The 57,671-nt window shown below is 44.7% G+C and carries 46 protein-coding genes and 1 tRNA gene; 11 read left to right on the forward strand and 36 right to left on the reverse strand.

Features of this window, described 5'->3' with window-relative positions; genetic code table 11:
* The 5 genes from ACE1CD_RS18680 to ACE1CD_RS18700 form a co-directional block, all read right to left on the reverse strand.
* A partial coding sequence (locus ACE1CD_RS18680) for a transposase (RefSeq protein ID WP_374826000.1) occupies nt 1-546 on the reverse strand: 546 nt, incomplete at its 3' end.
* 245 nt (nt 547-791) lie between these two features.
* Nucleotides 792-1,547 carry a hypothetical protein gene (locus ACE1CD_RS18685; RefSeq protein ID WP_374826001.1) on the reverse strand — a complete coding sequence of 252 codons (756 nt, stop codon included), beginning with the start codon at nt 1,545-1,547 and terminating at the stop codon, nt 792-794.
* A gap of 687 nt (nt 1,548-2,234) precedes the next feature.
* Nucleotides 2,235-3,314 carry a class II fructose-bisphosphate aldolase gene (gene fba / locus ACE1CD_RS18690; protein ID WP_374796294.1) on the reverse strand — a complete coding sequence of 360 codons (1,080 nt, stop codon included), beginning with the start codon at nt 3,312-3,314 and terminating at the stop codon, nt 2,235-2,237.
* 161 nt (nt 3,315-3,475) lie between these two features.
* Nucleotides 3,476-3,547 (reverse strand) — tRNA-Lys (locus tag ACE1CD_RS18695).
* A gap of 101 nt (nt 3,548-3,648) precedes the next feature.
* The gene (locus tag ACE1CD_RS18700; RefSeq protein WP_374796300.1) at nt 3,649-4,518 is read right to left on the reverse strand and encodes an aldose epimerase; all 870 of its coding nucleotides are present in this window, start codon (nt 4,516-4,518) and stop codon (nt 3,649-3,651) included.
* Nucleotides 4,519-6,114: 1,596 nt separating this feature from the next.
* Here ACE1CD_RS18700 and ACE1CD_RS18705 point away from each other — a divergent pair.
* Nucleotides 6,115-6,426 carry a DUF6679 family protein gene (locus tag ACE1CD_RS18705; protein ID WP_190474290.1) on the forward strand — a complete coding sequence of 104 codons (312 nt, stop codon included), beginning with the start codon at nt 6,115-6,117 and terminating at the stop codon, nt 6,424-6,426.
* A 120-nt stretch (nt 6,427-6,546) separates the two neighbouring features.
* On the opposite strand, the gene ACE1CD_RS18710 is transcribed toward ACE1CD_RS18705, so the two are convergent.
* Entirely contained in the window at nt 6,547-8,247 is a 1,701-nt protein-coding gene (locus tag ACE1CD_RS18710; RefSeq protein ID WP_374796302.1) for an MBL fold metallo-hydrolase, read from the reverse strand.
* 618 nt (nt 8,248-8,865) lie between these two features.
* On the opposite strand from ACE1CD_RS18710, the gene mgtE reads away from it, so the two are divergent.
* Nucleotides 8,866-10,215, forward strand: a complete 1,350-nt coding sequence (gene mgtE, locus ACE1CD_RS18715; protein WP_374793483.1) for a magnesium transporter — start codon at nt 8,866-8,868, stop codon at nt 10,213-10,215.
* 143 nt (nt 10,216-10,358) lie between these two features.
* Here mgtE and ACE1CD_RS18720 read toward each other — a convergent pair whose 3' ends face one another.
* Nucleotides 10,359-13,502 (reverse strand): PAS domain S-box protein, encoded by a 3,144-nt coding sequence (locus tag ACE1CD_RS18720; RefSeq protein WP_374826002.1) that lies wholly within the window; start codon nt 13,500-13,502, stop codon nt 10,359-10,361.
* 425 nt (nt 13,503-13,927) lie between these two features.
* Between ACE1CD_RS18720 and ACE1CD_RS18725 the strand changes: the two genes are divergently transcribed.
* From ACE1CD_RS18725 to ACE1CD_RS18745, 5 genes are all read left to right on the forward strand, one after another.
* Nucleotides 13,928-14,980 (forward strand): aspartate carbamoyltransferase catalytic subunit, encoded by a 1,053-nt coding sequence (locus tag ACE1CD_RS18725; protein ID WP_374793480.1) that lies wholly within the window; start codon nt 13,928-13,930, stop codon nt 14,978-14,980.
* A gap of 236 nt (nt 14,981-15,216) precedes the next feature.
* Nucleotides 15,217-15,549, forward strand: coding sequence for a cytochrome c6 PetJ (gene petJ / locus ACE1CD_RS18730; RefSeq protein WP_374793637.1), 333 nt, complete (start codon nt 15,217-15,219; stop codon nt 15,547-15,549).
* 83 nt (nt 15,550-15,632) lie between these two features.
* Entirely contained in the window at nt 15,633-16,532 is a 900-nt protein-coding gene (locus tag ACE1CD_RS18735) for a tetratricopeptide repeat protein (protein ID WP_374826003.1), read from the forward strand.
* Between the two features lie 88 nt (nt 16,533-16,620).
* Nucleotides 16,621-17,115: a molybdenum cofactor biosynthesis protein MoaE gene (locus ACE1CD_RS18740; protein WP_374793476.1), complete on the forward strand. Its 495-nt coding sequence runs from the start codon at nt 16,621-16,623 to the stop codon at nt 17,113-17,115.
* A 96-nt stretch (nt 17,116-17,211) separates the two neighbouring features.
* Nucleotides 17,212-17,526, forward strand: a complete 315-nt coding sequence (locus ACE1CD_RS18745; RefSeq protein ID WP_374826004.1) for a hypothetical protein — start codon at nt 17,212-17,214, stop codon at nt 17,524-17,526.
* Between the two features lie 318 nt (nt 17,527-17,844).
* Here the strand turns inward: ACE1CD_RS18745 and ACE1CD_RS18750 are convergent, their stop codons facing one another.
* The 23 genes from ACE1CD_RS18750 to ACE1CD_RS18860 form a co-directional block, all read right to left on the reverse strand.
* Complete coding sequence (locus ACE1CD_RS18750; RefSeq protein ID WP_374826005.1) at nt 17,845-18,666, reverse strand: Rpn family recombination-promoting nuclease/putative transposase; 822 nt, start codon at nt 18,664-18,666, stop codon at nt 17,845-17,847.
* A gap of 66 nt (nt 18,667-18,732) precedes the next feature.
* Nucleotides 18,733-18,870: a DUF3368 domain-containing protein gene (locus tag ACE1CD_RS18755; RefSeq protein ID WP_374826029.1), complete on the reverse strand. Its 138-nt coding sequence runs from the start codon at nt 18,868-18,870 to the stop codon at nt 18,733-18,735.
* A gap of 345 nt (nt 18,871-19,215) precedes the next feature.
* Nucleotides 19,216-19,467, reverse strand: a complete 252-nt coding sequence (locus ACE1CD_RS18760) for a UPF0175 family protein (RefSeq protein ID WP_374826006.1) — start codon at nt 19,465-19,467, stop codon at nt 19,216-19,218.
* Nucleotides 19,468-19,786: 319 nt separating this feature from the next.
* Complete coding sequence (locus tag ACE1CD_RS18765; RefSeq protein ID WP_374826007.1) at nt 19,787-21,589, reverse strand: SUMF1/EgtB/PvdO family nonheme iron enzyme; 1,803 nt, start codon at nt 21,587-21,589, stop codon at nt 19,787-19,789.
* Between the two features lie 8 nt (nt 21,590-21,597).
* On the reverse strand, nt 21,598-21,888 hold the full coding sequence (locus tag ACE1CD_RS18770; protein ID WP_374826008.1) for a DUF2103 domain-containing protein: 291 nt from the start codon (nt 21,886-21,888) through the stop codon (nt 21,598-21,600).
* Nucleotides 21,889-21,890: 2 nt separating this feature from the next.
* Nucleotides 21,891-22,184 (reverse strand): ATP-dependent Clp protease adapter ClpS, encoded by a 294-nt coding sequence (clpS, locus tag ACE1CD_RS18775; RefSeq protein ID WP_190473271.1) that lies wholly within the window; start codon nt 22,182-22,184, stop codon nt 21,891-21,893.
* Between the two features lie 311 nt (nt 22,185-22,495).
* The gene (locus tag ACE1CD_RS18780; protein ID WP_374826009.1) at nt 22,496-24,514 is read right to left on the reverse strand and encodes an FAD-dependent oxidoreductase; all 2,019 of its coding nucleotides are present in this window, start codon (nt 24,512-24,514) and stop codon (nt 22,496-22,498) included.
* 257 nt (nt 24,515-24,771) lie between these two features.
* A complete protein-coding gene (locus ACE1CD_RS18785; RefSeq protein WP_374826010.1) occupies nt 24,772-26,841 on the reverse strand; it encodes an FAD-dependent oxidoreductase in 2,070 nt (689 codons plus the stop codon).
* Between the two features lie 12 nt (nt 26,842-26,853).
* A complete protein-coding gene (locus ACE1CD_RS18790) occupies nt 26,854-27,468 on the reverse strand; it encodes a type II toxin-antitoxin system VapC family toxin (RefSeq protein ID WP_374826011.1) in 615 nt (204 codons plus the stop codon).
* The gene (locus tag ACE1CD_RS18795) at nt 27,468-27,731 is read right to left on the reverse strand and encodes a hypothetical protein (protein WP_374800796.1); all 264 of its coding nucleotides are present in this window, start codon (nt 27,729-27,731) and stop codon (nt 27,468-27,470) included. Before ACE1CD_RS18795 ends, ACE1CD_RS18790 begins: the two co-directional genes overlap by 1 nt.
* Before the next feature lie 213 nt (nt 27,732-27,944).
* Entirely contained in the window at nt 27,945-31,346 is a 3,402-nt protein-coding gene (locus ACE1CD_RS18800) for a tetratricopeptide repeat protein (RefSeq protein ID WP_374826012.1), read from the reverse strand.
* A gap of 93 nt (nt 31,347-31,439) precedes the next feature.
* Nucleotides 31,440-31,838 carry a nuclear transport factor 2 family protein gene (locus tag ACE1CD_RS18805; protein ID WP_374826013.1) on the reverse strand — a complete coding sequence of 133 codons (399 nt, stop codon included), beginning with the start codon at nt 31,836-31,838 and terminating at the stop codon, nt 31,440-31,442.
* A 107-nt stretch (nt 31,839-31,945) separates the two neighbouring features.
* Entirely contained in the window at nt 31,946-32,374 is a 429-nt protein-coding gene (locus ACE1CD_RS18810) for a YybH family protein (protein WP_374800790.1), read from the reverse strand.
* Between the two features lie 8 nt (nt 32,375-32,382).
* Nucleotides 32,383-32,745: a hypothetical protein gene (locus ACE1CD_RS18815; RefSeq protein WP_374800788.1), complete on the reverse strand. Its 363-nt coding sequence runs from the start codon at nt 32,743-32,745 to the stop codon at nt 32,383-32,385.
* Between the two features lie 20 nt (nt 32,746-32,765).
* Nucleotides 32,766-33,956, reverse strand: coding sequence for a class I SAM-dependent methyltransferase (locus tag ACE1CD_RS18820; protein WP_374800786.1), 1,191 nt, complete (start codon nt 33,954-33,956; stop codon nt 32,766-32,768).
* 36 nt (nt 33,957-33,992) lie between these two features.
* Nucleotides 33,993-34,442: a DUF3598 family protein gene (locus ACE1CD_RS18825; protein WP_374800784.1), complete on the reverse strand. Its 450-nt coding sequence runs from the start codon at nt 34,440-34,442 to the stop codon at nt 33,993-33,995.
* A 45-nt stretch (nt 34,443-34,487) separates the two neighbouring features.
* Nucleotides 34,488-35,852 (reverse strand): Rieske 2Fe-2S domain-containing protein, encoded by a 1,365-nt coding sequence (locus tag ACE1CD_RS18830; RefSeq protein WP_374826014.1) that lies wholly within the window; start codon nt 35,850-35,852, stop codon nt 34,488-34,490.
* 65 nt (nt 35,853-35,917) lie between these two features.
* Nucleotides 35,918-37,333: an aldehyde dehydrogenase family protein gene (locus ACE1CD_RS18835; RefSeq protein WP_374800780.1), complete on the reverse strand. Its 1,416-nt coding sequence runs from the start codon at nt 37,331-37,333 to the stop codon at nt 35,918-35,920.
* A gap of 69 nt (nt 37,334-37,402) precedes the next feature.
* Nucleotides 37,403-38,194, reverse strand: a complete 792-nt coding sequence (locus ACE1CD_RS18840) for an SDR family NAD(P)-dependent oxidoreductase (protein ID WP_374800778.1) — start codon at nt 38,192-38,194, stop codon at nt 37,403-37,405.
* Between the two features lie 115 nt (nt 38,195-38,309).
* The gene (locus ACE1CD_RS18845; protein ID WP_374826015.1) at nt 38,310-39,353 is read right to left on the reverse strand and encodes a nitrilase-related carbon-nitrogen hydrolase; all 1,044 of its coding nucleotides are present in this window, start codon (nt 39,351-39,353) and stop codon (nt 38,310-38,312) included.
* A gap of 201 nt (nt 39,354-39,554) precedes the next feature.
* Entirely contained in the window at nt 39,555-40,010 is a 456-nt protein-coding gene (locus ACE1CD_RS18850; protein ID WP_374826016.1) for a hypothetical protein, read from the reverse strand.
* A 44-nt stretch (nt 40,011-40,054) separates the two neighbouring features.
* Complete coding sequence (locus ACE1CD_RS18855) at nt 40,055-40,609, reverse strand: hypothetical protein (protein ID WP_374826017.1); 555 nt, start codon at nt 40,607-40,609, stop codon at nt 40,055-40,057.
* Entirely contained in the window at nt 40,606-41,223 is a 618-nt protein-coding gene (locus tag ACE1CD_RS18860; protein WP_374826018.1) for a hypothetical protein, read from the reverse strand. Before ACE1CD_RS18860 ends, ACE1CD_RS18855 begins: the two co-directional genes overlap by 4 nt.
* A 162-nt stretch (nt 41,224-41,385) precedes the next feature.
* On the opposite strand from ACE1CD_RS18860, the gene ACE1CD_RS18865 reads away from it, so the two are divergent.
* Together ACE1CD_RS18865 and ACE1CD_RS18870 are read left to right on the forward strand one after the other, a co-directional pair.
* Entirely contained in the window at nt 41,386-42,561 is a 1,176-nt protein-coding gene (locus ACE1CD_RS18865; RefSeq protein WP_374826019.1) for an AbrB family transcriptional regulator, read from the forward strand.
* A 28-nt stretch (nt 42,562-42,589) separates the two neighbouring features.
* On the forward strand, nt 42,590-43,399 hold the full coding sequence (locus tag ACE1CD_RS18870; protein WP_374826020.1) for a DUF1838 domain-containing protein: 810 nt from the start codon (nt 42,590-42,592) through the stop codon (nt 43,397-43,399).
* A gap of 7 nt (nt 43,400-43,406) precedes the next feature.
* On the opposite strand, the gene ACE1CD_RS18875 is transcribed toward ACE1CD_RS18870, so the two are convergent.
* Complete coding sequence (locus ACE1CD_RS18875) at nt 43,407-45,221, reverse strand: hypothetical protein (protein WP_374826021.1); 1,815 nt, start codon at nt 45,219-45,221, stop codon at nt 43,407-43,409.
* A gap of 195 nt (nt 45,222-45,416) precedes the next feature.
* Nucleotides 45,417-46,427 carry a VOC family protein gene (locus tag ACE1CD_RS18880; RefSeq protein ID WP_374800766.1) on the reverse strand — a complete coding sequence of 337 codons (1,011 nt, stop codon included), beginning with the start codon at nt 46,425-46,427 and terminating at the stop codon, nt 45,417-45,419.
* A gap of 106 nt (nt 46,428-46,533) precedes the next feature.
* Here ACE1CD_RS18880 and ACE1CD_RS18885 point away from each other — a divergent pair, with 106 nt between their 5' ends.
* A complete protein-coding gene (locus ACE1CD_RS18885; RefSeq protein WP_374826022.1) occupies nt 46,534-47,157 on the forward strand; it encodes a DUF4142 domain-containing protein in 624 nt (207 codons plus the stop codon).
* A gap of 133 nt (nt 47,158-47,290) precedes the next feature.
* On the opposite strand, the gene ACE1CD_RS18890 is transcribed toward ACE1CD_RS18885, so the two are convergent.
* The 4 genes from ACE1CD_RS18890 to ACE1CD_RS18905 form a co-directional block, all read right to left on the reverse strand.
* Nucleotides 47,291-50,011, reverse strand: a complete 2,721-nt coding sequence (locus ACE1CD_RS18890) for a CHAT domain-containing protein (RefSeq protein WP_374826023.1) — start codon at nt 50,009-50,011, stop codon at nt 47,291-47,293.
* A 223-nt stretch (nt 50,012-50,234) separates the two neighbouring features.
* Nucleotides 50,235-53,132 carry a filamentous hemagglutinin N-terminal domain-containing protein gene (locus ACE1CD_RS18895; RefSeq protein ID WP_374826024.1) on the reverse strand — a complete coding sequence of 966 codons (2,898 nt, stop codon included), beginning with the start codon at nt 53,130-53,132 and terminating at the stop codon, nt 50,235-50,237.
* Between the two features lie 17 nt (nt 53,133-53,149).
* On the reverse strand, nt 53,150-53,992 hold the full coding sequence (locus tag ACE1CD_RS18900; protein ID WP_374826025.1) for a DUF2887 domain-containing protein: 843 nt from the start codon (nt 53,990-53,992) through the stop codon (nt 53,150-53,152).
* A 125-nt stretch (nt 53,993-54,117) separates the two neighbouring features.
* Complete coding sequence (locus ACE1CD_RS18905) at nt 54,118-55,929, reverse strand: ShlB/FhaC/HecB family hemolysin secretion/activation protein (protein WP_374826026.1); 1,812 nt, start codon at nt 55,927-55,929, stop codon at nt 54,118-54,120.
* Nucleotides 55,930-56,401: 472 nt separating this feature from the next.
* Between ACE1CD_RS18905 and ACE1CD_RS18910 the strand changes: the two genes are divergently transcribed.
* Complete coding sequence (locus ACE1CD_RS18910) at nt 56,402-57,139, forward strand: DUF928 domain-containing protein (protein WP_374826027.1); 738 nt, start codon at nt 56,402-56,404, stop codon at nt 57,137-57,139.
* Nucleotides 57,140-57,671 lie beyond the last annotated feature (532 nt).

Below are 57,671 nucleotides of genomic sequence, written 5' to 3' on the forward strand. Positions count from 1 at the left end.
TTTATATCTTTGACAGAAACCGCGATATTTTTTCGCGCATTCGTCTAAGGATTTACCCAAAGCGAGAAAAGCGGGATGCCATTGGGTGAGTCCGTCGGTGGTAAGTTGGTCGTATGTTCCATAATTAGAGAAGTCATAGAAGAAACCTTCTTTGATTCCTGCTGCTTTGGGATTACCGTGAATGTAGCGGAGGGTGCAGAGGGCGCGTTTTTGGTCGTCTTTGGGGAAACTTGTGCTGTAATAACGCTTTTCCCAAAAATGTCCGGTGCGGTTAAGCATTCGGTTGAGACACATAGCAGTATACCAGTTTAACCAGTGCATGATTTTGGGTAAGTCGGTGGGGGTGGCGGGTTCGATCAGGTAGTGGACGTGGTTAGATAGGATGCAGAGGGCGTAGAGACGAAAGTTATATTTTTCGATGGCTTTTTTGAGGGCGAAGAGGATGATTTGACGACATTCTCTGCGGTGGAGTTTAAATTCGCGGTTGTTGCAGCGGACGGTGATGTGGTAGGTGTGGTGGGGTGTGAGTTGGCGGGGTGGGCGCATGGTGTCAGGTATCGGGTGGGGAGGGAAAAACCCAAGTGGTTGACTTTTGGCTTGGGGTGTGGTTTGATGGGTTTGGGGTTTAGGCTAGTTGGATGATGGCGTGGGCGGCGGCGACAAATGGAGAATAGTCGTCCAGAGAATAGTCGTCCACTCGAGAATAGTCGTCCACTCCCAAAACCCGGAGTGAGTACGCGGAGTGCGAGAGCTCAAAGGGTACAGGGACCCTCGACAGCATAGCATGAACATCATTCCCACCCTCCACCACATTCCCCCCGGCAATCTCCAATATCAGGGAATCCGTTATCATCTTTTCCAGGGGAATCAGGGGAGGAGCAGACGTAAGGGGACCGTTTTGGTTGCCCCCGTATATGAGTGTGCCCCCCCCTGCCGCTCACCAACCAACCTACCAAATCCATCTCAGACTGCCATCCGATCCCATTGATGATTTTTACTGCCTCTTTTGCCCCTTCTGTTCTTTCTCCCCCGGTCTCCCAATCCAAGGTTTCCACCAGAAAAATTTCTTTCACGCTTGGCGTTTCTTCCACCATCATTCCGCTTTTTTCACTCCTCTTTCTCCACTCTTCTTCCTTTTCTTCTTCTTCCTTTTCCTTTTCTTCCTTGGTGGAGGGCTTCCCTTGTTGCGTAGGATTGGTGGAGTGGTTATTCTGAGGGGGCGGGTTCACCAACAACAACGCCTCATTGCCGTATATTTCCTTGTATGCCTTACGCCAAATCTTAGTATTGGCTAGGTAATCTTGACGCCACCATGACGTCACCACCTTTCCATCAGCGTCCATACCCTTCGTCTTTGCTTCTTGCAGTATAGCATGAACATGATCGGGAGTCCACCATTCGTCAACAGTCTCATTTGTTTTGGCGTCTGCCATTATATCATTCGGCTGGAGCCAATTTGTGTAATCATTTTCTAATTGGGTAATATTTTTCGTTTCCGTTGCTGTATCACTACTACCACCACCCCATATACCTAATAAGTCTTTCACTTCACCCTGGGCATCGGTGATTATAACCGAATCAGCGCTAATCAGCGCTGTTTGCTTGGGGATTTCAGAGCGGCAATTCTACCTTTTCCATCCACCTGACGCATCTCACGCAGGTTCATTCCTTCACAGAACTTGATTTGGCGTTACAGAAACTTCATTTAGCGGCGAGATGGGCTAAGTGTTTCTACGGAGATACCCCCCTTCGATTTCTTGGAGTCAACCGCAAAGCCCTACCCACAAGGGGATTGGGGATAGGGGATTGGGAATTAAATTTGTATTTCTGCCAGCGCGGAGATATAATTTGGTTTTTTGATTGACTTGCTGACTTATTTGGTGTATTATTCTTATAATGGAAATATGTCAAAAAATAATATTGTTAAATATTTCTTCCTCATCAAGACAAGCATAACAAAAAAAATTTATCCTGTCAAGAGCCTCTTTCCCCTATTTTGCGTATTCATCTTCCCCAGAGCAGAAAGGTAGATTTGATGCCGCCAATCGAGAATTTCTACTGCCGCCACCCCTGGTTTAAAGCTTGCTGCGTGTAAGATTCACCCGAAGTTGGGTTTCCTACCGTCAACCCAACCTACTATTTTTCCATTTCAAAAGAAAAACAAAATAAAAAAAGGAGAGGGAAATTTAATTAATCTTTCTCCCTCTTCCTAATCAAACCAGAGGCAAATTTAATTAGACAGACACAGCTGCCTTTGTCACCACATTCAATTCACCCTTAGCATACTTAGCAGCATAATCATCCAAAGACACTTGCTTGATCTTGCTAGCATTACCAGAAGTACCGAAAGCTTCATAGCGTTCAGCACAAACTTTCTGCATATACTTAATCGAAGGCTTCAGGAAGTGACGGGGGTCGAATTCCTTGGCATCTTTCGCCAAAGCTTCGCGCACAGCAGCGGTGATTGCCAGACGGTTATCGGTATCGATATTTACCTTACGTACACCACTCTTGATACCTTTTTGGATTTCTTCCAGAGGTACGCCGTAGGTTTCGGGGATAGCACCACCGTACTTGTTGATCAGAGCGATCAAATCTTCTGGCACGGAGGAGGAACCGTGCATTACCAAGTGAGTGTTAGGCAGGCGGCGGTGAATTTCTTCAATCCGGCTGATAGCCAGGATTTCGCCAGTCGGCTTGCGGGTGAACTTGTAAGCGCCGTGGCTAGTGCCAATTGCTACTGCCAAAGCATCAACTTGGGTTTGTTCCACAAAGTCAACCGCTTGGTCAGGGTCAGTCAACAATTGAGAATGGTCTAACTTTCCTTCAAAGCCATGACCATCTTCCGCTTCACCCATGCCAGTTTCCAAAGAACCCAAGCAACCCAGTTCACCTTCTACGCTAGCACCGATCGCATGAGCAACTTTCACCACTTCGCGAGTGACATTGACGTTGTACTCATAGCTAGCTGGACTCTTAGCATCGGCTTCCAGAGATCCATCCATCATCACGCTGGTGAAACCGTTCTTAATCGCAGAATAGCAGGTAGCTGGTTCATTGCCATGATCTTGGTGCATCACAATGGGGATATGGGGGTAAGTTTCCACAGCCGCCAAAATCAGATGGCGCAAGAAATTTTCACCTGCATACTTGCGGGCACCGCGAGAAGCTTGCAAAATCACGGGGCTATTGGTTTCCTGAGCAGCCTGCATGATTGCTTGGATCTGCTCCATGTTATTTACGTTGTAAGCTGGAATACCGTATCCATTCTCAGCCGCGTGATCCAACAGCAGCCGCATAGGTACAAGCGCCATATCTCATCCTCCTAATGGTTATTCGTCAGCTAGTTAGTTTTAGACCAGCGGAATTATTACAATAATCTTAAGATACTTTACAACTTCTCGGAACATATATCTACAGATTGAGTTATTAAAGTTCGTGAAAACTTTCTATAAGATTCTTTAATCTAAAAAAATGGGTCGCCCGGGATTCGAACCCGGAACTAATCGGTTAAAAGCCGAGTACTCTACCGTTGAGTTAGCGACCCTAATTTATTTTTTTATCTTTTTGACAACGTTGACTAATTTAACACAAACAAAAAGAAGTAGTCAAGGGGTTTGTTGAAAAAAAGATGGCAAGGGAAATCTTTTAGAAAAAACTTGCCGTCAAGCTGACAAGCGTTTCAAAAGTTGCTTCCGGTTCTACATGAATCAGATTTTCACCAGTATTGAGCGCGTTACGAGGAGCAGTCCAGGGTTCCAGACAATAGTACTCTTTTCCTTTAACCGTCCAAAAAACAAGCGTAGAGTAGGCTTCATCGTAACTCAGGGATAGCCGGAGGTTGCGACTGCTGTCGGTAACGCTGGCGAATGGACTCCTGACATCCCGAAATGCCACATCAATTTCATCGCTGTCGAAGTCAAAGCTACCCGTAAAAGGATGAGTGGTCTTGTTTCGTTGATCTTGGTACTCGGTGGCGGGAATCCTCAACTGCAACTGCGTCTTGTCAAACGTATAAAAATAAGGATGCAGACCCGTGCAAAACGACATCTGTTCATCAGATAGATTAGTGTAGCATTGGCGAATTTGCAGCGTGTTACCCCTAATCTGGTAAGTAAAAGCGAGTTTAAAGTCAAACGGGTACACTTTCCGAGTTACATCGTCACTTTCCAAAACTAGGGTAATGCTCACTTGGTCTTGCGTGACTTGATTGGCAACTTCCCAAGGGAGGTCGCGAGCAAAGCCGTGTTGTTTGAGGGTGTATTGCTTCTCTTTATGGGTATAAGTGTTGTCAGGTAAATTACCGCAGATAGGAAACAGGATCGGAATTCCACCTCTAACACTCAAGTTTGGATCGGCAAATCGCTCTGCATCCAGGTAGAGGATTTCTTGACCTTGGATACACCATCTAGTAATGATACCCCCTCGTTCTGGAACGACTTCTAGCTCAGATTGAGCTGAAAGGTCGGAGAGAATGTAGGTTTTGTATTGCTGTTCTTTGACTGCGATCGCCAACACTGGTGCTGTTCCTGCTGGAAATAGATGTAGTAATCCCACTACTTTACAGGCGATCGGTCGCCGCTTAAAGTAGTGAGTGCCACTCTTGTCCTCAAAGTGCGATCGGCTGCAACACTGGAAATATGCAGCATTTGCCTATTGCCTGCATCGTCCTTTGGGGTTTTGTGTGTTCGTTAGCCAGCAAGGGATGCCAAAATTTTCGGAATCTTTACAGAATTTTTGCACATACACCCCCCTTTTCTTTACACATTTTTTACAGTTCCCCCTATAAGCTATTACATAAGTCCATGTCTCTGTTGCCATCTGACGGCTGCAATACTCAGCCGTACTTAATTTTATGCGGCAAAAATCACATATTTGGGGACTCAGTGACCAAAATCACACTACTATAGGGCAAAATATCACAAGCAGCTGCGGGTCTCCATCATTTACTTAATCAGAGAGATGTTTGACACTTATAGTAACGATTAACGCATCAAGGATTCTCTGAGACGTTATGATTCGCTCACTGGTAAAGTCTGCTTTTCAAACAGGGTGTTTAAGTGTTGCTTCTGAAGGTCTGATTGGCCAAGTACTGGCCAATAAGGGCTACCAGTCAGCTGATTTAGACGCCGTAGTGACCTTATACAAGGCGCTCAACTCCGGTCAGATTGAAAGAGAGGCAAGGGGGGACGTCACGCGAAGCCTAGCCGAGTACGCCCAAATCTATCCAATCCCCATCCACTCGACTCCAATAGCTTGCTAAGACAATTTTTTCTACTGCTAAATATACAACTGCGACCTTCAGCTTGGCCTAGTTTGTGCCGGCAACTAACGGCGAGCCTCTTAAAGAGGGACTTTGCCGTTATCTTGTTTTGGAAGTGCCCGCTCTCGAGCTCTGTCAGTTGAGTATGGTGTAAATTGAGACAAAAAAATAGAGTATGTCAGTTCGCAGACTTGCCCTTAAGATTATAGAATCGATATAAGAATATCCATAGCTTTCACAAGGTAGGCAAAATAAAAAAAGGAAAATTTTTAGGTTTTACCTGACTCAAAGCTGGGAATTGAGATGAAAGCGTCCCGCTTGTGTTAGGATACCCGCAGACAAGTTCTCAACTGGATTTCAGCAATCGGCTGCTAGACGCTGCTCCAAAAGCAATTCTACTCTTTCCGAGTAAGCGTGAATCCAGGGTAAGGAATTTGCGAGTGCGATAACCGTAGTGCGATAACCTAACCTGTGTTTACGACAGGCTGCGCCAACGGAAAATCTCCTTTCTGTAGGAGGTAAAAAGTTAAAAGTTAAAAGTGAAGAATCTAGGAGCCAGAATCGATCTACCATAATTGCAGCGAAATCCGTATAATATTACGAACAAAAACTCGTTTCTGACTCCAGATGACTGCTTTTTTAGTTTTTAGACTAGCATTGGTACGGCATTAAATTGGCACGACCTAAGAATTATATTTGCTGGAGCTATCGCGGTCACTTTTGGCTGCGAAGCACTGAGGAAACCAGTTTTTCCGGTGACGCTAAGTTCTTTTAGCGTAAATTTTGCCCAACTATAATTTTTAATTTAGTTGGGGTACGTTCAAGAGTTCCCTGTTCAGGAGAAACAATACATGCTACACCGCAAGATCTATCAACTCTGTTGCGATGGTCGAGAAGTCTGTGTTTTCTTGCGGGACCAGCAACGTTGGATAGAACGCGCTCGCATCATCGATATTGAAGGAGATTTAGTTACATTACGTTATGAAACAGAAGAAGATGATGAAATTTCTTCTTGGGAAGAGATGGTGCGCCTAGAAAGCATTGGTGCTGTTAGTCAGAAATTAGCATCGGTACCGAGAGGTAATGTAGAACCGTTGGTTTCAGATGACTGTCCCGAAGCCGAACAAATTCGCAATCATTACCCAGACTCCAATTTAGATTAATCTAATTAGGGGCTGTTTGGACTTTAATCAATTCAGTTTTAGCCCAGCATTTAATGTCCAGCGCTGGGCTAAATTTTTGTCATTTTTAAATAAATCTCAACTAAGGGGATTTGAGATCGTTTATTTTTTATTTTCCTCATCTTCCCTATAGGATCGAGGGGGTACAGCACCGGATTCAAAAACAGGACAGTAACCATCTGGCGTTACCTTGAAGCCAAACAGGGGCGATGCTTGGTTCCAACAGCGCTGTCCTCGCTGGTGTCGGCAGTTACCGCAGCAGGCTAAATCAGCCGGGATGCGATCGCTTCCTTGCGTAAGTAACTCCCGTTGCGATAATCCCCGCAATACCAGTTCCTCACCCTGCCAACGAGCTTCAACCAAACCTGTATCGGCAAAGTTTTGCCAGCGAGGGTCACCAGTAATGGTATCGGGAAGTGCTATTGTCACTACAGTCCCCAGCTCGGTCAATTCCCCTTCATAGTTAGTTTCCGGTGCAGCGGGTTGCAGAAATGTATCGCCAATAGGCAGTTCTACCAGCGTTCCCGCTGATGGACAATGCAAATGGTAGCGATTGTGCAGTTCCTCCAAATTAGTCAGGTCTGCCAAATATGTAGGCGAACCGTGAACAAATACTATGTGCTGCGGACGTAAGTTATGAATCAGTTGGGTAGTGCCGGGGCCATCGCAATGCTGAGCCAATAAATAGGTTTCGACATTAACAAGTGCTGGGGATGAGCTACCTTGCTGTTTACCCACACTGCTGGATACTTCAGAAAAAGAACCAGAGTCAGGAATTACAACTTGGAACTCGGAACTTATGGAACGCCCCGGTCGCTGAGGCAGTAATATTAGCCAAGAACCGCTATCTGCATGGCAATAATCGCTCAAATCGCCGATTTCGTCCGTGAAAACAATGCAAGGAGACTTGCCGATCGAGCGACGCTGTTCCGGTTGTAGCCGACGCACGCGGGGACGGACTCGTTCGTCCCAAAACAAAGGTTGATGTCGGGAAAAATTCTGTACTGATGCGGGTAGATAAGGTAGCAGATTGAGATAGGCATCGCAACCTGTAGCAACGTTGCCATCTACCCAGATATCCAAATCCCGACCTGTAAAGAGATGATGACTGCGAAGCAGCATGAGGATTTCCTGACCGAGACCCAAAGTAGGCACAGGTAGCAGGACAGATTGACCCATTGCGATCGCTCGACTGATGCGCTCGGAGAGCTGGTTTTCTTGCTGCCGCCGATGGGGATGACGAGCGGTGCCGTAGGTGCCTTCCAGAATCAGTACATCCGGCTCTATTCCTCGTAAGGAATCTAGAGGCAATCCCTCTACCAGTCGCGAGTTGGACAGAAAAAAGTCACCCGTATATATCAGCGTGTAGGTACGGCGAGGAGTGGTGTAGGTCAGCCGGATGGTTGCCGCTCCTGGCAGATGGCCTGCGGGAAACAATTCGGCACACAGACCGTCTTGGAACTCCACTGGCGATCGCCACGGTAAAGCTTGACAAAATTGAGGGATGTTTTGGGGTTTTACCTCTGGCCAATTCAGCGGCAACAACTGAGCTGTCACCTCGCTGGCATAGATTGGCAGTTGAGGAAAAGCCTTATGCAGCGCCAGAAAACCTCTGGCGTGATCTGGGTGAGCGTGGCTGCACAGCACTAAGTCTGCTGGCAGTGCTTGCTTGGAACCTGTTTGTAGCGGGGTAATGTTATCCATACCGCAGTCGAGCATGATGCGATATGGCCCCATCCGCACAAGCAGACAGACGCCTTCGTCCTCATGATTAACGCTGTAGGGTAAGCATTCTAGGTCGATCACGATGCTCCCTTGAAAACAGTTTTGAGTGTTGAGTTTTAAGTTTTGAGTTAAAGAAGTTGGTGACTCAAAACTCAAAACTCAAAATTCATAACTTTCGCTTAGTGGGCTGAACCGTTGCCGTGATAGTTGTCTGAATCGTAAAATCCATTTTTGGTGCCGAAAAACAGGCTCGCCACGATAAAGACAATAGTCAACCCCATTAAAATTACTTTGATGTCCATCGGTATGAAACCTCAAATTGGATGACGGCGGTGGGTGAAATTTTAGCAAATACTGTATAGAACAACAACTCACTGGGCTGGGGGGGAGTGGGGGAGTGGGGGAGCGGGGGAGTAGGGGAGCGGGGGAGCGGGAAGAAATTCTTAATGAGTGACTTTTGACTTTTGACTTTTGACTTTTGACTTTTGACTTTTGACTTCCCCTAGCTCCTGCACTGGGATTGTGCAATTAATCTTCTGGGAGTAGCATATACTTACTGGCGTCGTGAGCTAAGAGTCGATACCAGTGTTGAATTCAGTGAATCAGTTTCATGGACCCAAGTCCATCCAGTCACAGTATTACGCTTCTCTAGCCTGGTGAGCCAGTCTCCCAGGATAGGGGAGATTGGGAGGTTTTATGCTCACTCAGGAAGGACGTGTTGCACTATCGGATATTGCCGATCTAAATCAACTCAAGTTTGAACTAAATCGCATACCGGCTGTTGATGTAGGAGATTACATTGCGGATGTGCCACCAGAACGGCGAGCGATCGCATTTCGTCTGCTAAAAAAAGACCACGCGATCGATGTGTTTGAATATCTACCGCCAGAAGTGCAGGAAGAACTGATTAATTCCCTGCACAACGCTCATGTTTGTCAAATTGTGGGTTCAATGCGACCGGATGACCGGGCCGAATTATTTGACGAACTGCCTGCTGGGATAGTAAAGCGACTGGTACAGCAACTAAACGGGGAAGAAAGACGGGCGACGGCGACCATTTTGGGGTATCCGGAAGGAACTGCGGGTCGCGTGATGACGACGGAATATGTCCGCTTACGGGAGGGATTGACGGTTGGGGAAGCCCTCCACAAAATTCGTTTGAGCGATGAAGATAAGGAGACAATATACTACGCCTACGTCACGGATGACAACCGTAAATTGCTGAAGGTGGTTTCCCTGCGGCAGTTGCTGTTTACGTTTCCGGATGTCTTGGTAGGGGATATTGCTAGCGATCGCGTTGTCAGAGTCCGCACGGATACGTCTCAGGAAGAAGTAGCGCAATTGATGAAGCGCTATGACTTGATCGCCGCACCGGTGGTCGATCGGGAAGATAGATTGGTAGGAATTGTCACTATTGACGATGTTGTAGACATTTTAGAAGAAGAAGCAACTGAGGATATTCAGAAACTAGCAGGGGTCAGCGGGGGTGACGAAGCAGCCCTATCTCCTCCTCTAGTAACAATCCGCAAGCGCCTGCCGTGGTTACTGGGTAATATTGGTCTATATATTGGTGCTGCTAGTGCGATCGCCCCTTTCCAAGGAGTTATTTCATTCGTACCTGTTTTGGCAGTAATTATGCCGATTTTGTCTAACGCCAGCGGGAATGTTGCCATTCAAGCTTTATCGGTGACTGTACGGGGACTGGGTGTGGGTGAGGTGACGCCCGAAGATACGCTGCAAATTCTTCGCAAGGAAGTTCTGGCTGGATTGGGTACGGCTTTGGCTTTGGGTTTGGCTTTGGGTACTTTATCCTTAATTTGGTCGCCTGCCAATGAGAGATGGGTAGCTTTCGTTGCGGCGATCGTCATGTTTATCAATGTACTGGTGGCTGCTACGATGGGAACGGTGTTGCCGATGGGGTTAAAGCGCGTCAATCTCGATCCGGCTTTGATCAGCGGGCCGCTACTCACTACGATGCTGGATGCGGTCGGATTTTTCACGTTTTTATCGATGATTTCTTTTGCTTTGAAGATTTTTAATGGATAAGGTCTAGGGTCTAGGGGAAAGAAAGGAAAAGAAGCTAAGTAGCGAAAGGGGAAAATACAAGAGCTTCTGTCCGCTCATTGCAGACAGAACAAATTCCAAATCAAAAATCCAAAATCTTTACACTCTTTCGCTGCACTCGCCGCCTACTTCTTTTCGTCTCCTAGTGCTGAGTGAATGATTTTAAATAATTCCTTAGCTGTGTAGGGTTTCGGTAAAAACCCTTTGACGCTGGTGCCTGTGATGGTTGCGAGCGTTTCGTTGGACGCGAGTCCGCTCATGACAATAATTTTGACAGACGGGTTGATTTTTTGCAATGTTCCGATCGTAGTTAAACCATCCATATTTGGCATCATCATATCTAACAACACCAAAGCAATCTCGTGTTTGTGCTGGACGTAAAGCGCGATACCTTCTATGCCATCAGCGGCAAAAATAACCTTGTAGCCGGATGTCTCCAGAGAGATTTTAGCGACCTCGCGAATCGCAGCTTCATCTTCAACAATCAGAATTAATTCTCCATGTCCTGTCATGATTTCCAACTCTTCCACTGGCTGGGTTTGATTTTCAAAAGCTGCGGGTAAGTAGACCTTAAATCTAGTTCCATTTCCCACTTCGCTGTAGACATTCATAAAACCGCCGTGGCTTTTGATAATACTTCTTACCGTAGATAAACCAAGACCGGTGCCTTTGCCAAATTCTTTAGTAGTAAAAAACGGCTCAAAAATTCTATCTACTATTTCTGGTGACATACCCGTTCCCGTATCGGAGACGGTAATTGCAACGTAGTGTCCAACGGAGGCGTCAATGTTCATCTCGGCATAATTTCGATCGATGTAGCGATTTTCGGCAATCATACTCAACCTTCCGCCATTCGGTATGGCATCGCGAGCGTTTACGCAAAGGTTCATCAGTACCTGATGCAGTTGTGTGGCATCTCCAGATATTGCCCAAAGGTCTGGCGTTACATCAGTGTTAATTTCGATCGATTTGGGAAATGTTTGTTTGACAATTTGGCTTATTTCTGATATGAGATAATTTACTTGCAAAAATGTGCGCTCGCCATCAATGCCTCGCGCAAATGACAAAACTTGTTTTACCAAATCAGCACCGCGTTTGGCTGTTGCTTCTAATACAGGTAGCAGGCGTTTGCTTCGCTCATCGTCAAGTTGTATTTCTAGCAGTTGAATTGCCATTAAAATCGGTGCTAGGACATTATTCAAATCGTGAGCTATACCGCTGGCGAGGGTGCCAATGCTTTCCATACGCTGTGCGCGAAGAAACTGCGCTTCTAGTTGCTTCTTTTCTGTAATGTCAGTATTGACGACAAGAATAGATTTGGGTTGATTTGTTCGATCGCGCACCAGTGTCCAGCGACTTTGAACGAGGAGCTTTTTGCCGGATTTGGCTAGTTGATGCAGTTCGCCTTGCCAAGAGCCTTTATCGACAAGCGTTTTCTGAATTAGGGAGCATTTATCTTGTTCTCGATCGTACAAAAATTGATGGGCATATTCTCCTTCGGCTTCTTCTACTTTCCAACCATAAAGGTGTTCGGCGCTTTTGTTCCAAAAGAGAATTTTACTATTCATATCCTGCACAAAAATAGCATCTGTTGCTATATCGAGTAGAGCAGCTTGTTGAGAAATTTTATCTTCTGATAACTTGCGTTCGTTGATATTGCGGAAATATACAGATAACCCTTCTCGCGCGGGATAGGCATAAACTTCAAACCATGTATTTAGGGGCAAATAAAATGCTTCAAATTTGACGCTTTTTTGTTCGTTTACGGCTTTATGATATTCCGAAAAAAATTGAGAAACTACTGCTTGGGGAAACTCATCCCAGATATTTTTACCCAATAAATCCGACTGTTTCTTTTGTAAAAATTGCTCTGCTTGTTGATTGAGGTAGGTGAATCGCCATTCGTTGTCTAAAGCAAAGAAAGCATCGGTGATACTTTCCAGAATATTGACGATCCGGTTGCGGGCTGCCTCAGCTTCAGCGCGGGAAGCTTGCTCTCTTTGTAAAAGTTGGATGCGTTCTTGTTCGGCTTGTTTTACTGTTGTGATGTCGCGAGCGATCGCATAAATTAAATCCTCTTCAACGATCGGAAAAGCTGTCCATGCCAGCCATTTATAGGAGCCATTTTTGCAGCGATAGCGATTCTCAAACTTGATGGTAGGTGAGCCATTTGCAAGCTTTTGAACTTCGCTGATAGTTGAGGAGCGATCTTCAGGATGTACAAAATTCAAAAACGGTTGTGCTAAAAGTTCGGAGTTGCTGTATCCCAAAATTTTTTCAAATGCGGGGTTTAAGCGTTTGAAATAGGCATCAGTTCCGGCGATACATAACATATCTAGGGATAAGTTAAAAAAGCGATCGCGTTCTGACTCTGCCTGTTTGCGAGCGGTAATGTCGCGTGTAAAACATCGCGTGTGAACAAATTCACCATTTGACCAGCATACATTTGAATCGATGAGGACGTGCTTAATCGAGCCATCTTTACACCGCAATTTAGCTTCATAGTTGTGTAATGTCTGATTCGCGGCGAGGCGACTTAAAATATCATCTATTACTTCTTTGTCTGTATGAAAGTTAGCGATGTGCTGACCGATATATTCCTGGGGAGTGTAGCCTAGAAGATCTAATTCTGCTTTGTTTGCCCACTGGATCTTGCCGTCTGGCCCTACCCAATGCAGGCTGATCGCTGCATTTTCCAAGAAGTCAGTCAGCAGCTTTTCTCTGTGGCTAAGTTCTGCTTGCAAACGCTTGCATTCGATCGTGGTGCAGGCTAAGTCTGCTAAATGATGCCGTAACTCTAGTTGACTGACAACTTGACGGCTCAGCGCTCGGAGTGACTCTGCTTGCTCCGGTGTAATTTCTCGCGGTACGAGATCGAGTACGCATAGAGATCCGATCGCTTTGCCCTCTCGCGAAATCAGAGGGACACCAGCGTAAAACCGCACGTAGGGATAAGAGGTAACTATCGGGTTTGTCTTAGACCTGCGATCGGCTAAAGTATCTGGAATAATTATTATATCACCTTCCCGAACACAAATTGGACATAACCAGGCATCGCCTGGTATTTGTGTGATGTCCAATTCTACTTTTGCTTTCAACCACTGACGTCTTGTCTCGATAATATTGATGACTGCAATGGAAGTGCCACAAACTTGTGCCGCTAATTGGGCGATATCGTCAAACGCCTGTTCTGTATCGCTGTCAAGAATCTGATATTGACATAGCGCTTCGAGCTTTGCTAGTTCGTTTCTAGGCAATGCTGCTGTCATGTTTGCCATCCTGGGAGTTCGATTTATTATTCCCAATTCCATGTCGTGCAATCTTTGCCGTATCTCTCAAACGCTTTTATCGCTTGCGTGGATTTTTTAGTTTTTTTAATAGCCATGTAGCGGGAACTTACGTTATCGCTTTATTTATTATAATTTCCACAGTCTCTTTGGGAAGATTTTTCGGGCTTTATTTAGGAAATTTACATAGTTTTTCTATCTTTAGGTATATGTACCTTAATAGTTTTAATAGCAGCGACTCTGACTAATTATACATGAAGTGAAAATATTTAGATACGTAAAGATAAATAACGTATAAATAGGTAACCATAACCCCCTGCCTGCCTAAAAAAGCGGGGAGAATCTCGATAAATCGAAATAAAGTGTTTTAATGTGAAAATCTGAGATAATTTGGCTTAATTACTCGCATGGCTACTACTACTTGGACACGCCGCCACGTTATTTCGCTAGCTGATTTTGTTGCTCCTGAATACGATACAGTGTTGCAAACTGCTGCTAGTTTTAGGGAAGTGCTGTCGCGGCGGGTCAAAAAAGTACCGACGCTGCAAGGACAGGTGGTGGCAACCCTGTTTTTTGAGCCGTCTACCCGGACTCGCAATAGTTTTGAACTCGCCGCTAAGCGACTTTCGGCGGATACGCTTAGCTTTGCGCCGGCAACGTCTTCTCTGACAAAAGGGGAGACTATTTTGGATACGGCGATCACTTATTTGGCGATGGGAATGAATATAATGGTGATTCGCCATAAGGAGGCGGGGGTGCCGCAAGCGATCGCGAATGAGATGGATCGCTTAGAATCGCAGGTGAGTGTCCTCAATGCAGGTGACGGTCAGCACGAACATCCTTCACAAGCGCTGCTAGACTTATTTACCATCTGTTCTTTACTAGACCCAAACCGACCCAGATTAGAATTGCTCCAGGACAAAAAAATTGCGATCGTTGGAGATATCCTGCACTCGCGGGTAGCGCGGTCTAATATCTGGAGTTTGATGGCAAGTGGAGCGGAAGTGCATCTGGCTGGGCCACCCACTTTGCTGCCTCAGTTGTTTGCCGAGTGGGGGAGCGGGGGAGCGGGGGGGAATGTACCTTCAAATTCTCGTGGGTCGCTCACCTCCTCAGTTTCCGAGCATTCCGCTGGTAAGTTATTTTTGCACTGGAATATCGAACCTGCTTTACAAAATGCAGATTTTGTGATGACTTTGCGGCTGCAAAAGGAGCGCATGACCCAGCATCTTTTGCCTAGTTTGCGCGAGTATCACCAGCTGTTCGGGATTACGCACGATCGTCTCAAGCTCTGCAACGCTAATGTTAAGGTGCTGCATCCCGGCCCAGTCAATCGCGGCCTGGAAATTAGCTCTGACCTGATGGACGATCCCCAGTTTAGTTTAATTTCCCAACAAGTCACCAACGGCGTTGCCGTTCGGATGGCTCTGCTGTACTTGATTGGCGGTGGCAAAGTTTAATCGCAGACATCCAGCCGCAGGGGTCGAAACCTGATTTCTCAGATCGACACAGGGAAGAGGAGTAACAGGGGTAAGAGGGGAACGGGCGAGAATTAATCTTTTCCCTTTTCCCTCTTCCCACTCCCTTTTCCCTCTCCCTCTCAGCATTTCTTTATGTATGACAAGCTGTCTTTTGACAAGCTCAGCCCTCTCGCTGACGATGTTCACTATCTCTTCTCAACCAAAGGAATATGGTTCTGAAAAAAGTATTATTAGTGGTTTTGCTGGTATTGGGAATTACCGTAGGTACCCTTACTTCTCCAGCGCAAGCAGCAGATTTGGCTAACGGTGCCAAGGTTTTCAGTGCCAATTGTGCCTCCTGTCACATGGGCGGTAAAAATATGGTCAATCCTGCTAAAACTTTGAAAAAGACCGATCTGGATAAGTATGGTATGGCTTCTCTGGAGGCGATTCAGACTCAGGTCACAAACGGCAAACTTGCGATGCCATCGTTTAAAGGACGCTTGAACGGTAAGCAAATTGAAGATGTAGCAAGCTACGTCTTAGCACAGGCTGAAAAGGGTTGGTAAGTAATACCAAATACTGCTTTTAGTTCGCTTCTGCTGGTATTTCAGCGGAAGCGAGGTTTGTAGCCTTCTGATGGACTGGACTTATGTATCGCTTTGACAAGATCGTCCTTAGCTTTGGCTTTGCTGTCGTGCTGAGCGTTTTGCTATTTGCTGCTCCCACGATCGCTCTTCCGGTGAGTGGGAAAGATTTTTTCAATTTGGGAGTAACTGCAATGCAACGCGGTGACTACCCTGATGCGATCGACAATTTCACTCAGGCGATTGATATTGATGCCAATCTTGGTGCTGCTTACAGCAATCGCTGTCTGGCTTACCTTCAATTGGAGATTTACGAACTGGCTGCGGATGACTGCTCTCAGGCGCTGCGATTGAATCCGCGCAGTGTAGAAGCATATCTGAATCGAGGATTGGCTTGGTACAGACTTGGTGATTATCAAGCGGCGAAACTTGACTACAGCGAGCTGCTGAAAATCAAGCCTTATGATTTCCGCGCTTACTACAACCGAGGCTTAGCAGATTTTGCTCTGGGCGAGTATCAGGATGCGATCGCAGATTACAACCATTCTCTACTCCAGAGTGGGCCACTCGATCGCCCTCAATTGGCTGAAATTTATAACGATCGAGGATTAGCTCACCTCATGCTAAAAAACTTCCCTGTGGCGATCTCCGACTTTGATTTGGCGATCCGCTTTAACAGTGGCGATCCTAGAGGGTACTTCAACCGAGGCTGTGCTTGTTTGTATAGCGGAAATTATATCATGGCGCTGCGGGATTTCAACCAAGTTTTAGCACTAACTCCTAATGACGGTCAAGCATACTTTTACCGGGGTTTAGTTCGTTACCAAATTGGTTCTCAGTATGCGGCGATGGCAGATTTGCAAAAGGCTGCTGAATGTTTTTGTAACCAGGGAGTCACAATCGCTTATCAAAAAACGCTACAACTGATTCGGCAAATTCTCTCATCCGACTCAGCTATTGGTTGAGCAATCTGGAATCATAATTATTTCCCATCCAAATTTTTGCTGCGCGACTGTAGCATTAAAATGATACTGTTATGGGTGAAGCGACCTGATGAATTCTGGAACCGCAGTTTTATTTGCTGGCGATCGACAACAAGCTCAAGATAGTTTTGCCATAACTCTTGCTCCTTTATCCCTGGAAGAAGTTTACGCGCTAGCGGACGATCCGGGGAACGGTGCTGTAGTATTGATGAGCGGGATGGTTCGCAACCAAACCGATGGTAAGCCGGTGGTGGCGCTGGAGTATCAAGCTTACGAACCGATGGCTTTGCAGATTTTTCGCCAAATTGCCGCCGATATTCGCAAAACTTGGCCAGATGTGAATCGGGTGGCGATTCACCATCGCATCGGACGTTTGGGAATTGGGGAAATTAGCGTGTTGGTGGCGGTTGGTAGTCCGCACCGAGGTGAGGCGTTTGCAGCTTGCAAGTATGCGATCGATACATTAAAACACAACGCGCCTATTTGGAAAAAAGAACACTGGAGTGATGGTTCTAGCAGCTGGGTGAGTATCGGTGCGTGCGAAACCCAGGCAACAAACTGTTAGGGAATATTGCAATTTGTAACTATTGCTTTATCTCAAAAGATTAATCCTTTAGACTGATGTGCGATTCAAAATTTTGGGATAAACAAGGATAGGCAAATGCAGGATTTGCTCTGGCACGATTATGTGATTTTCATTTCTTTGATTGGTTCTATTGCTGGACTTTGCTTAATATTCGATCGCAAGCAAACTCAAGTGGATGAGGTGGAAGAAACAGAGCGATCGCTTTTGATGATGAGCTTCGCTTACTGGATAGTTTACTGCGTCGCTGTTGGCGTCCAGAAGTTCGATTTGCCTGAATGGGATATTTTGGTAACGAGTTTGCAGTTAACTGCGGCTATTTCTTACTTTTTAACTTTTTGTTGCGTACTGATTCTGCCACTGCATCGCTTTTCGTTGCGACAAGTAGAGTGATTCAGATTTGTAGATTTGTAGGTTGGGTTGAGGCACGAAACCCAACGCTTGCGACAAGTAGAGCGCTCCAGATTTGTAGGTTAGGTTGAGGCACGAAACCCAACGCTTGCGACAAGTAGAATAATATCATGTCCGTTTGGATTGGTATTGTATGGTAGGGGCGGATTGGGTCTGGCGGGTTTATGGTGGAAAATGTTTGTCTATATTACAGATATTTGGGATGGTGGGTTACGGCACGGGAACTTAATTATTGCTTGAAAGTACTGAAATTATCGCCCGTGCCTAACCCACCCTACAATTAAATAGGTGCGATCGCATCTATCCCAACCACGCCTCCAAATCTGCCAATTCGGAAAAACCTAATAAATCTACTCCTAAATTTTCTAAATCTTGGATAGATAAACTGCGGATTTTTTCTAGAAGCACGGGAGTGATTTCCCCAAATTTCCACTCTAATTGGCGTGTAACCAATAAAAGCGCTTCCTCTTTTTTTCCTTCCTGTCTTCCTTCTTGGAGAATGTCTTGGTAAATCACAGACTCGCGCATAAAATCAGCCCTCAAAATCGAACGAATTAAGTCTCTATCAAAGCGTAAACCAGCTAAAATCCCAGTACAAGCAGCGACTCCTTGGCGTCGATCGCTATTTTCAATTCTATCAACTCTTTCGGCGACTTGTTCTAACAAAGCTTGGGGAGAATCACTCCTCGCCAATACCGCCAAAGGTAACAAACCGGGATTATCCAAGAATATAGCAGGGTCTTCTTCCCACAAACGAATTACGTTATAGCGGTGGGTGGTAGTTCTATCCCGATACTCTGTGGTGAACGCTATTTCGTTAGAACTTTCTTGCAAAAAGATAACAAACTGTTCTACATCCCGACGATATTTGCGCTTCAACCTCACCGAATAATCCAGCATCCGGAAAGGAATCGGCGGGTTAGAATAAGGATCGGTTTCAAATTCTAAATGCAGAATGCGATCGCCAACTCGCAAAAAGCTCACTGAATCTGCCCGAATTGGTTCTAAATCTAGTTCTGTTTTCAATACCCTGACTCTGGTTGCTTCTATTCCTAAAAGCCACCGGGTAAAATCAGCGGGGAACCGTTCTGCTAAATATTTACAAGCGTTGTCGTAACTCATGGAATTGAGAGGTTATATAAATCCTATCACTTTGAAACCAACTGGTAGTGCGATCGCTATGTTAAGTTATGCAAGTAATTCTCCAGCCAATTTGAGGACAGCAGCGCGGGTAGAAGGGTCAAGGCGAAAGCGAAGTGCATCCAGTCGATCGAGAATAGGCGCAATAGTTGTTATATATCCTACTTGCTTTCCTTTCAACAACATCCCCAAAGTACCTGTAAATTGCACACCAAGCAAGCGTGCGTATCTTCTGCCTAAAGCATCGTCTAGAATAACTAAAGAATCTGGTATTTCGACTGCTAGTGCTAATGCCTCTCGTTCACCTATTCCCAGTTCGGTTACGAGGGGTAAAATTGCTCCTGATAAAGGTTGGCGAACAGTTATCCACGATAAAGAAGCTAGATTTGGCAGAGATATACCTAAAATTTGCCTGTCGCAATTTCTGACTCAACAGCTTGGGGTATTATAATTTCACTATACAGAGTTGGTAGCAAATCCAACAAATTTAATTGGTAAAGATATTGAATTGGCGAAGTGTCAGAAATCACATTAGGCACGCGCCAAATCCTCGTTAAGTTCCTCTTCCGTAAGCCGAAATGTGTCAACTCCGTAATCAGCTAGCTTGGTTAAAAATACAACTTGCGGTATACCAGCAAGTTTAGCCGCTGCGCCAGCGGAAAGTTTGCCCAATTCATATAATTTGATAGCTGCTGCTAAACAGACTTCATCGCGCAGTTGTTCGGGAGTTAGTTTCAGCGCTAATGCTGTTTCTTCTGGTAAAGATAAGGTAAATTCGTACATTTGGTAATTGTACTTCGGGGTAAATAATACTTAAGATTTTAACAAATAAAGTTTATGCAACCGTCGTGCTTTTCTATTGCATCCTTTGCTATAATGAGTCAATGCCGCCGAGCGGAGAGTCCGGCAATTATCCTGTACCATAACATAAATTTATGGTGGCGGGGCAGTCAGTCCAAAGTTGGCACGTACCGCTTAATCAAATTGTAGGTTTTTTGGATAATTGGTAATTGCCTCATTTTGAAAAAAAAAATTTTTACCGCCTTCGGCGGGAAGGGTAAAGAAAAGAGGGTAAAGGACAAAAGGGCAAGAGTATAAAGGGCTACAAAGTCCACGCAGCAGCACCACCAACCCGAAAACCGTTGTAGTAGTTACTGTCGCCCGCATCGAAGTTGTAGCGAAAAGCCGAGCGGCAGAAAGCAGGATTTTCGTCCCACGAACCACCGCGCAGCAGCCGGAGCGCTCTTTCATCGCTAGTTAGCCATATAGTTCCATCGTTAGGTGCGCCTTGATAATTATCGTGCCAATGGTCAGCACACCATTCCCAGATATTGCCGTGGAGGTCGTAAAGGCCAAAAGCATTGGGAGGAAAGCTCCCTACAGGGGTAGTTTCACGACGATAGTTCCCTTTCCGCCCCAAGCCGTAGGTGTAATTACCATCATAATTAGCTAATTCGGGAGTAATTGTTTGACCAAAGTAAAAAGGCGTTATTGTTCCGGCGCGACAAGCATATTCCCATTCTGTTTCGCTGGGTAATCGATAATATCTGCCAGTGTGTCGGGAAAGACGATCGCAAAACTCAACTGCATCATACCACGAAACACACTCTACAGGTCGATTTGCTCCTTTAAATCTAGATGGGTCTGGTTGAAGGTCGCGGTTAACTTTTGCAAGATTAGCAACCGCTTTCCACTGTGCTTGAGTAACTGGATATTTTCCCATTAAGAAGGGTTTAATTGTAACCTCGTGTTGAGGTCTTTCACAATCTCTGCTTCTGTATTCACTTGACGGCGCACCCATTGTAAATTTCCCGCCGGGGATGTAAACCATATCGAGTTTGACACCATTACCCAAATCTTCAGAAAAAGATTGAGATTGAGATTGTGGTTGAGGAGGTTGGGGAACTGATATTTTAGGAAGTGGAATTGGTTGAGGAGGTTGGGAAACTGGTATTTTAGGAGGTGAAACTGGCGGTGGTACAGGTTGAGGAACTGCTATTTTAGGAGGTGAAACTGGCGAAGGAGTAAGTGCTTTCAAAACTTCAGCCGCAGATTGATATCGCTCTCCTACCGGAAATGACAACATTTTATCTAATATTTTTGCTAATTCATTACTGACAGAAACATTTTGCCGACGCCATATCCATTCCATTTGCATCGGATCGAAAAGTTTATCGACCCAATGACCATTTCTTTCTTCCAATAAACACCCAGTTAACAGCCGAATACAAGTTACAGCTAAACTATAGAGGTCACTAGCTGGCGAAACATGACCGTGCATTTGTTCGGGTGCTGCATAACCGGGTGTACCAGTGATAGTACCCATTTTCGTAAGCACGGTAGCGGTTAATTGTTTGGAAACGCCAAAATCAATCAGGACGAGAGAATTGTTACTACTTCTAATAATATTATCTGGTTTGATATCTCGATGAATAACATTTTGATTGTGGATAAATTCTAAGACTGGCAGCAATTCAGTTAGCAATTTTCTAACTTGTTGTTCGCTAAATTTTCCCAGTTGCTGTAATTCTTTTAATAAATCCTGACCGTCTATAAATTCTTGTACCAGATAAAAACGGTTGTCCTGTTCAAAAAATGCCAGCAAGTCAGGAATTTGGGGATGTTTGCCTAAGTCTCGCAGTCTCATTCCTTCTTGCTTGAATAATTCGGTAGCTTTCTGGAGTGCAGCGCTACCTTGCAGTTGCGGCAAAAACTGCTTAATTACGCAACGGGTATCAAAACGGTGTTCGTCTACCGCCTCAAAAGTGCGACCGAATCCACCTTCACCAAGGTATCTAATTGCACGATAACGATCGGCTAAAAGTAATTTATTACCGCAGCGCTGACAGAATTTGGTGAGAGATGGATTTGAGAATTGGCAATCAGGGTTAAGACATTGGCTCATATGATAAACTATTTAATGACTTGAGCGATCGCATCCTCCAATTCGTTCTGTTGACAGCTGGTAATGATAAAAACTTCTTGAACAGTTTTGCCATGTCGCGCTATTAATTTAAAACCGCCGCGAATAGGCACGGATATTTTTAATTGCAATTTTGGGCAGTGACCTCTTGCTCTGCCAATCACTGCTGGTGTAATAGTTTGAATACCGGGATGTTTAGTTAGCTTTTCCAGAATAGGAATTAAGCCGGTAATATGAGTAGAATGATTGAGAACGACGCGGCCATAGGTGGGATTGCTCATATTTATGCTGCCTCTAGGGGAGCCATAGTGAGTCCCGCCCGCAACAGTTGTTGGTGGTAATGTTCCGCTTGCTCTTGGGGGCCAACCCAGACGATGGCTTGACCTTCATAGTGTACCTGATTCGTGAGCTCCCAAGCGCGATCGCTCGTCATCCCTGGGATATATTTTACCAAGCAATCGTGAACGTGCTGAAATGTGTTGAAATCATCATCCAGCACGATTACCTTGTAATTTGGGTAAGGCTTGCGGGTAACTTGACTGGATTTTTCAGGAGCTATAATGGGTGCATTCGCCATAGGTCATTCGATTTTGGATTTTGGATTTTGGATTTGGGATTGGCTGGGCTTTGAAAGAACAGAGCTTGAAATAAGCGAGAATTTTTTTGATGATTCCCCTTGAAAGGGGAGGCTTGAAGCCCTTTTTTTCGGTCAGTTACCGAAAAACTTAACAATCTGAAACAACAATTTACTAATCTATCTTAATGCGAAGTGAGTGGGGGAGTGGGGGAGTGGGGGAGTGGGGGAGTGGGGGAGCGAGAGAATTAATCTTTTCCCTTTTTCCTCTCCCTCTTCCCGACGCCCTAACCCCGACGCCCTAGCCCCTTTAATCACTGCCAATCTTGTCTTGTATTGAAAATCGAGGTATTGGGGAAAGCTGTAGGATTGCCGTTACGATCGAGACGGCGTTGCAAAGCTTCTAGTTGCGGTTCTGGTTGGGGGAGTCGATCGACCAATTCATATGGTAGAATACCGTTTTCGAGAGCAAAAGCGGCTGTAGTTCCGGCTGCTGCACCCACCGACCATTCAAAGGAGTGTACTCGATAGGCGGCGGCGGCGGTGTGGCTGGTGGCAATGCTTTTCCCTGCAACTAGCATATTGTCGATTTTCTGAGGAATCATTGCGCGTAGGGGTACTTGGAACGGATAAGCTTGACCTTGACCTTTCCTTGTTCCTTCGCGTTCTTTGTTACCTGGGGCTTCTGGTGGGCTTTGGGCCATGCAGGGATGGAAGTCGATCGCATAGTGACCGATGCCGACAGAATCGGGGAAAATAAAGGCACGCGATCGCGGTTTCACATCTGCCGGAGATAGAACATCTGCGAGTACGGATGGCGCATTTATACCAGACAAAATTGCCCACAAACGGCGATATTCTTCTGCTGACAGATTATTGCGGTAATAATCATCGCGAAAATTATTCCGAGAAATATCAATTTCCCACACTGTAAAACCTTCCGGCTGACCGAAGCTGGGGCGTCCGATAATGCGGCGTCCTTCGCGTATATATGGATACTTCGATAGACCGTGTGCGGTTCCCATTGGGGCATTTAAACCAGTGAGAAAGCGGTTATTTGGGTATGGTTTCTTGACATTATCGCCCAGTTGTGAGTCGGTAGTCCCTGTTACCAGCCAGTAAAAATAGCCGATCGCATTTTCCTCACCTTTGCGAAGAGTTTCCGTCCGCAATCCACCCATCCATCCACCCGGTTGTAGCTGACCGCTCTCTTGCAACTGTTCGCGAGTATAGATAAAGTTATCTTGCGATGTTCCCGGACGGTAATCGTTACCCCAAGTCCAGTTTTGCATGGAAATGTCGCCAGGATCGATCGGATATTCTCTGGGATTAGTTCCCAATTTTCGATCTGGTTTGACACTTTTAATGCGGCGATAAGTGAAAACGAGAGGGAAACTAGCTAATCGCTGCAATTCATAGCTGTAGTATGGCGCATATTGAGAGTAAAATGAGGGCAGCGTGTGATTTTGCGGTTCTTTAGTTGCCTGCATTGCAAAGGTATAAGTAAAGCCTTGCGTGCAGTAAGCATCGCCTTTTTCGCTAGCAGAAGAAGGTTCCAAAACGGAACGAGGATCGATACCCAAACGGTAGGGAATATCAGCCAGTCCAATTAATTCGCCGGTTTCCGTAGCTTCGATGACAAACCAATCGGCTGGTTTTGGTTTTTGGGCAGATTTTCTCGATTTTTTGGGTACGAAGCGGATAATAGATTTGTCAAATTGGGCTGAATTTTCGTAGCGATAGCTGTCTTCGATCGTCTGAGATAAAGGCAGAGTATTTAGGGGTGGTGCGTTTTTCGCCGGACGGTGTTGAATCGCTACAGCACTTTGAATTATTTTTCCATCTCCACTAATTTCCAGTTCCTTAATTACTGTAGAGGGAAACCATTTCAGCTTACCATTACCGCGATCTTCCGCATCCTTTAATATGCCAAATAAAAGTTTGTGTCCGTCACGAGGCAGAAAACAAGATTCGCTTACCCAACATTTACCGGGATTGAGGCGTTTGTAATGTTGTTCAATGCGTTGGCGAAGTTCTAAATAGCCGCGAGGATAATATAAAAGTTTCCTCTGAGTCGGTCTTTCGTCTAGTGCGGCGGTTCCTTGGGCAGAAATTTGTCCGCCTACCCAGTCGGTAATTTCTGTTAGGCAAACGGTTTTTCCTGCTAGCAAAGCTTCGTAGGCGGCGGCGGAACCGGAAAGTCCGCCTCCAACTATTAGAAGTTCGCATTCTTCTGTTTTATCTGGTTGTCTTGGTGGTGCGGCTAGGGCTAATGGAAAAGCTGATTCTAGGAAAATTAAGCTGAGGGTGATGGTGGTTAGTATGCGTTTCATGGTTATTTTTGTTCAACTCCTATTATCGTGTCTGGTAGCGTCGGTGGTATATCAATGATGTCCTGAATTGTCTGTTGGAATCGTTAGTTAAAATTTAACCGCAGATGTAGGCAGATTAACGCAGATTAACGCAGATAAGATGGCGAATTTTTAGGTAATTGCTGCTAGTGAAGAGAAGAAGGAAGAGATAAAAGAGAGGATTTCATCGATCGTTTACAATTACTATTCCCCTCTTTCCCTAACCCCTAATCCCTAATTTACTGCCAGTTTTTGCCAAATTCGTTAAATATTGAGGTGTCGGGAAAGGCGGTGGGGTTGCCATTTTGTTGGAGGCGTCTTTGTAAGGCTTCGAGTTGTGGTTGTTGGCGGGGAAGTTGTTCGACGAGTTGGTAAGGCATGAGATTATTTTCTAAGGCAAAGGCTGCTGTGGTACCGGCGGCTGCACCAACTGACCATTCAAAGGAATGCACTCGGTATGCTGCTGCTGCTGAGTGACTGGTGGCAATACTTTTGCCAGCGATTAGCATATTATCAATTTTTTGGGGAATCATTGCGCGTAGGGGTATTTGGAAGGGATAAGATTGAGATGCTGCCATCGCTTCGTTGGGATATCCCTGGTTGCCGGGAGTTTCTGGGGGACTTTTGGCTAAACAGGGGTGAAAGTCTATTGTATAGTGACCGATGCCTACAGAATCGGGATAAATTGCCGATCGCGATCGCTCTTTCACTTGTTCTGGAGACAAAGCTTCTCGAATTACGGCAGTTGCATTCAAACCACTCAATAATGCCCACAAGCGGCGATACTGTTCTGTTGATAGGTTATTGCGATAATAATCCTCGCGAAAGTTTTTTCGAGAAATATCGACTTCCCACAATGTAAAGCCTTCGGGATGTCCCCACGCGGGTCTGCCAATAATTCTTCTCCCTTCTCTTATATATGGATATTTCGATAAACCGTGAACTGTTCCCATCGGCGAATTTAATCCGGTAAGATAGCGGTTGTTCGGGTGCGGTTGCTTGACACCATCGCCGAGTTGTGAATCGGTTGTACCTGCGACCAACCAGTAAAAATAACCTTGGGATAGTTCTTCTCCACCGCGCAAACTTTCTACTCGCAATCCTCCCATCCATCCGGACGGTTGTAACTGACCTAATGTTTGCAATTGTTCGCGAGTATATATAAGGTTATCCTGAGAAGTTCCCGGTCGATAATCGTTCCCCCAAGTCCAATTTTGCATGGAAATATCTCCCGGTTTGGGAGGTGTTACACCGAAAGTTTCTCGGCTTCTGATTTTTAATTCTTTTGGTGCATTTGGGTTACTCCAAATGCGTCGGTATGTGAAAATTGATGCAAAGTTAAATCGTTTTGCCTCGAAACTGTAGTAAGGACTGTAACGGGAATAAAAGGGAGGCATTTGGTGAGTTTGCGGTTCTTTGGTTGCCTCCATTGCAAATGTATAAGTATATCCTTGGGTGCAATAAGGATCGCCTGTATCGTTTGCACCAGAAGGTTCTAAATAAGAACGCGGATCGATACCGAGTCGGTAGGGAACATCTGCAAGGGCGATAATTTCTCCTGTTTCTGTGGCGTCGAGAACGTACCAATTTGTTGGCTGGGTTGTCTGGGATTTTTTAGTACGTTTTAAAGGCAAGAAACGGATAATTGTTTTGTCAAATCGAGACGAATTTTCGTAGCGATAAGCGTCTTCGATCGTCTGGGATAGAGGTTCGGTGTTTAGCGGTGGTGTGTTTTTGGCGGGATTGTGTTGGATGGCGATCGCACTTTCAATTAATTTCCCATTTCCTTCTTGTCCCCCCCCGTAGACGGGGGGGTTAGGGGGGGTAATTCCCAATTCTTTCACAACAGTAGAAGGAAACCATTTCAATTTACCTCTACCTCGTTTCTCGGCATTTTCCAACATAGAAAAAACAAATTTGTGACCGTCGCTGGGAATAAAACAAGCTACACTTACCCAACACTCGCCGGGATTGAGTTTTCCATACTTGCGTTTAATTCGTTCTCGCAATTCCAGATATCCACGCGAAAAGAATTGCCTTTGGCGTTGGGTAGTGCGTTCATCCAAAGCCGAAACACCTTGCGATGAAACTTGTCCTCCCACCCAGTCGGTGATTTCCGTCAGACAAACGGTTTTCCCCGCTAGCAATCCTTCGTAAGCAGCCGCAGCACCCGCAAGTCCGCCGCCAATTACCAGGATTTCGCATTCTACGGTTTTATCTGGCTGTCTGGGTGGTGCGGCTAGGGCGACTGGAAAAGCCGATTCCAGTAGGATTAAGCTGAGAGGGAGGGTGATGAAGGAACGTTTCATAATGCGATCGAGTTAAGCGCCTGCATCCAAGTGGCTTTTAGAAGTTACCATCTTCCTAATGTTCATTACAAGCTTTTGTCGATCGGGATTGGCGATGAGGCGCGATTCGATGAAATCAGATGTGAGTTTAAATCGGAATTTATGCCAAAAATAATGCTTGTTGTCTGCTCTTACTGATTCAGTTTCTATGACTGTTTGTGGATGCACGATCGCAATCCCTTCTATTCCTATAAAATCATCCGTATTAAAGGTGAGTAAATGAGTTATATTGTGTGCTAACATTACCGCAATTAACCTGACATCGTGTACTCGTTTTCCCTTAACGTTATTGGTAGTTACGCAATTCAGCCAGTGCGTAAATATGAGCGGGTTTTCCTCAAGTAACGGAAACTGATTTAACAGTTCTTCTACTTCTGTAGAAGTTTTTTCAACAGTCCATCCTAACCCATTTACTTCAATCGGACGAGTAGCAACGACCCAGAATTCAACAATATTTTGGCTCGTGATATAAACTTGATGCCCTTGCTTAATTAGATTTGCAGTTGCTCTGGTTGCAAGCAGATGAACGGGAGAGTTGCTATCGCTCATCCGTAGCAAGATATTGGTATCTAGAAGATAGTCAGTCATCAATCGTACATATTTTCTCGACTTAGAGCCGCATCAGGTAGGTTAGGCCCATCTTTGTGGCTTTCTGCCCATTGTATCAAACGTTCTGCTCGTTCTTTAAGTGTGGCAGTTGCCCAAAATGGTTTATCTTCCTTTTCTGGATACAGAATCAGCCTTTTATTATTCACTTCAACAACGAAGCGTTTGTTAGGTTCGATCGCTTCTAAAATCTCTCTAGGCAAATATAATGCGCCATTTTCGCTAATTTCAACGATGGGATTCATAGGTTGAAACTTCTTTCTATATTGATAAAAAGTGTAGCACGGCTCCTATCGATCGAACAATAAACTTTCTCGTGACAGGGTAAACCGGAGCGCAATATCTGGGGCGTTAGATTAAGTGGGTGCGCCAAAGCGATAAAATTAATGATTACCGCGAAAAATATGCTTTCTGACATACCCTACTGACTCACAATTAATAACTAGCAACTTGCGTTATTACTCTGCTTCGCCGATGAGAGTGAAAGCTGCCCAATCTCTCGGATTTGGATATTTTTTGATGGCGTTTAACATGGCATTTCGCAATGCTTGGGCTTTGTCGGGATTTTGTTGCAAATTGCGATAAAAATCGGTCATCAAGGAAGCAGTTGGTGCGTCGGGTACTGACCACAAAGAGACGATCGCACTCTTAACGCCTGCGACAATGAGCGATCGCGATAATCCAATCACGCCATCTCCGGTAAGGCGACCTCTACCAGTATCGCACGCACTCAGGACAACTAATTCGGCGTTTAATTTTAAATCCAGAATTTCCGATGCGGTGAGCAAACCGTTATCCTGGGAGGATGGCGAAAGAGCAACTGCACCCGGTACACCCAATCCCTGAAAATCATCTAATAACCCGTGTGTCGCAAAATGAATTAATTTGGCTTGCGGTAACTTTTGCAAAATAGCTGCCTTGGTAGCATCTTTGCCAATTAAAGGTTGGGTATTTAAAAGTGCGGCGATGTCTTTTGCTTCTTGTTCCGCACCCGGTAAGCTGGGTAGCTGTTGGGGTGGGTTGCCAATTTTTGGCATAGTAGGATTTCCTACTACTACCGCAGTTTGCATATCGGCGTTTAAATTTTGGGTTTTGTTTCGTTGTTTATGGGTTAAATCGAGTACCTGAATTGCAGGTGCTGTGATAATTGTATGTTGCTCGATCAGGTATTTGCCGGAGTTATCTTGCAAAGCGGCGAAAGGCACTAAAAATAACTCGCATTGAGGAATGAAGATGACGCGATCGTTGGCATTTTTTGGCAATAAATCGGCGATAGGTTGGATCAGTATTTGGTGAAGTTGCTGTAATTCCGGTAGCGGTTTTCCCGTTGGCAAACTTTGCCGATTTTCATCTACTCTAGCCGCAATCGCTATGCCGCGACCTCTCACACCAAGCTGAGTCCGACTGCTGGAAACGAGGTCTTGAAATCTGGGCAATCTGCCTCGGTTTGCGTTAATCGATTTCAGGTCTACTTTGCGGAATGCTATTTCTCCAGTAGGTTTAATCGCCCAAATCAAAAGTTCTGATTCGTGGGGTTGCGGTCGCAGTTGGTCTGGGGAAATTTCGTAGGCATTTGCTTGCTGTCTGATTTTGAGATCGTCGTAAATAATCGAATATTCGATGATGGTGGCGTTCTGCTCTTTTGCTACTTTTTTAATATCTGCAATTGTGGGAGGAAGGATATTTGCTTGGGCAGATTGTGCAGTTATCCTTCCTGCCAATAATTCGACAAATGCTCTGGCGCGTCCCCGTTCGGAAATTTCCAAGGCGGCGTCGGTTTTATTCTGAGCAATTAAAGCTTTTTGGGCGAGGCGATAGGTAACTGCTTGTTCTTCAAAAATAGAGATTTTGTTGATATCGTTACTACCTAAAGCAGCCCTAATTGATTCCCAAACTTTAATGCCATCTAGAAATGTTTTTTCAGCTTCGGCAAACTTGCCTGTGGCAAACTGAACTCTACCAAGATGATTGAGAAGCATTCCTTCGATTCTGCGATCGCCTATTTCTCGCACTATCTTCAAACTTTGCTGCAAGTATTCTGTCGCTTTGGGATATTCTTGCAAATCGTAATAAACTTGTCCCAATTTGCCGAGGGTGCTAGCTTCTTCTAAGCGATTTCCTACTTCGCGAGCAAGAGAAATAGCTCGCTCGTAAAATTCGATCGCCTTTTGATTTTGCCCTAAATCAAAATAGACTGCACCGATGTTACTCTGGAAGGTTGCTTCTTTAGCTTTATCGCCTAAACTTTGCACAATTGACAGCCCTCGATCGTAGGAATCTAATGCTTTTTGATTTTGACCTAGATTGGAGTAAACTGTAGCTATGTTAACTAAGGTAGTGGCTACTTTAGATCGATCGCCTAATTCTTCTTCCAGGGTCAGCGCTTGGTTAAAATAGGTGAGGGCTTTTTGCGGTTGACCTAAAAAGAAGTAAACTGTACCGATGTTGTCAAATATGGCGGCTTGATTAGTACGATCGTTTCCTTTTTGTACGCTGGGCAATGCTTGATTGTAATAATCGAGTGCTTTTTGATACTCACCCAAGGCGGAGTGAACCAAGCCGATATCGCCGAGAACGATCGCCACTCTGGTGGGGTCGCCCAAGTCTTGCGAAATGGGGAGCGATTGGTTGTAGAATTGCAGCGCCTGTTGGTATTCGCCGCGCTCGTAGTAAACTTGACCGATGCGATCGAGAATGATGGCTTGTCCTAAGCGATCGTCTATTTCTCGATATATCGGCAGCACTTGGTTATAATATTCTAGTGCTTGTTGATACTGGCTTAAGTCCGAATAAACCGCAGCGATGCTAGATTTTGCATTAGCTTCAATTTGGCGATTTCCTAATGTGGGAGAAAGGGATAGCACTTGGTTGAAATAGTCGATCGCTTTCTGCTTTTCGCCCAAACTATCGTAAGCCGAACCTATGCCAATTAAGGCAATGGCTTCCAATTGTTTAAAGGAGGAATTGCCCGAACTCCTAACAATTGACAAAGCTTCTTCAAATTTAGCGATCGCTTGTGGTAAAGATTCTTTAGTTTTTTGCAGTAATAACTGCTGTCCTTCTTTGAGAGATTGTAAAGCACGTTCTTCTGGATTTTCTCCTGCTGCTTGACTGGCTTGATTTTCTCCCGCTTGCTGAGTAACGGCTAAACACTGTTGTTCATATCTCGCTTTAGTATCACCCGCCAACGCCGAACAAGCTTGACGCAGATTTCTCAAACTGATTTCCTCTCCAAATGAGCGAGGAGTAGAACGCGATAGAGTCAAACCTTGTTGATAGTATTCAATTGCTTTACCAGTTTCTCCCAAATTAAGATAAACTCCACCCAAGGCGTTGAGAGAAAACCATTCTTTCAGGCTGTCTTTAATTTCTCGCGCCAACACCAAACTTTGCTGATGGTACTCAATTGCTTTAGTAATTTCGTTAACAGCAGCGTAAATTGTTCCTAGCGCGTTAAGTGATTGCCACTCTAATTGGCGGTTTTTAATTGTTTGTGCTATATTCAAAGTTTGTTGATAGGTATCAACTGCTTTAGCTTTGTTTCCCGTACCAGAGTAAGCTAATCCCAAACCGAACAAAGCGTCCCATTCGCCTTTGCGATCGCCTATTTCTCTATATATAGTCAAAGCTTGTTGAAAAGATGGCAAAGCCGCCTCGAATTGATTGGCATTAACTTGCTCTAAACCTTGTTGGTAAAGGCGCTTTGCTTCTGTTTGCTTGGGATTTTCCGTTTGAGATAGTAGCTGCGGTGCTATTTGGCGATCGGGTAATTCTTCAGCTAAAACTCTCAATCCAGGCAAAGGTAGTAAAAATAAATAAGTAAAGATTAAAAAATAGGAAGATTTTCTTTTGGCGAACACAACTTTTACCTAAACATATTTTTATGCTGCGACAACTCCATCATAACGTTCGCAGAGAAGATGGGGATAAACATCACCCATCAATCATTATAGTTAGTACGATTTACCATCGCTGCCAAAATATTCGCGATAGGCACAAATTTTATCTCCTCGAATATCGAGAGAAATAGCTACCCGATTTTTGTAAGGTTCACCCCGCAACTTTCCTTCATCGCGGAACTCAAAAACAACAGTAGTCTCGTTGCTGGTGATGCGTTCTACAGAAGTAATTGTAATTCCTTCGCTGAAACTTTCAGAAACATACTGAAAGAATTCACGAACCCTATCTTTACCCATATTCAAGCCGTGAAATGGCCCGACTGGGAACCAAAAAGTAAAATCATCGGTGAGCATATCTACAAGTTGGTTCCAGTCACCTGTTGCCAAACCGTGAGATAAGTGCTTAAATGCTTGCTGGGCAACTTCGATCGTATTCGGTTTTGTTTGTGTCATTGTAACTCTTTCCTCAACATAGCGTTAGTTTCTAGAACTGCGGGATATTCAACACGAACTAATGCGATCGATCTAAATTCTTACCTTTTTAGAAACAAAGTTTATCGCTAAGAATTCTTTTTTAACCAATCTCCGATGCCATAAGGGTCACTTAGCGGCGCGGAAAGATGTTCGTGCCGAATTTGCCAGCAACCTGCTTCATTTTTCCGAAGGACAAAAGTTGCCCGAAAGGTTTGTTTTACCAGTTGACCTTTTACAGTTACTGTTAGCAGCACCATTCCTGCTACCCAAGCCAAATCTTCGGATTCTTCAGTAAAGGGGCCTTCTACCCACTCAATTTTTGCCAAATTCAGCGAAGAATCGCAAAAATCTCGCCATCCTTTGGAAATATTGCTATAGCCAAGCGTAGAGTAGCGAGGGCCTTCTACAAAAACATAAGTATCTTCATTAGAAACGTAATTCTCACAAATCCGCTCTACCTGTTTGCCAACAATAGATCGATAAAAGCTATCAATTTGCTCAATTGGAGTTGTCATTGTAATTGTTAGGTACGTCCTAGTTCTTCTGCGATATCTTCTACATCTCGGTTATTTTCTGGATTCTCCAAAGCCTCCAGTTCCTGTTGAATAATCCGCAGGATACGAGCGATGTATTCCGCTTGCCATCGCTGGCGTTCCTCAGCCGCTATTGTATCGGGTTCGTAGGTATCAATTTCGGCTCGACTCAGTATTCCTTTTGCGGTCAGGAGGCGCTCTATAGTATCCAAGCGTTCGCGGGTAACTGCGTGTTCCATCGCTACAGCCAGGGTGATATTGAGTACCCGTTCGACGGCGGGATCGTCAAAGAAATAGGGGCGTTTTCCTTTACTCTTACTGTTGGCTAATAACAGGCGATCGATCGCTTCCATAATTATTTGTCTTCACAATACTATTTCCAAGCGCCAAATACATTCCAAATAGGCGAGCGACCGTAATCTTCTACAGTTTTCTCGGCTTGTTGACCTTCTGCTATGTCATTGGCTGCTTTGACGCCTATTTGGATGAATGCTTCCTCTTTAAAACCCGCTTTGGTTAGGAGTTCTTTTACATCTAAATCGTGCATTTTAGACCAAAATGGTTCGTTGTTGTAATAGGCATCCCAATCACGGATAAATTGCTCGTATAGTTCCATATCTTCGGTATATTGCGGTTGTTCGATATGAAGAGTCAAACCACCTGGCTTGAGCATACGATAAATTTCTTCTCCGATTCGGTGGAGGGATTTGGAGGAAGTTTCATGCAAAAACATGGTGGTTTGAATCCAATCGAACGATCGATCTGCAAATCCGCTATGCGCTCCATCCATCTGGATAAAGGTGATGTTATTTACACCCAAGTCTTGAGCGCGAGCGTGTCCGTATCTCAACATAGGAGCGGCTACATCAATAGCAATGACTTCCGCATCGGGATAAGCTTGGGCGATGGGAACTACGTTGTGACCCAATCCGCAACCGATATCGAGTATGCGTTTGGGCTGAAATTCGGGATGCTCGGTTTTCAGCCACTGGGAAATCGCTCTACCTCCGCCATCGTTCATTCGTCCCAGTAAGCCAGTTGTTGTTACAAATAATCCGGAGTCATAATTAGCCGCAGCTGTTACGTCTCCCTCCATCAGTTCTGTGTAATAACTACCTGGCATACAGTGATGATCTACCACTCGAACATAATGGGGAATTTCCAAATCTGGATTGAGTTTAAGAGTATCTTTGCCTTGATTCAAACGCTCTGCTTTTTCGGCAAGTTCATTTGCTTGACGCAATACCAACGATCGACCGGCTTGTTGTCTCATTTCCATACTAGATCTGCGTAAGGCGCTCCAAGCTTGATAGTGAGGGTCTTTTTTCATGGCTTCACTCACTTCTTCTCGCGTTTCAAAGTCGCGATCGCATTCGGCTTGGAACTTGGGAATAACCCGTTTTTCATAAGCAATCTTGTTGCCAGGAGATACAACTGTTGCTAAGTAGCGATTCAAATTAGCCAAAAAGTTATAACGAGCAATTTCGTCATGGTTTGCTTCAGGAAACACCCCATGTTTTCCGACTCTATGCCAAACAGGAGGTAGGTTTTCTTTACTCATCATTTTTATTTCTCACTCAAAAAGATGTTTTTTGTCCGGTTATGGCTGCATCCGTTCTTCTTGAATCAGAGTGCGTTGAAAAAGTCGATCGTCTTTGAACCAATGCCAAGTACGCGATCGATAATTATTGCACGGACTAATCTGAATCATCTCGTATAAGTAAGCGTTCGGAATAGTCTTGTAACTAAACCACAGAATAATAGTTGAATCGTCTACTTCCCATGCTTTTCCTTCTATGCGTTCTGTGTCAAACCAAACCTTTTTATCCCGATATGTGCCAGGAAACTTATGTTCTTCCTTTTTGCCATCAGGCCACTCATACCGATTAATTTGGTAATAGGAATAATCGCCGTCTGCGGGAAACAGACAGGTTAAATGGGATTTGTGCCGATCGAGAATCTTCCCTTCAATATCGACAAGGGTATAAGTTCCTACCCAATCGCCTTCGTGTCGGACGAGTACTGGCATTCCTGCACGGAGATCGGACATTTTAACACCTCTTTTTTAGATTTCCTCAGATGAGTAAATTAGAAATTAGTGGCGGGTGTAAGAACGTTCAAATTTGGTTTTGGCTTGAGCGGCGACAACTGCCAAGGCGACTGCTAACAGAGCAGCCGATACTGCCATTGTACTCGCAAATCCATCTGTGACTATGCCTAAAGCTGCGAATGCGATCGCCACCCCCACTGCGGCTTGTTTCAGTTTGTTTGTAACCTGATAAGCTCGATTGCACGAACTACAGATCTGTGTGTGCCGAGAAAATCTGTCTTGTAACGCTGGCTCTTGGTGACACTTGCTGCTGTCGTCAGTCAGTTTGGCGGTCTCATAACCCTGATAAAAGGGTAAATAAATCCCAAATTTATCCAACCATTTGCGGTATTCGATGACAAATAAGTCCGAGGTTTTGAGCGGTAAAAACACTTCTTTCATAGGTTTATCCAACCTCTCAATTTCTGCTTTTTCTCCTAAAATTTGTGGCAAATCTTCCTCTAAAACTCTGCTGCGAAGCCAGTGATCTAAGGTGCGAGGTGTTAGCTTTAATTTCCAAGTAAAGAAGTTCCGATAATTTCTTACCAAAACTCTGCATCTATTTTGGCTTAGCGGAATTGAATAAAAAACGACTCCCCCAAACCAACCCCGCGCTTCGATGCTAAATCTGTAATACACTAAGTTGGGAGCCACAAAATCGACTGGTGTCCAAGGTTTATTAGGATCTCCTGCATTCCGCATTCTACCGAAAATCCCCTTATGGGAGCTTTCTATCACTTCCATTTCCAGGGGTTGGGCATTTTTTCGATTACTGATACTGCCATGATGGCTGATATGAGCATGAGCGGGGTCAAGAACATTTTCTATAAAATAAGATTGGTCGTGAGGAAGGTCGCACATATAGTCAGTGGTGACAAATTCCGGGTTATCCAAATCTGGTATAGTAGGAATGCTTTCTTCTTGGGCAATTTCCGTTTCTCCCGGCCACATCCAGACGATGCCTTGGCGTTCCACCAATTTAAACGATCGCACGCAAGCTTTAGCAGGAATTTTGGCATCTGCTGGTAACTGAGGAATGTGCAGACATTGACCGTCAATGCCAAACTGCCAACCGTGGTACAAACACTCTAGCTTGCCATCAATTATTTGTCCGTCGGAGAGTCTAGCCGCACGATGGGGACAACGGTCTGTTAAACAAATCAGTTTGCTATCTTGGTTTCTGAATAAGACGTAGGGTTCGTCGTAAAGGGAAAAGCTATAAGGGCGGTTTTTGGGCAGGTCTTGTATGAAGGCGACCGGATACCAGCAGTGCTTCCAGTTGAAGCTTTGTTCGACGTCTAAATTCGTCTCGTTAACTGTTTTTTGTGCTATATCTTCTTCCGTGAGAATTGGTTGTTCGATCGAAATCATAATATTTTCTTTTTAACTAACTGCACAATTCCTGATGTATTATCCAGCCATATTGTAGCTTTAAATTAACTTTTAAACCACCACGGATCGGGCATAGGTTGAGTTTTGTTCAAAAAGGCTTTCTTTCGCAAAAACCGCTCGATAGCAGCCGCACCCATACGCGATCCACCCATGCCGGAAAATTTAAAGGAGTTCTTTTCTCCTTCGTGGATAAATGCTGTCAATGCTGCATCGTTGATGCTAATAGCGCCTGCATCAATTTGGTTTGCCAGTGCGATCGCTTCCTCTTGAGATCCTGCAAAAACCGCTGCACTGAGTCCGTAGATAGTATCGTTCGCCAGTTGCACCGCCTCCTCAATTGTAGAAAATGACATAACAGGCATAATTGGGCCGAAAGTTTCTTCCGTCATCACTTTCATGGAACGATCGACCTGGGTTAGTACAGTTGGACGACACCACAAACCACCTGCCAATTCTTCAACCGCACCACCACAGCGAACAACTGCGCCTTTTGCAACAGCATCGCGTAGGTGTTCGGCAATGATAGTCGCTTGTCTTTCTGCAATTATAGGGCCAATTTCTCCTCTGTCAATAGCGGGATAGCATATTTGCAGAAGTTTGGCTTTTTCTGTCAGTTGATCGACAAATTTATCAAAAATAGATTCGGCAACGTAAATGCGTTCAATAGACAGGCACGATTGCCCAGCATTGACGACTGAACCCCACAATAACGCCGATGTTGCCAATTCTAAATCGGCAGATTCTAACACAACTGCCGGGTCTTTTCCCCCCAATTCTAGAAAGGCAGGAATAAATCGCTTAGCTGCTGCTTCTCCTACTTTTCGACCTGTAGCTACACTACCAGTAAAGCAGACTAAATCTACATATTCTATTAAGGCTGCACCTGTATCGCCAGCACCTTCGATGAAAGTTAAAACATCGGGCAATTGTGGTACAGATGCCATAGTTTCTAACAAAGGTTGCATGAAGCGGGGAGCAATTTCGCTCGGCTTGACTATGACGGCACAACCTGCCAGCAATGCGGGTATGGTATCAATTGTCGAAAGCAAGAGAGGAAAATTCCAAGGACTGATGACGCCAACTAATTGATAGGGAACTTGTTGACTTTGCACGCGGATAAATGGAATTGCGGTGGCTTTTTCATCCTCTAACAATAATTCTGGTGCTACCCGACACCAGCGATCGATCGTGGAAATAACCGAGTTGATTTCTACTACAGACTCAGACAATCTTCCGGTGTCGTTGACTAAAGCTTCAGTCAATCGCTCTTTTTGGGACAAAATGGCTTGTTTCCACTGCTGCATCGCCGCAATCCTTCTTTCCACACCTGCCTGCTGCCATGCGATTTGTGCTTCGCGCATTTGGGCGCATTTGTCGGCAATTTGGTCTGGTGTTGGTGGTGAAATCCAGCAGTCAATTTGGCCGGTGCGAGGATTGCGAACGCTTAGTTTTTCATTCATGATTTAAATCCTAATTGTTTAACCATCCTACTTAATCTAACCGAGCCAGACAGCCTAACAATATAATGATTACTCTAGGTTAAGATTTTCACTGAGTTGATGAATGTTCCAAAACAAGGAAAGTCCGATTCCACCATCCACATAAATGTTTTGACCTGTGATAAATCCGCTCTCTTGCGAACACAAAAAAGCCACCAAAGTCGCCACATCATCAGGCTGACCCCATCTTCCCATAGGAGTAGCTTTTGGTGGTAGGTCTTCAATATAGGGAACTGATGCTAGATACCCTTCCCATGCCTGAGTTTTAATGTAGCCTGGAGTAACAATATTAACAGTAATTCCTCGCGGAGCTACTGAGAGAGCATAGTGCTTTGCCAGTACTTCCATTGCCGCTTTTGCAGGTGCAGACATGGCATATACTTTACTTGGATTGTAGACGCCATGAGAAGAAATGGCTACCACTCGTCCTTGTCCGTCAGTCATGTAATTCAAAGCTTTTTCCATGCACCGAAGAAAGGTTTTAGGATAAATTTCCTGAGCGTCTTCATACTGTTCAAAAGTAAATCCTCGAGGAAGTTTGGCGAGGATTGCGTACCCAGCTACATGAACAAAGGCGGTTAGTTGGCGCTGGAAGTGTTCTTCTACCACTTGGAAAAAGTTGTTAACTGTTTCCGGCTTTTTGATATTGCCAGCTACTGGTACAACTTTAACGTTAAATTGCTCTAACTCTTCCTTTGCAGTAAGTGCAGCATCATGGTTGGAATTATATCCCAGGATGAGATTGAAACCTTTACTCGCTAGTTGCCTAGAAATGCTTAAACCTATGCCGCGAGTACCGCCTGTTATCAGTGCAACTTTCATCAGTTTAATACGTTGGGTTTATTTTGGCTGTTACTCAATTCAAGAATTGCCAAATCTCGGTAATTGGTAGTTGGTAGTAAGATGATTTTTACTGACCTATACCAGTTATTGGCAATTAAATTATTCCAAGTTTAGCTAAACGTTCGATCGTCTGCATCTGTGTTTGGATAAAGTGTTTGCGATCGACCTCTTTATCTAGCATAGTATTAGCTGGGTAAAAGTGAGACTGTCGATAGCTTTCTGCATACAATTCTAACCGCTGTCGGGAAAGTAGGTTATTCAATCCCGGACGGCGGCGATAGCGTCGCAAAGCAGCTAAGTCGATTTCCGCAAATGCGGCCATACTTTCTCCCGCACCTGTTTCAGATAATACCAATCCTCGATAATCAATTATTTTAGAACCGCCATCGGTTGAGGATTCGGGAATGGCAGTATTGACAATTCCTGCTGTATTTGCCGATACTACGTATGCCATGTTTTCGACAGCGCGAGAAATTTTGGCGGCTTCTTTGGGCGATCGCGCATTTCCGTATACTTCCGATGTGGAGTGCAGAAAAATTTCCGCTCCCCACATTGCCAAACATCGCGCTACTTCAGGATATAATATTTCTTCGGATGCGATTGCTGCTAAATTGCCGATCGCAGTTTTGGCAACGGGAAAAACTCCTGCCAAACCATAGTATTCGAGATACTTATCCCAGACATCGTGGGGTGTGGGAGCAAACATTGAATTCAACCGGCGATAGCGCAATACGATCGCACCGGATGGGTCAATTACAAAGCAAGTTTGGAAGTATAAACCGGGAAAATTGGGGTCGAGTTCGTAGGCATTGCCAGCGATAAATATACTTTGTTTTTGGGCGATTTTACCGAGTGCTTCGTACTCAGCGCCATTCATTTCCAGACAAGCTTTTTCTGCCCAAATTGACAGCGATTCTCCCATCGGGAAACCTGTGAGGAAATATTCGGGCAATACTATTAGTTTACAGTCAAATCCGATAAAGGCGATACTAGCGGCGATTTGTTTTTCTAATCGCGCGATCGATTCCTGCATTAGCGATCGCGCTTCTTCGCGATTACTGGCGCGGTTAACTGCGTGGCAGGTGACTTGGAGTGCCAAAGCTCGGTATGATTCGATAGTAGGTGCGATCGCTTCCATGAGTTTGTCCTCTGGGTGAGATACATTCTATTATGCTGGCGATCGCTTACTTAAATGTTATTTTTTTCATATGCGATCGTTAGACATTTTCCATACAGACCGCCTCATCGCGGAACGCCTACGCACCGATCGTTTTGATCGGCGTTACCGAATACATCAAGACCCCAATCACTTCCGGAGTGTAAGCTGAATACCTTAACATTATAAGTTTTCTTGTGGCTCATAATTAACTTCCAGGGGCACTACAGAAACATTTTGCCATTGTGTTTCTGCATCGCTTGGCATCTGTATCTGAAACTCGTACAAGCCAGCTTCTGCAACAGGAAGACCACCGAATGCAATCACTGTAAAAGTTTTCAGATTTTCTGTAAAATCAATTTCCCTTTCACCTTCAAGTAAAGTTTTTTTTGACGGTGAAACAATTTTAAGTCTAAATTTATATTTATCCTCTTGGTTAGATGATTCTTGTTTTTTCCAAAAAACAACCAATTCAAAAGCTAAAGCTAAAAATAGAGTTTCTTCAGACTCAGGTGGGGGCGGTACAAAAATTTCTTCCATTACCTCAATGAGACTGATATTTCCTGTTTCCTGATTGATAATACTTTTTTCACAAAGCATCGCCCATACACAATTAATCATAAGTTCCCCGCTATTCATAGCATTGAGTCAACAGACAGATACGATAGCCTATTGTGTCATGTTTACAACTTAAATTTATTGGTATTATAGCGTTTATTATTGCCTGTTAATGAAGGCCGAACTACTCTTTTTTGTTTTGCCGTGACATTGAGATGTTTTGTGTTACGTTCTATCTCTGATTCGGTTTGATAAACTGAAATTTTATTGGTTGTTTCAAACATTGTATATTTTTCAAAATTGGCTTTATGACTGTTTTTTTCATTTACCAAAAGGAAGTTTGCAAATTTTGTAGACCACCAGCCATTTGGTGCTTCAATAACAAATCCAGCAGCTGTTTGGGCTACTTCTAAGTTTATTAAACTGAGTGCCCACAGGTAAACAGCCATAGCTGTATCCCAAGGATTTTCATACTCGGAATCGATTTCTTTTTGAGAAAGATCGACAGACCTTTTGAGTACCAACCAAATATTTTTAGGATTGTTTCGCAGTTGTTCGATTAAATCTTTTGTCACTTGTTCTTTGTACGCTGCACGGCAGAAAACCTTAAAACTGCTGGCTACGTTCAAAAGAGCAGCAAATTCATGAGTTTCTATTTTATCCATAAGTTTTTCGATCACTGGCTTGTCCTCCTGTCTGTCCAAAATTCCTTGATTGTACCGTAGGAATCTGGTACTTCATCTATCAGGTGTATGTACTCGCCATCCGCACCCCATTGACTAACAACAGTAATCTCAAAAGAAGCATTGATAACTTTGGGTTCTTTTTTTACTACTACTGCAATATGGGAATATTCATCTTTGTTAGGACGATAAAGGACTAAATCTCCAATCTCAACTTCATGTTCTCCAGATAAACGACGATAATCATCTTCTCTCAGGATCGTTTTCAAGTGTTCTGGGTCAATACAGGTGCGTCGGGACGCAAATGGTAAGCCCACGCAGTTATAAACTGCTGTTAACGATCTAAGTCTAATGTTAGGATACTTTTGCGTCCAGATTTGCATTGCGGCTTTGAGCGCCTCTGGTGGACGTTCGCGTCGCCTTTCGTTGGGAATAGGAGTCCCGCGTTTAGTAGCCAATGGTATTGATGCACGATCGTTTGAGCCTCCCGCACCTATAAGCATCGAGCCAATAATGAATTTTATCCATAATTTATGATAACAAATTATGCGATTATATGCAATGGAGATGCGATCGCTTTCCCTTTCTTCAGGTAAGCTTGATATTGACACAATTCGTATCGTATACCAAATGCTAGCGCTTTGGTCTGAGGCGGACGAACGGCCCTATAACTGAGAATCCAACAACGATACGAAGTGAAGTCTATTCATCGCCATCTCCAATCATAATTGCTATTTTTTGGCTATATTCCATTGCTCGCTAGGTGGGACTAAATGGTAAACAAAAATCTAATTTTCGGACAAACAGCACAAATTTCGGCACTGCAAAAAACCATTTTCGGCAAATTAATAATTATTTGTTTGGAACTAATTTTTGCTTTGCCAGTAGGTGTAGCCTTCGCGAGATTTCGCATCGGCGGTGTGGCTTGGATCTTTGGCGGTATTGTTGCAGGCGGGTTGGTACTTACTGCTTATAGCATTCTCTCCAAAGAAACGGCAGAACCAAATCAAAAAATTAGAAAAATAGGACAAGCTCTTGTAGGTTTAGTTATTGGATTTACCATCGCTCATGGAGATACCGCAGAGCTTTATTCTAAATTGCCAATATTTGTTTTTGTGGCTTTATTTCTCATGGCAAGTGGGAGCGCGATCGGCTATATTTATTCGCGCATTAGCAACACAAACATACTAACTGCAATGCTCGCGACTACTCCAGGCGGTATAGGAATTATGTCCAGCATTGCCGCCGATTATGAAAAGAATGCCGCGCAGGTGGCACTCGTTCAAATTATACGTGTTACAACAGTGGTATTTTTAATACCTGTATTGGCGAGAATATTGACCGATAATAGCATCAACACTGCTGTCAGTGTTTTTCCCAATCTAGCTTTTAGTTTTGAGCCATTAAATTTATCATTGCTCGTTTCATCGCTAACTTTAACATTCGTATCGGTTCGCATAAATAGTATTTTGAAAGTGCCCGCCCCGTTCTTCTTTGGAGCGTTAATAGTTGGGGTAACGTTTAATTATGCGATCGGCTTGTTTCCATTTCTAGCTAATGTTGATTTTACACCGCCTTTTTTAATCAGATTAATCGGTCAAATTTTCTTAGGGATTAGTATAGGCGAATATTGGGGGAGCAAACCAAATTTAAATAAAAAAACGATCGCATATGCTTTAATTCCCGTAATCATGACTATATCCGTCGGATTTATAGCAGCAGGAATTACTACATTTCTGACACCGTGGGATTGGCTCACCTGTATGCTAGTCACAGCGCCAGGAGGGTCGGCAGAAATGATTTTGGTATCCCTCGCATTAGGTCATCACGTTGAAATTGTGACTGCGGGTCACTTGGTAAGATTAATAGTTATTCATGCCTCTCTCCCATTATGGTTGTTCTTGTTTCGCTATCTCGATCGCTTGCTTCCCAATTCAGGCGATAATTAGTAGTGAAGTTACGATCGGGAGTCAGTAGATGGTTAACGAAATCAAGGAATTTGATACTAGGCAATGGGTGAAAGTACGTAGCTCGCTAGATGGCAGCCAAACCTTTCTCACCTGGACGGGTTCGATATACTCTTTTGTACCGAATGAGAAGAAAAAACGCCTCTTCAATATCGTGGGAATGAGCGTTAGCAGATGTATAGAAAATGACGATAAGACTTGGGAATTTACCTCAAGAGAACTGACTTATTACCTCGATCCAAATACAAACAAAATCCTGCACAAATGGGAAAACCCCTGGACAGGAGAAACACTCACCGTTATTCACGTTGCCAACAGTCCGGTAGAAGGTCACTTTAAAGGAAATTTTCCGGGTGAAGTGAACGGTGAAATCACTACATTCGTGTTTGATTTATTTCCCACTTACCCAAACTCCCTCGCGGAAGATGAAAAATTTCAAGAGTACAGTCCCCAACAAACTTATCAAGCAGCCGAATTGTTTAAATTGACAGTTCCCACTGAAGAACTCGACAATCCAGAAATACTTTCTGTTTCTAAAATGTTTATTTGTTGGGATAGGATCGGCCCTTGGCTTCCGTGGATGAAAATGGGAGATAGAGCAGGTCATCTTATCTACAGCGCCACCGGTCAAAAAGTGAAGAGTTTTAACGATTTACCCCAATTGCTTCAGGATGAAATTAATACCCGGATGTCTTTGTACAAGAATGCTCCTAAAGCTCCTTTAGACAGTGATATGACTTCTTGGATTTACTTCAAGAAGCATTTTGAAGCTTATTTAGCTGGAGAAAGATTTCCGATTCCAGAAACAGAGGAGGAATAGAAAATTTTTACTTAAATTTGATTGCGCGTGCAGCGATGTTGGCGATCGCATTTGCTTTCATTTCCTGACTGGGGATAGTTTGCGCTACTTGCAAAGCTGTTTCAGAGTTACCTAATTTAGCAAAAGCATCGACGATTTTTATCAGAATATTGGCTTTGTTATTCTCGTCGAGAGATTGAGTTACCTGCACAGCGCGATCGAGTTGTCCAATTTCTACATATTTCGATGCGATTTTAGTTAAAGCTGACTCTTTAAGACCGAGTAAAGTTAAGGTATTGGTAATTTGCAAAGCTCGATCTACTTGTCCGATTTCTGCTAATTGCAAAGCAATATTAGTCAAGGCTTCTTGTTTAGAATCGTCTTTTTTGAGAGACTGGGCAATCTGCAACGATCGCTCAATTTGTCCCGCTTTTACTAAAGCCTCAGCAATGCTAATAATTGATTGATTTTCTGCAAAATCATCAGGATTGGAAACTGTTGGTAACTGCAAGTTTTGGGAGAGTAGGTTTTCCGCTTGCTGTAGTTGTCCTGCTGTTTGCAATTCTTGAGCGATCGCAATTATCCCTAAAGCTTTTACTTCTCCATTTTCAATGCTATTAACTATCTGCAAAGCTGGTTCGATTTGCTTTGCTTTCGCTAATTGGCGAGCAATTTCCACGAAAGTTAAAGCTTTCACTCTTGGTTGATTTCCTACATTAAAATCTTGATTTGCTGCTATTTCTGCCGGAGTCAGTTTGTGGATCGTTTCTGCCACCTGCTTAGCAGCATCAAATTGTCCGACTTCCGCTAATTTAACGGCAATATCCCGCAGCGCCTTTTCCTTGACGCCAAATTCCCGCAGCGCCAAACCTGAATCTATTTTAGTTATGGTGAGGATGTTTTCGTAAATTTGTGCAGCGATCGATCGCGCTAAATTTACTTCATTCATTCCCGCCAATTTTACCGCAATCGCCGACCAAACTTTCGCTTTTTCGACATCATCTTGGATGTTTTGAGAACTTGCCCAAGCTTGCTTGACTTGGTTGACATTTGCCATATGTGCGAGAATGCCGAGATATGCCCAAGCTTGATAATCTTCTCCGCTTTCACCGCTAGCCGAACTGCAACCAGTGACGCTTTTAGCCACTTGTAGCGCTCTATCAAACTGGGATAATAAACTTAAATTACCTGCTATTTTAGCCAAAATATCAAATTTTTCGTTACCGCAACTGCCATTAGATTCGTAAGCATAATCTCCCGTAATTCCTCTGGCTTTTTGTAAAGCGTCTAAGAGGATTTTTCTGGCAGGTTCTAATTGTCCTTTTTCTGCTAAAATACTTGCGATCGCATTCAGCGCCTCTGCTTTGCGAGTATTAGAAGCAAGTGTTTGCGTTAACTGCAATCCTCTTTCGGTAAACCCTGCTTGTGCAACTTTAATCGCCACATCGCGCAACGCCGGATCTTGTTGATAAAGGGTAAAATTTTCATCGGTTTTCTTAGTCAGTTGCACAGCGCGATCGAATAGCTGTCTCGCTTTCTGCGTTTGTCCGACTTCTGCTAATTTTATCGCTATATTAGATAAAGCTTCAATCTTAGTAGAACGCTCCTCGATAGTTTCTGCTACCTGCACAGCGCGATCGAATAATTGCAAACCAAGTTGCTCATTTCCTGCCGCTATCTCTCTTCCCAACATCGTTAAATTATCAGCAATAGTTACGGGATTATTGGGATTTTTATCTATATTAAAAGCTGGGAATCCTACCGCTATTTCAGTTTTATTATAGCCTGCCATTATAATTAATAAAAATGCCATTTTTTGGAAAGTGTGGGCAATCGATCGCATCGTGATTCATTCTCCTGCATTTTGACTTTGTATTTTTATATTTCGTACTCAAATAATCAGTTTTTAGGTTGGGTTTATCTGAGCGAAACCAAACCATCTAAAACTCACAAGTTGGGTTTCGTACCTCAACCCAACCTACAACCATCTAAAACTGACAAGTTGGGTTTCGTACCTCAACCCAACCTACAACTACAATTAGATTGAAAGCAATGTCCAGAAGTAGCCATCGGGTGAGACGAAAGAAAAACTTTTTTCTCCAAACTCGTTGGTTTCAATTTCTGTGATATTTTGAGCCGCACTCGCCTTAACGCGATGGAAATAATCTTCTATACCTCGCACGCGATAAGTGTAAAGCGACATTCCCAAACATCCCGGTTGCGCCCGATCGAGATGATTTTCTAATTGAATAGATTCTGGAAATCGCACAATATAAAGTCTGCCCGATCGCACTGCTTGCCAATCTGACTTTGACGAACGCGGATCGTCAAAAGTTGTCACAAAAAATCTTTCATTCGGCTGAAGGTCAAAAATCGGTCTTGCTGTTTCAGAACTTTCATAACTTGTTTCGTCCTCATCCCGCACGCGCAGCAACCCCAGCGTTTCTTCATAAAAACGGAACGTTTCTCTCCTGTCATCTTGAACCACTATTCCCATGTGGGTTATCTGGCTGGTTTTGAAATGTGCGCTTTCATTAATTTGACCGTAATTAGTCACAGTATAATTGAATCTTTGAAAGAAAATTTGGCGAGTTAAAGGTTGAAGCATCACCATTTCCCGCACGCCAATAGCAGGCTCTGCAAAAGGACGCACCTTTCTGTCTTTGTTATAGATTACATCCCATTGCGGATAGATGTATTTGACTGGTAAACCAGCTTTAACTGCCTCTTCAGCATGATTGGAAATATTCAACACATCAGCAGTCAATGCAGTTCCCCAACGGTTTCCTTTCACCTTCATTGATGACATCTGCAATCCCTCATTGGTAGGCTTTTCCCAAACCATTAGACGGATGAGACCGTGGTCTGCATCTTGGTGATAGAGGCGAATCGATCGCAGAGGAGAATTGACACCATACAACTTATTTGTTGATTCTGCTGATAATTCACCTATTTTACCGATCCGATAGCCAAATTGCTCCCAATATTGAATAAGAGAGAGCGGTTCTGGGCAACCAATACAAACTTCGTAGATACCTTGAATTGTCATTTGTTTGCCTTAAATAAAGAATAATTTACTCACCTCAAGACAGAGGTATTTAATAACCAGCAGATCACTATTAAAGTAACCACCTAAAAAGCCAAGGAAATCACCAATGTTTAAACGACTAACAGTAACAACTGCGCTGGTTGCAGCGGGATTATTTGGTACTTTGAATTACTCAGCTATTGCCGAAACAAACCAAACCGAACAATCTGCACCCTCGTCAAGCCGCAGTCAGATGAGCGCTCTTGACAGGCAGTTTATCACCGATGCTGCCCACGGGGGAATGGCGGAAGTTAGATTAGGACAGCTTGCGTTGCAGCGATCGAACAACGCTCAAGTGAGACAATTTGCACAGAGGATGATCGATCAACACACACAGGCAAATCGAGAACTGATGGCGTTAGCCCAAAGAAAGGGAGTTACTCCTCCCAACAGTCCTGGCCCGAAGTACGAAGCGGCAATGAATCGCCTGATGCAGCTTAGCGGAGACAGTTTTGACGAAGCATATCTGAACGAAGCTGGGGTAAACAGCCACCTGGAAGCGGCGGCTGTTTACCAGCGCCAAGCCCGCATGGGACAGGATGCAGATCTGAGAGCTTTTGCAACGAGAACCTTGCCCACAGTCCAGGGTCATTTGGAAATGGCCGCGACAATGACCGGTTACAGCCTTGCACGCGGAAGCAACGATGCTTCCGATACGTCCGATACACCTGCTATGCCAATGAGCCGGTAAAAGTCAAAAGTTAAAAGTCAAAAGTCAAAAATAAGAAGAAGAGGGAGGAGGGAGAGGGAGAGTAAAAAAGGAAGTAAAAAAGGAAAAGGAGCAATTTTGACTTTTGACTTTTGACTTTTGACTTCTCTCTCCCTCACTGCCAATTACCTACTAGCACAAAAGGTGCCCAGAAGTAGGGATTTTGATATTGAGGATTTCGCAATAGCTTCAGTTGCGCGTTGCGGAGAGCTTCCGCTTTGCTAATTCCCGGTTTGGTGAGTTCGCGGTAAAATTCCGCCATCACGATCGAAGTAGATTCGTCATTTACTTGCCAAAGTGTAGCTAATGTGCTGCGGGCACCCGATCGAATTGCAATTCCCGCCAAACCCAAAGCAGCGCGATCGTCTCCCGCCGCAGTTTCGCAAGCACTGAGGACAAGCAGTTCGATCGGCGCTTTCTTTTCCTGGGAACGAGAACGCAACAATCGATCTAATTGCTTAACATTAATACGCTCATCCCAAGTCAAAATAAAAGTCTCCGATGCTTTCGAGCTAAACTGACCGTGAGTCGCCAAGTGAACAACTGGGAAAGGAATTTTGTTGATTTGTGCTTGTAGTTCCTGAGTGATAAACTGCTGATTGATCAGAGTATCAGCGGGAACCGCAGAAGAAATCTGTTCCACTTCGCTCGCAACTGCCGGCAAAGCCGGAAAACCCTGACGCGCTTCTGTCAGAGCGCCTGTCAACGCTCTCAATCTTACTTGCGTCAGCGGTCGCGATTCTAATAATTGAAGTCCGGGAGTAAGAGCGATGCTGTATTTTTCGATCAGATATTTTTGACCGTCGTGCAGAATAGCCATCGGCACATTTCGCAGATAGCCATCCAACACAAATACCAGAGTTTTAACGTCGCTTGCAGCTAAATCTTTTTCTACCGGACGAATCAACAAATCGTAGAGTTGTTGTGCGAGGGGTAAACGCTCTTGCTCAAAAGCAGTGCGTCTGAGGGAAACTCTTGCTCGTTTGAAAATACTTTCCAATTCTGCCTTAGATTTGGCGGTGTTGTAATGCCGCAGGGGTCGATCGGGAACAGACACAATCACCTCTAGGCGATCGCTTAAAATTATAGGATAAATAACAGCAGCAGTGCGATCGACTTCATCAATTATTCTGGCTTTCACATCCGCACAAGCATCCTGGAAAAAGTTGTCCAATTCCGCCAACTGCAAAGACTCGATCGTCTGACGAGCTAGCTTCAGTTTAGCTCGATCGGTAACCTTCCCCTCTCCTTCCAAAAGTAACCCCACTAACTCGCGATAAATCGGTTCGACACTTTCGCGAAACGAGAATTGTACTTGCGATTGGATCGTCACCAAATCAGCTCGCAGAGAAGATAAGATATTCACAGCTTGACTATAGTAACCCACAGCTGCTTCTATATCCCCTTGCGCTTTGCGAAGGCGTCCCATTTGCCAAAGCAACTCGTAAGCAACTTCGGGAAATTCAAAAGGAGGAGCCAAACTCAGAGCTTGATTTGTGAGGTTTTCTGCCTCCACTTGTTGCTGCTGGACTTCCCATAACCTACCCTGTATACCCAGGATATAAGCTAGGATACGCCGATCGCCCAAACGCTTTGCTTTTCCTAAAGCTCGATCGAGCATTTCCTCGATTTCTCTCCATAAAAGAGACTGGAGATTAGCAGAGATAGAGACAGCATTTCCCTCACTCCCCCACTCCCCCACTCTCCCGCTCTCCCGCTCCCTCATCGCCAATTTCAACAAGTTTTGCGCTAAATTTATTTGAGTGTAGAGTCCCGCTCGATTGGATGGAATTTCACTAATTTCAGATTGGATCGATCGCCACAATGCCTCTGCCTCCGATCGCTTTTCCCCATCCAGCAATAAGCTGAATTGATTAACCTGCGCTTGCATTCGCGTCTCTTTGCGAGTTGACATTTGGGCAGCTTTGGTGTAATACTCCAGAGCCGATCGTTCAAACTGGTTTTTCTCTTCTGTTTCTGAGATAGATTCGTTGGCAAAAGCGCGTTTTGTATTGCCCAAATTGAGGTAAATAGCCGCTTGTTCTTGAGTTAAGTTCAATTTTTGCGCCGCAGCCAACCCCGCCTTTAAAGCTCGCTCTGACTGCTCCAGTTGCCCCAAAACTCGCAACACCTGACCTAAAGCATTCATAGCTTGGATATTTTGGCGAGAAGCCGATCGATTTTGCCAACTTGCCAAAGCTTCCTTAGAAAATCTACAAGTTTCAGATTGCAGTTTCAAAGCGTTTAAGAGAGTTTTGCAGGCTCTAGGATACAATCCCAACGCTTCCCAAGCTCGACTCTGGTTAATCTGAGTTTGGGTAAATTGCTCGTTGGCATTAATTTGCTGATAAAGTTTGGATGCCTGCGTCCAAGTATCTAGAGCCGCTTGAACTTGTCCTCGTTCCATTTGTAGCTGTGCTTGAATATCTTGAGTTTGAGCCAAAATTCGCATTTGTTCCGCACTTTTGGGTTGCGATTTTAGCACAGACAAACTGGTATTTATCACTTGTTCCGCTTCATCCCACCCCTGCAATTGTGCTAAAGTTGCCGCTAGATTGCTCAAAGCCATTGCTTGATTGAGGCGATCGCCCTGCCTTTCAAACATTGCTGCTGCCTGTTGCAACAAAGGCGCTACTTCTTGGAAACGTCCTTCATTAGAGAGATTTCGTGCTTCTTGAATAAGGTTCAAACCAGAAGTTCGATCCAGTTGCATCGTCTCGGCTCCTCTCACCTGAGTTACCGCCGCCGGAGTGATAATTACTAATAAAAATGAGATGGCAAAGAGCAGAAATAAGAAAGTAGTTTGTGCGATCGAACGCAAATTATTGGATTTCATATATTATTACGCATAATGTCCCGTAGCATCGATTGTCTAAAAAAATCACTTTCTTATCTGCGTTCATCCGCGTTCATCTGTCTTCATCTGCGGTAAAAATTTAACCCCTCATTCCCACAAATAACCTTTCGCATCAATCTTACATTACCAAAGTAACCCGACACGATATCAGATAGTAAAAACCTGATTTTATTGAACTATAACCAAGGTCTGACGCACCATACTACTGTGATATTCGCGGCAAACAAACAGATGAAGACTTGGGAGTGCGATCGAAAACAGCATTACCCGGATTGTAAGCCACCAGCATCACCTCCCCAGCACCATTCATCACCCAACCTTGCGCGGGAATAGGAGACGCAGAGGGAAGACGGATCTTAATTCCCCCACTCCCCCACTCCCCCGCTCCCCCACTCCCCCGCTCCCCCACTCCCCCACTCCCCTTAACAGGTTCCACCCAGCCAAACTGAGGCACTTCGCTATCCAGAAGGTCATTGGGAGAAGGCGGTAAACCTCCCCGTCCGGTGATGGTAAATTCGCTACCCGCTCCTTGAGTACAGGGATTCGCGGCAATCAGCGCTGACGGATCGACGATATTTTGAGGCAGTTCAACTAAACCTTGAGCCGGATTAACGCCAGCGGTGCTAAACGCGATCGTCCCTTGCAAGTCGGGGCCAGCCGTTTGGGAAATAGCGCTGATGTCGCTACTCGGTAGTAGGAAAGTCGGATTGATTTGTAGGGCAGCGAATTCAGCATCGCTCAGTCCCAGATTATCTCGCAATTGCTCGCGATCGATGCCTGCAAGACCAAATATGTTAGGAACATTGACGGTAACGCGCCCGCCTTGGGCGGTTTGAGCATTGGCTGTGATATCGCTATTTTCGCCTGGAAAGCCCAGCAGGATGTCACTGTTGAGGGTGACGTTGCCGCCTGTGGCGCTGCCAAGGGCGTTAGCTTCAATGATGCTGCCCTGTCGCAATTGGATATCGCCGGCAGAAAGTTCGATGTTACCTTGGTTTCCGGCTTTGGTTTGGGCGGTGAGTATGCCGCGATCGAGCAGAATGGAGTTAGCTGCTACGGTCAGCGTCCCTGCCCCGCCTGTTCCGGAAAAGTCATTTACTCCTAGCACACCACCTTTGTCAACTTGCAATCTTTCGGTAACGATCGTCACGTTACCGCCTAGACCAACTCCTGTTGCTTGGATGGAAGCGAACAAGGCACTGGGGTTTCCTTGTGCAGTGCTACCGCTGACTTCGACACCCTCGCTGGCACGTATTGTGAGATTACCCCCGTTGCCTTGACCGAATACACCGGCACTTATCTGTGCGCCGCCTTCTAAGCGCAATCGCGCAGTTTCAATGGTTAAGTCACCAGCTTGACCTACACCTCCTAGAGCGACCGAAGTGTACAAAGTGCTGGGAAATGCGCTAGTGCCACCAATCAATTCAACGCTCTCGCTCGCGTTGACTGTGAGATTACCACCGTCGCCTTGACCGAATACACCCGTGCTTATCTGCGCTCCACCTTCTAAGTGCAATCGTGCAGTTTCAACAGTCAAGTTGCCTGCTTTACCTACACCTCCTGGCGCGACGGCACTGAAAAAGCCGCTGGGAAGTTTGGCCGTCGCACCTATCAATTCGATCGTCTCGCTGGCGCGTACTGTGAGATTGCCACCGTTGCCTTTACCGTATGTATCAGAAGCTATCTGTGCCCCGTCTTCCAGTCGCAATTGCCCAGTTTCGATCGTGATGTTACCGCCATTGCCTTGACCGTAGGTAGCAGAGCTTATTTTTCCCTCACCTGCTATGTACAATTGCCCAGTTTCGATCGTGATGTCACCGCCATTGCCTGACGATATCGGTGCGGCTGCCGTAAACAAAACACTGGGAAGTTGCTCCTTACTGAGGTTGCCAATGATTTCGATCGCATCGCCAGCCCTTACGGTTATAGTACTTCCATCCCCTTGCCCAAATGTAGCACTGCTGATTTGACCGCCACCTGCAAGTAATAAGCGAGCGGTTTCAATGGTTACTTCACCCCCTTTACCAGTTGCGCCTTGTCTGACATCAGCAAATAAGCCACTGGGATAAATAAGGGGCGTAAAACCCGATACTTCAATTGTCTCCGTTCCTCTGACTGTAATGCTTCCAGCCGCTCCCGCTCCGTCGGTGCTACTGTGAATGGCAGAACCGTCTGTGACGGTGATTCGTCTGCCTGTCAGGTTGACTGGGCCGCCTTTGTCGCTGACGGTAATCGCAGATGCTGCTTGTATCAGACGAATATCTTGGAAATTGTCAATCCCTGTATAGTCGAATGTCCAACCACCGCCTCTAATTTCTTCGTCAAGGGAGGGTAGTGGAGTCAATTTTACCAAAGCCTCTGAGCCAATGCTGCCTAACTCAATGTGTCCGGCTGGTGCGGTGAGATTGCCGCCGGCGATGGTTACTTCACCGCCAACTAATGCTAGAGTGCGATCGCGATCGACCTGCAACCCAACTGGGCGATTGCGGAAATCTGTACCGCCTATCTTCGGGATCGCCTGCAAGTTATGCCCAGTTCCCAGTACGGTAATGCTACCGGGATTATCTCGAAATCGCAAACCGTTGGGAATGTTAATTGTTAATAGTGGCGGTGCGCTGGGATTGCTGGCGCTAAATTCATAGCTATTTTCAAAGATAATACTATCAGATGTCGATGCCAAAAATGAGCCGCGCAAATCCAATCTGGCGTTCGGCCCAAACACAATTCCTCTCGGATTGATTAAAAATAAGTTGGCATTTCCCAATACCCCCAATGTGCCGAAAATGTTGGCGGGATTTCCCCCGGTAACGCGAGTGAGAATGTTGATTATCCCGTCTGGATTGCTAAAGTAAGCACCTCTTCCTTCTGGGATGTTGAATTCTTGGAAACTGTGGAAGAGATTTGCACCCCGAATCGCACCGCCGTCGATGCGATCGCTCTGTACTCCTTTAATTTCTACATTAGGAACTACTTGGGAATTTTCGCTCCCTAATGTGCGATCGGGTATAATTTGTCCTCCGGCTGGATAAAGGTAAGCTAGCAGGCTTACGACAGCGCTGCTAGCAAAGTAAATCGAAAGCTTTGGCAAAGTAGCTGACATAGTTTTTTATGACATTTTTAACTAACAGGCAGTTCAGACAACCAAGCTTTTAATTCTGCCATTTCCGAAAAATCTAGCAGCGCCTCGCTCAAAGCATCTAGTTGTGCAATTGACAATTGCTGAATTTTTGCTTGCAACTCTGCTGGAAGCGTACCAAGCCGCCGCGTGAGTTGGCGAATAATTACATCTAGTTTTCCTTCTTGTAGCGCTTCCTGATAAACCCTTGTTTGTTTGAGTTCGTTTAACCCTAACATTCGCTCTACCTCCTGACGAGTTAAATTGGGAAATTTGTAAACAAAAATTGTTTCTATCAATTCTACAACTTTTTCTGGAGACAAAGGTTTCTCAGCTTCTTGTTTTGCTCGCTCGATTAGTTCCCTCCCTTTTTGCGGCGCTATTTCTTCCTTTAAGCCGATTAATTGCAGTATACTCAAACCCAAAGATAGATTGGTTGTTTGGCTTAATTCATCCAGATAAATACGTTGAAAGCGAGGGCTGTTCGCGAAGTCTTGATACTGAATCGGTAAGCCCGGATCGAAGTTGTGCTTGGTAAAAATTAAAACCGAGCGCCAATCATTCCTGGGTTGGTAGTCGTGCAGATATAGAAATATTTGGCTGAAAAAGCTGGAATAAAGAACTTTTTTGGTATCTTTATATCCTTGGATCTCAACAAAATATATAGGCAATTGCACCGCATGGATAGGCGGCACTAAAATGCCATCCATACGAAAGCTAGTCTGTTTGACTTCTTGAGAAGCGAAACTGTAAGTTGGTGCCATTGGTGAAGGATTGCCAATTAGCTCAAACAGAATGCTGGGATAAGTTTGGAAAATCATGTAAAAAAGGCTATCGGTTTGCATTTATAACCTCAAATAATCGGCACTTGATTTTGGATTTTGGATTGCCTTTGTGCAAGCAGACGCAGTTATATCGGCATCAGCTTGTAGGGTGCGTAATTCAGATTTATTTCTCGATGAGTTTCTCTCTAAAAGGCAAAGTAGTTAATCGAGAAATAAATACCTTGCTCTTGCAAAGTTCGATCGCCTGCATTAACTTCGATGAGAGGAATAGCGTAGTCTACACGCGCATTGAGACGATCGCTCATCTGCCACAGCAACCCCAAACCTACACCCAGCAATTTATTCGAGTCGGGATTGGGTTCTTCGCCAGTATAGTTCCAACCGATGCCAAAATCAATAAAGGGAGCAACTTGCAACAATCCTCTTACTTTAGGTATTCTGAGGATAGGGATTCTGACTTCCGCAGAAGCGATCGCACCGTTATCTGTTAATAATAAATCTTGTCGATATCCTCGCACGCTGCTTGTACCGCCGATGCCAATCTGTTCTAAAGATAGTAACGAATCTGTGGCAAGCTGAATATCGGAACGCAGGATCAGCAAAGTTTCCGGTGCTAATAAGCGCACGTATTGAGCTTGTCCGCGCCAGGAAAAAAAGCGACTATCCGGTGCATCATCATTTGTAGTGGCGCTGAAGAAATCGACACCGGCACTAAATTGCGATCGCGTTGCGAAAACTTGATTTCGATCGCGTTTCACATATTCTTGAAAAAAGCGAAAAGCGGAAACTCGCGTTTCTCCTCGATCGTTTGCACCTGGGGATAAGGGAAATTTTTCGTTTTCTAAGAAAGTTTCGGTTTCCTGTCGGGAGAAACTCACTCCCAAAGCTAATTCGCCAGATAGCTTTTGCACAATCGGTTGGCGATAAGTTACTTCGTAAGTGCGAGATTTTCCTTCAATATCAATGCGATCGAATGGTGGTTCAATTACGTGGGTATGAGTAATACCACCTGCAAATCTTATTGTACCGTTGCGGGGATTGACGGGAAGCGTGTAGCTGGCGTCCAATTCGTTACTACCGTCGGTGTTGGCGTAAGATACTTGCAGTCCATCCCCCAATCCGAGTAAATTAGCTTGGTTGAAGCGAATACCCCGGCGAAAAGTACCGACACTGGGAGAGCGATCGTTATCGGCAAATAATTCTACAGTGAATGTGTCTGCTTCCTTTACCCGCACTTCCAATCTACTTCTTTCCGGACGGCTTCCGGCTTGGAGTTCGGCGGAGACATTTGCGATGAGGGGATCGAGTTGCAGCAGCTGCAAACCTTCCAGCAAACGGTTACGATTTAGGGGTACGCGGGTGGCAATTTCTAAGCGCGATCGCACGTAGCTGGGGTTGAGGCGGCGAGTTCCCGTTACCCGAATTTCTGCCAATCCTCCTTCAACTACTTGGATTTTAACAACCGCTCCTTCTCTCTTGAAGGTTTGGTTAGCTGGAATCACCGCGCCGGAATTGACGTATCCTGCTTGTGTGTATTTGTTGGTCACGGCTGCTTCTGCTTGCAGCAGTTCCGCAAAGTTTATTTCTCGTCCGGTAAACTGCTTGGTAACTTCCGCCAATTCGCGATCGCTAAACGCTGTATTTCCCTCAAATTCAAACCTTTCTACGCGAATTGTTCCCGGAATTTCCAGGGGAGTTTGGCTGGGAGAAGGAGTTGTTGGGGTTCGTTGCAGGGGAGATGGTTGCGGTTGCGGTAACGTCGGAGGCGGTAATTCAGGTTCTGTCGGCAAAATTGGGTTAGGCAGTTGACTTATCTGCACATCTGGTGTATAGTTTATCGTTTCTGAGATTGGGGAGATAAGATCGCGATCGGTAATTTCCAATTTTTGAAGATTGACGGGCAAATTTGCTGTCGTGCTGCCTACTGTTTTGGTTTCCCCAAGCATTACCAAAAAAATTCCTACTAGCCAAAATAACCTCCTCAATTGATGAATCATATCAAACACTCTCCACAATCCCTCAAATAAGCTATTTTTGATAAAACCTATCACTATCAAACAGAGCAATTTATTTACAGAACTTTATCATTGAAATTCGGCTTCGCCAAATAAAAGATCTGGTTAAGGCTGGACTGGACGCTAGGTGAATTAATTTGTATGGGACTTACGCTTTGAAACCGGGTTTCTTAGAAAAATTGTGGCTTTCTCAACTAGATATCGACGAAGAAACTCGGTTTCTGACTTCTGCCAACAGCAACACCTGCCCACGAAATTTTAGAGCGGGTAGGAAAAAAAAGAAAAGTAAAACACGACTTACGCTCCCAAAGATGATTATCGGTGCTATGGCTGTAGGGCTAATTCATAAATTACCCCTACAGCTACAAAATTTAGCTGAACAAAGCTGTTGATACGGTTGGCAAACTCAGACAAAGTGAAACATCATAGAAGCGTGTTCCTGTCGAGTTTATTTATGTATAAGAAGAAATTAGCGCGATTATTGTTGTCTGGGATAACCGTTGTAGTATCCCTGTTTCCATTTGCACCTGTTAATAGCGTCACCTTCCAGCCCAAAGGAAGTCCTCAGAGAACATCTGGGGGCGCATCGCGAGGGATTTGCATCCAAGAAAGAGCCTCCAGCCAGTCGGCAATAGGCAACACAAGATCTCAGGTAGCGGCTTTAATTCCGGCTACAAATGGAGAGATCACCGCAGCGGCATATCCCACAATTCTTGTCCAAATTCCGGAATCTCAACCTTTGAAAGCCGAATTAAGTTTGTGGGATGAAAACTCAAATGGAATTTACCAAACTACTCTTACTCTGACAGGTATTCCCGGCATTGTTAGCTTTACACTTCCCGATACCGCTCCCGCTCTGGAGATCGGCAAACGCTATAAGTGGACTGTGGCAGTAATTTGCGATGCAAAAGAACCATTGCGGAATGTGGTGGTGGAAGGATGGTTGCAACGCATGGAACTGAGTTCTGCCCTCAAAAGCGAGATAAACAGCGCGGAACCGCTCCAGAAGGTGGAACTTTATGCCAAAAATGGATACTGGTACGAAACGGTCGCCACTTTGGCAGAATTGAAGCGATCGCGCCCTCAAGATCGCACCATTTCTGCTGAATGGCAGCAACTTCTCCAGTCTGTCGGGTTAAGCGAATTTGGGCAAGCACCCATAGTTAACTGTTGCCAACCGCAGAATAATTAATAGCAAAATAAGAACGATCGGGGTCACCCGATGCAGGGATTCTGGATTTTGAATTGGCTCCGCCTTAACAGGACGGAGCTTGAAATTCGGAAAAATTTAAAGATGGCATTCTTATTTTCTAGTTGAATGTGCAAAAACTATTTTTTCCCCCTGCGCTCAATCAATAACGAGTGATTCAGAACACCCTAGCTTACTTAAACAATCACTGTGGTAAAGATTATGTGTCACATTTTTTTGATAAAAATTGACGTAATATCAATCTCTATCTTGGCAGTTGATACAGCGTGGTTTTCCCGTTTGTTTAGGCTGTAGATTTCCCTCTGTTTTTTGTTGGTTTACGAGTTTTTGAACTAAACTTTTACTGACTGCAAAAAAAGGTGGCTACTTTTATGATTGACATCTTTTGTACCAAATGTGCTACTACTATTCTTTTTCGGAACTCAACTGAATATCCCGATTAACTCAATTCCGAAAGTTCCGAAATTGTACCGATTACGATCGCACTTTCTCGCAGCTTGGAGCTAAACATCCT

The sequence above is a fragment of the Aerosakkonema sp. BLCC-F183 genome, assembly GCF_041929145.1.
Lineage (GTDB): Bacteria > Cyanobacteriota > Cyanobacteriia > Cyanobacteriales > Aerosakkonemataceae > Aerosakkonema.

Coding starts and splice junctions, on each gene's coding strand:
- fba (WP_374796294.1), bottom strand. CDS start 3,314: ATGGCGCTTGTACCTATGCGGCTGCTGTTGGATCACGCGGCTGAGAAT.
- ACE1CD_RS18705 (WP_190474290.1), top strand. CDS start 6,115: ATGCTACACCGCAAGATCTATCAACTCTGTTGCGATGGTCGAGAAGTC.
- mgtE (WP_374793483.1), top strand. CDS start 8,866: ATGCTCACTCAGGAAGGACGTGTTGCACTATCGGATATTGCCGATCTA.
- ACE1CD_RS18720 (WP_374826002.1), bottom strand. CDS start 13,502: ATGACAGCAGCATTGCCTAGAAACGAACTAGCAAAGCTCGAAGCGCTA.
- ACE1CD_RS18725 (WP_374793480.1), top strand. CDS start 13,928: ATGGCTACTACTACTTGGACACGCCGCCACGTTATTTCGCTAGCTGAT.
- ACE1CD_RS18735 (WP_374826003.1), top strand. CDS start 15,633: ATGTATCGCTTTGACAAGATCGTCCTTAGCTTTGGCTTTGCTGTCGTG.
- ACE1CD_RS18740 (WP_374793476.1), top strand. CDS start 16,621: ATGAATTCTGGAACCGCAGTTTTATTTGCTGGCGATCGACAACAAGCT.
- ACE1CD_RS18745 (WP_374826004.1), top strand. CDS start 17,212: ATGCAGGATTTGCTCTGGCACGATTATGTGATTTTCATTTCTTTGATT.
- ACE1CD_RS18750 (WP_374826005.1), bottom strand. CDS start 18,666: ATGAGTTACGACAACGCTTGTAAATATTTAGCAGAACGGTTCCCCGCT.
- ACE1CD_RS18755 (WP_374826029.1), bottom strand. CDS start 18,870: ATGTTGTTGAAAGGAAAGCAAGTAGGATATATAACAACTATTGCGCCT.
- ACE1CD_RS18760 (WP_374826006.1), bottom strand. CDS start 19,467: ATGTACGAATTTACCTTATCTTTACCAGAAGAAACAGCATTAGCGCTG.
- ACE1CD_RS18765 (WP_374826007.1), bottom strand. CDS start 21,589: ATGAGCCAATGTCTTAACCCTGATTGCCAATTCTCAAATCCATCTCTC.
- ACE1CD_RS18770 (WP_374826008.1), bottom strand. CDS start 21,888: ATGAGCAATCCCACCTATGGCCGCGTCGTTCTCAATCATTCTACTCAT.
- clpS (WP_190473271.1), bottom strand. CDS start 22,184: ATGGCGAATGCACCCATTATAGCTCCTGAAAAATCCAGTCAAGTTACC.
- ACE1CD_RS18780 (WP_374826009.1), bottom strand. CDS start 24,514: ATGAAACGCATACTAACCACCATCACCCTCAGCTTAATTTTCCTAGAA.
- ACE1CD_RS18785 (WP_374826010.1), bottom strand. CDS start 26,841: ATGAAACGTTCCTTCATCACCCTCCCTCTCAGCTTAATCCTACTGGAA.
- ACE1CD_RS18790 (WP_374826011.1), bottom strand. CDS start 27,468: ATGACTGACTATCTTCTAGATACCAATATCTTGCTACGGATGAGCGAT.
- ACE1CD_RS18795 (WP_374800796.1), bottom strand. CDS start 27,731: ATGAATCCCATCGTTGAAATTAGCGAAAATGGCGCATTATATTTGCCT.
- ACE1CD_RS18805 (WP_374826013.1), bottom strand. CDS start 31,838: ATGACACAAACAAAACCGAATACGATCGAAGTTGCCCAGCAAGCATTT.
- ACE1CD_RS18810 (WP_374800790.1), bottom strand. CDS start 32,374: ATGACAACTCCAATTGAGCAAATTGATAGCTTTTATCGATCTATTGTT.
- ACE1CD_RS18815 (WP_374800788.1), bottom strand. CDS start 32,745: ATGGAAGCGATCGATCGCCTGTTATTAGCCAACAGTAAGAGTAAAGGA.
- ACE1CD_RS18820 (WP_374800786.1), bottom strand. CDS start 33,956: ATGATGAGTAAAGAAAACCTACCTCCTGTTTGGCATAGAGTCGGAAAA.
- ACE1CD_RS18825 (WP_374800784.1), bottom strand. CDS start 34,442: ATGTCCGATCTCCGTGCAGGAATGCCAGTACTCGTCCGACACGAAGGC.
- ACE1CD_RS18830 (WP_374826014.1), bottom strand. CDS start 35,852: ATGATTTCGATCGAACAACCAATTCTCACGGAAGAAGATATAGCACAA.
- ACE1CD_RS18835 (WP_374800780.1), bottom strand. CDS start 37,333: ATGAATGAAAAACTAAGCGTTCGCAATCCTCGCACCGGCCAAATTGAC.
- ACE1CD_RS18840 (WP_374800778.1), bottom strand. CDS start 38,194: ATGAAAGTTGCACTGATAACAGGCGGTACTCGCGGCATAGGTTTAAGC.
- ACE1CD_RS18845 (WP_374826015.1), bottom strand. CDS start 39,353: ATGGAAGCGATCGCACCTACTATCGAATCATACCGAGCTTTGGCACTC.
- ACE1CD_RS18850 (WP_374826016.1), bottom strand. CDS start 40,010: ATGAATAGCGGGGAACTTATGATTAATTGTGTATGGGCGATGCTTTGT.
- ACE1CD_RS18865 (WP_374826019.1), top strand. CDS start 41,386: ATGGTAAACAAAAATCTAATTTTCGGACAAACAGCACAAATTTCGGCA.
- ACE1CD_RS18870 (WP_374826020.1), top strand. CDS start 42,590: ATGGTTAACGAAATCAAGGAATTTGATACTAGGCAATGGGTGAAAGTA.
- ACE1CD_RS18875 (WP_374826021.1), bottom strand. CDS start 45,221: ATGCGATCGATTGCCCACACTTTCCAAAAAATGGCATTTTTATTAATT.
- ACE1CD_RS18880 (WP_374800766.1), bottom strand. CDS start 46,427: ATGACAATTCAAGGTATCTACGAAGTTTGTATTGGTTGCCCAGAACCG.
- ACE1CD_RS18885 (WP_374826022.1), top strand. CDS start 46,534: ATGTTTAAACGACTAACAGTAACAACTGCGCTGGTTGCAGCGGGATTA.
- ACE1CD_RS18890 (WP_374826023.1), bottom strand. CDS start 50,011: ATGAAATCCAATAATTTGCGTTCGATCGCACAAACTACTTTCTTATTT.
- ACE1CD_RS18895 (WP_374826024.1), bottom strand. CDS start 53,132: ATGTCAGCTACTTTGCCAAAGCTTTCGATTTACTTTGCTAGCAGCGCT.
- ACE1CD_RS18900 (WP_374826025.1), bottom strand. CDS start 53,992: ATGCAAACCGATAGCCTTTTTTACATGATTTTCCAAACTTATCCCAGC.
- ACE1CD_RS18905 (WP_374826026.1), bottom strand. CDS start 55,929: ATGATTCATCAATTGAGGAGGTTATTTTGGCTAGTAGGAATTTTTTTG.
- ACE1CD_RS18910 (WP_374826027.1), top strand. CDS start 56,402: ATGTATAAGAAGAAATTAGCGCGATTATTGTTGTCTGGGATAACCGTT.